Source organism: Propionivibrio soli, from assembly GCF_025770765.1.
Classification (GTDB): Bacteria; Pseudomonadota; Gammaproteobacteria; order Burkholderiales; family Rhodocyclaceae; genus Propionivibrio; species Propionivibrio soli.
The window spans coordinates 170,599-228,058 of sequence record NZ_JANZKY010000006.1 but is presented as its reverse complement, the minus strand read 5'-3'; the positions used below and the strand labels follow the sequence as shown (position 1 = coordinate 228,058).

Below are 57,460 nucleotides of genomic sequence, written 5' to 3'. Positions count from 1 at the left end.
ATACCGCTCGGCGCCAATTTCGAGATAAGCGTCGCCGATTACGCACGGGAAAACGGCGGCATCATTATCGCCAATCCCAACGCCCCGACCGGCCTCGCGCTGGCGAGCACCGATATCGAGCGGCTCGTTGCGGCGCACCGAGATAGCGTCGTCGTAATCGACGAAGCCTACGTCGACTTCGGAGGCGAAACGGCAATCAGCTTGGTGAATCGCTATCCGAATCTTTTGATCATTCGAACGCTTTCGAAGTCGCACGCACTGGCCGGTCTTCGCATCGGCTACGCCGTTGGCGACGCAGCATTGATCGAAGCGCTTGAGCGCGTGAAGAACAGCTTCAACTCGTACCCGCTCGATCGTGTGGCGATCGCCGGCGCAAGCGCGGCGATGCAAGACGGGGGCTATCTGGAAACGACACGGCGGGCGGTCATGAAGAGCCGCGAACGGCTGGTATCTGATCTGGCCACGCTCGGCTTCGACGTGCTGCCTTCCGCCGCCAACTTTATCTTCGCCCGCCACCCTCGGCACGACGGAGGCGAACTCGCCGCTGAATTGCGGCGCCGCAGCATCATCGTGCGGCACTTCAAACAGCCGCGTATCGATCAGTTTCTACGCATCACGGTGGGCACCGATACCCAGTGCGGCGTCCTGGTCGACGCCCTGCGTAGCATCGTCGGCTGACGGTGCAGAAATCGCCCAAGTCAGCCGACGAAGTACGCTTCAACTGATCAAACGTCGAGGACGCTGCGCAGCATCCAAGCGGTCTTCTCGTGTATTTCGAGGCGTTGCGTCAGAAGGTCCGCCGTCGGCTGGTCGTTAGCCGCCTCAACAACCGGAAACAGGCTACGCGCCGTGCGTGCCGTGGCTTCCTGCGCCGCAACCAGATGACGCACCATCTCCTCGGCCTTCGGCGTGCCTTCGACTTCCTTGATGGACGTCAGCTTCTGGTATTCCTTGAACGTTCCCGGGGCCGGGTAGCCGAGCGCGCGGATACGCTCGGCAATGATGTCCAGGGCGTTCCACTGTTCCGTGTACTGGTCCATGAACATCGTATGCAGGCTGTTGAACTGTGGCCCGGTCACGTTCCAGTGGAAATTGTGCGTCATCAAATAGAGCGAGAAGCTGTCGGCAAGCAACGTCGACAAACCGTGCACGATCTTCGCCCGATCCGAGTCGCTAATGCCGATATTGAGAGATGGAGTCTTTGCTTTCTTTGCTTTCATTGTTGCTTCTCCTTTGTTAAGTAATCCAGTTAAAGCTCCGAGTTTCCACGGGTCAGGGGGCAAGCAAATAGCGCTTGTCTGCATCATACCGAGAAACCCTGCAAATGCAGCACATGGCGAGCGATCAAAACCGCCCCGAAAACGTTGATCCCGGCACCGGCGCACAGCCTGATCATTCTGCCCGGGCTGGCGTGCCGGATATGGACACGAATGCCATCGATCTTTCCGCGCATCACGTTTTCTCCCGCTGGCTGACATGCGCTCAATGTAGTCCGTGATCCGGAAGCGGTCCAATGAATAGTTTTCCAACTTATAATCGATTTCCCCGATCAAACTCCGGCATCTGAATAAACGCCATGGCCGCCCTTCCCTCGCTCAAACAGCTTCACTATCTGGTGGTTCTTTCGGAGCTGTTGAATTTCACCCGCGCCGCCGATGCTTGCTTCGTTACCCAGTCCACGTTGAGCGCCGGACTCAAGGAACTCGAACAAGCCCTCGGCGTGCAGCTCGTCGAGCGTAATCGGCAAAAGGTAATGATGACGGACATCGGCCAGGAGGTCGTGGTCCGCGCACGCGCCATCCTGTCAGCCGCGCACGATCTTTCCGAGTTTGCGGCGCGCGCAGCGGAACCGATGACGGGAACCCTCCGCCTGGGCATCATTCCGACCATCGCGCCTTTCGTCCTGCCGCAATGGCTGCCACTGTTGCGTGAGCGGTATCCGAAGCTGCGGTTGGCGTTGCGCGAAGACCTGACGGCGAATCTGGTGCAGCGTATCAACGATGGCGACCTCGATTTCGCGCTGATTGCATTACCTTATGAGACGGGCGATCTGCGGGTAAAAGTATTGTTCGACGACAGCATCTGGGTCGTCGGGCGGCGGAACGACCCGGAAGTGCAAGGACGAACGGTCGACCCCGAGCGTCTTTCAACCGATCGTCTCTTGCTGCTCGAGGAGGGCCACTGCCTGCGTGAGCATGCGTTGCAAGCTTGCGGAAAGACGCTCGGCAAGTCGGACCTGTCACTGGAGGCGACCAGCCTGCTGACCATGGTGCAGATGGTCGAATCGGGACTCGGCATCGGACTGGTGCCAGAAATGGCAGTGAAGAGCGGTCTGACCGACAGTCCCGCTCTGTTGGCCAAGCCCGTGGCGGAACCGAGCCCAAAAAGGGTCATCGCGCTTGTGACGAGGTCAACCACCGCGCATGGCGCCGAGTTCGAACTGCTGTCCGAGCTTTTCCGGCAGTGCGAGCCGGCGGCAATGAAGAACGGGGCCCCGGGTCGCACGGGATCGCGGTCGCGCCTGGCGGGAGCGCCGGTGTAGGTGGGAGTTCAAGTCGCTGCGGAACCGTCCATGAGTGCCGCTTTCTAAGCGCTCTCTGCCCGGTGCGTGGCCGAGCCACCGTTGCCGGAGCGAAGTTGGGGGCTTGGTACTCTTCCTCCTCGTCATCTTCTGAGACTCCCCGCGGCCACCAAGGAATTCGCCATGCCAAGCCAAATCAATGCCGTCCACCCACTCTCACCGTCCCAGAAGACTTCGGGCTCCGGACTCGTGCAAGTGACCTTCCGTTTTTACGAAGAGTTGAACGACTTTCTGCCACCGGTATTTCGCCGCCACGATTTCGAATTCGCCTGCCCGCCCGACGCTCCCGTGCGGCACATCGTCGAAACGCTCGGTGTCCCACACACGGAAATCGAGCTCATCCTGATCAACGGCGCCTCGGTGAGCCTGGAGCAGCGGATTCACCCCGGCGACCGCGTCGCCGTATACCCGAAGTTCGAAGCGTTCGACATACGGCCGTTGCTCCGCTTGCGCCCTTACCCGCTCCGAAATACACGCTTTGTCGCCGATGCGCACCTCGGCGCCCTGGCCCGTGGACTACGCATGGCCGGGTTCGACACTGTCTATGCGAACCCGATCGCAGACGACGAAATCGAGCACCTCGCCGAGGCTGAAAAACGCATTGTCCTCACCCGCGACCGCGAGCTCCTGAAGCGCCGGGGAATCACGCATGGGTGCTACGTGCGCGCGCTGACAGCCGAGGCGCAGCTGGAAGAAATCGTCAGGCGCCTCGATCTTGCAAGCAGCATGCGTCCGTTCTCACTGTGCATGGAATGCAACGCACCTTTGCACCCCGTGGCCAAGGAGCTCGTGGCTACCCGGCTGCCCGAACGCATCCGTGAACGGCACAGTCGCTTCTCGACTTGCGACGTCTGCCAACGCGTCTACTGGGAAGGCACGCATTGGCAGAAGATGCGCGGGCGGCTCGCGGCGCTCGGGGCGGCAAGCGGGCAAGAGACGACTACTGGCACGGGGGAAGCGGCTTGAATATCCAGCCCGTGCTGCTCTTCATGCACATCGTCGGCGTCGCCGTCTGGGTGGGCGGCATGTTTTTCGCCTATTTCTGCCTGCGCCCGACGGCCGTCGAACTGTTCGAGCCGAAACAACGCCTTCCGTTATGGTGCGGCGTGCTGGCCCGGTTTTTCTTCTGGGTATGGTGGGCAGTCACTCTGGTCGCAATCAGCGGTATCGTGATGTTTGGGCATCGTGGATTAAGCGCCACCCCGGTAAACTGGTTGATCATGCTCGTTGTCGGCGCCGTTATGATGCTGATTTTCGTTTATGTTGCCAACTGGCCATACGCGGCCTTGCAACAGGCGGTTGAGAACGAAGACTGGAAAGCCGGCGGCGCGGCGCTCAATCGAATCCGGCGCATGGTTGGTTTGAACCTCTTCCTGGGTATTGCCACGATTGCCGTCGCCACGCTCGGCCGCCTTATTAGCTGACGCAAAACAAAAACGCATCCGGAAACGGCTGCTAGACTCCCCATGATGAAGACGTACATTTTTTCCATAGTCCTCCTCGCCGCCGTGGTCGCACCAGTATCGGGCTACGCCAGGACAACGGCCGAAAAGCCGCTTCCCGCCCCTGCCGCCAAGGCGGCAGAGCCCACCAGTCAGCAAATGGAATCTGACCTGCAGAAGCTGCCCTGGAACAAGTTCCGTGCCATCGTCGAATCGGTTCCCAAACTCAAAGCCAGCGTCGACGCCTATGGCCCGGCAGGATGGCAGTTCGTGCAGGCGAACTACGCGAACTACGGTTGGAAGAAGAACATCGACAAGCTCGATCCCGCGCAAAAGCGGCAGTTGGCTGAAGCGATTCGGAAAGCGAAGACAACGAAGTAAGCAGCGTTAGACGACATCACGCTTGGCGATGGTCCTGCGCAGGTCAAGTGCCGCGAGAAGCGTCGATCAAGCGCTGGCAAACGGCAGCGTAATCTCCACCGCCAACCCGTGCCCGCTCTCGTCTTCGCCGAGCGTGATCTGGCCCCGGTGCGCCCAACATATTTCTCGAACGATCGCCAGACCGAGACCGCTGCCGCCCGAATCTCCGTGGCCGAGGATGCGATAGAAACGCTGAAAGACTTTGTCTCTTTCGTGCCGAGGAATGCCGGGACCATTGTCGACGATGCGCAGCAACACCGATTCGCCGACGACAGCGACGTGCAACGTGACCCGCCCGTTATCCTGCGTGTATCGAAGCGCATTGTCGATGACGTTGGAGACCATCTCCCGTAGAAGCGTCGCATTCCCAGCCACGAAAGCGGCCGACGCCGCACCGTCGAACGAAAGGTCGATGTTCTTTTTTTGCGCGAGAGTGGCCAGTTCCCCGGCCACATCTCGAACCAACTCGGCGAAGTCGAGGCGCGCGAACTCTTGCACGATACCGTTCGCCGGTTCGGCAAGCGCCAGCGTCAACATCTGGTTCGACATCCGTTGCGTACTGCGAATGGTGTCCGTCAGGCTCCTGAAGGTACGGCGCATCTCATCTGGGTCATTCTGCCGTTGTCCATACTCCGCTTGAGCGCCAAGCACCGTCAGCGGCGTACGGATCTGGTGTGCCGCATCGGCAAGGAACCGACGGCGCGCCTGCAAAAGCTTCGCGAGCCGCGCCATGTGGTAATTGATGGCGTCAACGAGGGGCAAAAGTTCGTTGGGGACGTTATTCGGGGAGACGGGAATAAGGTCCTCTTCGTTGCGCTGGCGTATTGTGTCGCGCAGATCGAGCAATGGCCGGAAGGCGCTCGCCAAGACGATGGCCACGAGAAAGAGACCGCCGGAAATAAGCAGCAACTGCGGTCGCAGGCTTTCCATGAAAAGGCTGAAGGCAAGCCGAGAACGGGCCTCGGTGGTTTCGGCGAAAAGTACTGTCACGTTATCCCCACCCGCAAGTTCGGGGTCGTATAGGCGTTTCTCGACAGCGGCAAGTCGGATAGGCTGGTCGCGATACATCACGTCCACGACCACAGGGTCACTCCCACGCTCTGCAATGGGCGGCAGGGGCGGATCCTCATCGTCTCGGATCGCGACCCAAGGCAGCGGTAGGTCATCGTAGCCCGTAAGGCATCGGCCGTCAGGGCCGATGATGGCGTAATACACCCGCTCCTGAGAGCCAGTCTCGAAAATGTCCAACGCTGAATAGGGGATGTCGACGGTAATACGGCCTTCTGTCGCGTGGATGCTTTCGGCAATGCTTTTCAACGAGGCCGTGAGGGAACGGTCGTAGGCGCGATTGGCCGCATCTACGGAACTGATGTACGACCAAAACGCATTGATCAACAAAATGACAGCGAGCGGTGGTATCAGTCGCCACGCAACGCGTTTGCGAAGACTGAATCGCCGGACCGGGACTTCAGTGTTGGTCGACATGCTCACCCAGCATGTAGCCTAGTCCACGCATCGTACTCACCACGGTCCCCGAGCCCTCCAGCTTTTTGCGTAGTCGGTGCACGTAGATTTCAATCGCCTCGGATCGTGCGTCGTCGTCAAAGCTGAACACTTTTTCGAATAACACATTGCGGGCGACAGGTTTGCCGAGGCGGGCGAGGAGAGCTTCCAGCACAGCAAGTTCGCGCGGTGTAAGCGGCAACGGTTTACCGTCGACGGTCGCCAGCCTGGCGTTGGTATCGAATTCGAGTTTCCCAACGCGGATTGTCGGCATGATGTTCCCACTTCGCCGCAACAGCGATTTGATTCGCGCTTCGAGTTCGGCGATTTCGAACGGCTTCGCGAGATAATCATCGGCCCCGAGATTGAGCCCCTTGACCTTGTCTTCCAGTGAAGTCCGCGCGGTCAGGATCAACACTGGGAGGCGCCCCGTTTTATCGTTGGACCTCAGTTGCCGCAACACTTCGAGGCCGTCCAACCCCGGGAGGGAGAGGTCGAGAATGGCCAAGTCGTAGGCTTGTGTGAGCAATGCCGTTACGGCATGATCACCGCGACCCACGACGTCGACCGCGAAACCAGATTGGCGAAGCGCTTTGGAAACCCAGATGGCAAGATCAGCGTGGTCTTCAACTAGAAGTAGTCGCATAAGCGATTCGAGGAAGCGAAATAAGCAGACACCCGATCAACAAGGTCTTGCCAACCGCGGCGACCGTGCTGGCGTTTGGCGACGCTCTTGTTCCGCCACGGATACGGACGCGATTGGTACGTGGGATTCATTATCCCCGTCCGCGCGTAACAGGGCCAGAGCCCGTTCGTTGTACGAAGGCGAGGCAAGATGAAAAACGTGCTGAACTTCGCAGGAAACCGACCAACTTTGTTGAAGGGGCCAAAGAGCGGCTTCACGGCCGGCCGGTTTTTTCGAGGGCTGATCGTAAGCCTGGGCCTATGCGCCGCTTCGCTCGCGCACGCCGGAACGGTTGTCGTGTATGCGGCTGCCGACTTGCAGATCACCACGCCGTTGATCGCCGATTTTGAAAAGCTCCACCCGGATATCAAGGTCGTCTACCACGATCTTCAGTCTACCGAACTCTACGACCGTTTTCTGAACGAGATCGGAGAACGTGCAAAGGCCGACGTTATCTGGAGCTCCGCGATGGATCTGCAAATGAAGTTGGTCAACGATGGGCATGCCGCACCTCACCGGTCGGGCGAAACAGCGGCATTGCCCGCCTGGGCAAAATGGCGGGACGAGGCCTACGGGACCACTTTCGAGCCAGTCTGTTTCGCCTATAACCGCTATTTGCTTCCCCGGGAAGCTGTGCCGCAGACGCATGCCGACCTCGCCCGGCTCCTGGCAGAGCGGCCAGAATTATTCCGCGATCGACTCGCCACCTACGATCCGCATCGCTCTGGGCTCGGGTACCTGTTGCACACACAGGATCTGGAGGCCAATCCCGTGGTCTTTTGGAACCTCATCCGAGCGATGACCCGAACGGGCTTGGGAACTGAACCGACCACCACACAGATGCTCGATCGCATCGTCAGCGGCAAATCCGTGCTTGGCTACAACGTACTTTGTTCATATGCGCACGCCAGAGAAAAATCGGCACCGCAGATCGGCACGGTCATGCCGCAGGACTACACGCTTGTCATGACGCGCATTGCCTTTGTTAGCAAATATGCTCCGCACCCGAACGAGGCCCGGGCATGGCTTGACTATATGCTCTCGAAACGCGGCCAGGACATCTTTAACGAGATTGGCCTTCACTCTGTGCGTACCGAAGCCCAGGGAGTAAGTTCGGTAGCGTCTTTGCGCAAGCAATTGGGAAATGCCTTCAGGATCATTGGTCTTGGGACTGGACTGCTGACCTATATCGATCAGGGCAAGCGAGACCTGTTCCTCACGCGCTGGGACACCGTCCTTGGGGACAGCGCCCCGATGCCTCTGACCACAGGTGCCGCACCCAAAGCAGCCCGCTGATGACCTTCTGGAGAAGCGAGCGTATCGGCCCCTCACTGCGCCCGCACCTGTCGAAAGCTCATTGAAAGGTTCTCTCCTCTAATATCCGAGCCGGATGCCGGACCCCGGTATCAGTGGCCCCCGCCGAACAATCCAAGCGAGGGTCTATTACGAAAGTCGGCGGACAGGGAGGCAAGCCGACTGGACAAAGGTCGGGGGGCGAGTTCTTTGTTTCCCCCCGCCACAGCTCTCACAAGCCACAAGCGGAGGAAGAGATGAAACGAACAAAACTGGTACAGGCTGCGTTGCTGCTGACCGCCGCCTTTGGGACGGTAGCATGGGCGCAAGGAAAGGCCTGGGTGCCGGATACCACGATCGAAATCGTCGCACCGGCAGCACCTGGCGGCGGCTGGGATTTGACGGCTCGCGCCGTGCAGAGAACGCTGACTGAAGAAAAACTGGTCAACAAAAATATCATCGTGTCGAACAAGCCCGGCGGCGGCGGAGCTGTTGGCTGGACATACCTGAAAGGCAAGGAAGGCAATCCGCACTTCCTCGCGGCGAACTCTTCTCTGGTCTTGCTGAACAACCTTCTTGGCAGCAGCCCCCTGACCTACAAAGATTTCACGCCGCTTGCCATGCTGATGACCGAATGGATCAGCGTCGCGGTCAAGGCAGACTCGCCCTACAAGACGGGCAAGGATCTACTTGACGCGCTGAAGAAAGATCCTGGCGTCATTACCATCGGTGTCGGACCGAGCCTCGGCAATAACGACCACCTGTCCTTCGTCCGCGTCGCCCAAAAGAATGGTGTCGACACGTCGAAGCTGAAGTGGGTCGTGTTCGAAGGCGCGGGCGGCGACGTCGTCATGGCGGCTCTCGGCGGTCACGTCGGCGCGGTCACCACGGCTCTTTCCGAAACGATGACGCAGCACAAGGCCGGCAAGCTTCGCATCCTTGGCATCACGGCAGACAAGCGTGTTGACGTCTTGCCGGACGTGCCGACGTGGAAGGAACAAGGCGTCGACATGGTCTTCCCCCACTGGCGCGGCATCATGGGCCCACCGGGAATGACGGCCGAACAGATCAAGTACTGGGATGACGCCCTCAGCAAGATGGTAACGAAACCCGGCTTCAAGAAGACCATCGAGAGTCTGAACGGACAGGTCTATTACAAGAACTCGCAGGAGTTCAAGCAGTTCCTGGACGAACAGAACGCTGCTCTCGGGCCGCTCGTCGAGCAGTTGGGTTTGAAGAAAAAATAGCCTCGTAGCGGTCATGCTTTAGGCATTCGACTGCCGCTCGCCAAAGCTCAGCAAAGCGAGCGGCAGGTTTCACGACAGCTGGGGCTCCGGTTTCTCGGCCCCAATTTCACACACGGAAGGGGATTCCCGTGGCGCTGACCAAGAACCGAGTGACGGGGCTGGTGTCCCTGATAGTCGGTATTATTTACTTCATAGCAACGAAAAACCTGCCCGAATCGGCCGTGTCCGATCCGATCGGCCCGAGGGCGTTTCCATACATCATCTCGGTCTTGATGATCATCGTCGGCTTGGCTCTCGTCCTCAAGCGGGAGAAGCTTACCGAAAAGAACAAGGCCGTCATCTTCAAGCTGCCCGAAGAAAAGGAACTCGTCCGCGACATCGCCTATACCTGCGTCGCGGGTGTCGTTTTCGGCTTGATTCTCGAGCCCGTCGGATACTTGATCTCCACCCTCATGTTCATGACGGCCTTGATGTTCATCACGAACGGTCGGCGGATTCTCTACAACTTATCGATCGGCCTCGTTTTTTCGCTGACGACCTATGGGCTCTTCTTCGGTCTCCTCGACGTCAGCTTGCCCAGAGGGGTTTTGTCATTTTAGGAGGGGAGTGACGTGGAAGCAGTATTCTCTAACCTGATGCTGGGCTTTCAGAACGCGCTCAGCCTAACGAACCTCGTATGGGTCGTTATCGGTAGTTTCCTTGGGACTCTCGTCGGCATGCTGCCGGGAGTAGGGCCGGCAACCGGGATCGCGATTCTCATCCCGGTTTCTTACGGCATGGACCCGACGACCGCGCTGATCACGATGTGCGCCATTTACTATGGAGCAATGTTCGGCGGCTCCATTGCGTCGATCATGATCAACACGCCCGGAGACGCGTCGTCGATCGTCACGTGTTTCGATGGATTCCGCATGGCGCAGCAAGGCCGAGCGGGAGCCGCATTGGCGACCTCAGCAATAGCATCGTTCATCGGCGGCATGATCGCTACGGTCATGGTCGTGCTTCTCGCCGGTCCCGCCGCGAGCTTTGCATTGAAGTTTGGCCCCGCCGAAATGTTCTCGCTGATTCTGTTTGCGATGACAGCGGCGATTACGCTTGCGGAAGGCAAGCTGATGAGAGGCCTTGTGGCGTTGCTCATTGGCTTGGCGATTGCCAGCATCGGTATCGACGGCCAGTCTGGCGTCATCCGTTACACGATGGGCATCGAGGCAATGCAGGACGGCATCGACTTCCTGGTGGCCATTATCGGCGCCTACGCCATCTCCGAAGTATTCAACGGCTATGCCGACATGAATACTGTCTACGAGATCGATACGAAGAAGATCGGTCGCGTGATGATCACGAAGGAGGACTGGAAGAAGATCTGGTTGCCGATCGTCCGCAGCACCCCCATCGCTTTTTTCCTTGGTTGCCTCCCGGGAATCGGCGGCTCGATGACGTCCTTGATCGCTTATACGACAGAACGTCAACTGAGCGATAACCCTGATAACTTCGGCAAGGGGGACATCGTTGGCGTGGCGGCGCCAGAAGCGGCCAACAACGCTTCATCGACGGCGTCAATCATTCCGATGCTTGCCATCGGTATCCCAAGCTCGGGAACCACGGCGGTGATGCTTGGCGCGCTGATGATGTTGGGCGTGCAGCCCGGCCCGATGCTCTTCGAAATGCGGCCGGAGATCGCCTGGGGCGTCATTGCCAGTATGTTCATCGGCAACATTGTTCTGGTGTTCATGAACATGCCGATGGTTCCATACATCGCGAAGCTATTGGCCCTGCCGCAAAAACTGCTCCTCCCGATCATCATCTGCCTCGCCTTCATGGGCACGTACATGATGAACTACAGTGCGATGGACTTTTTCTTCCTCGTCTTCTTCGGTCTCGTCGGGTACTCGATGCAGAAGCTCGACATTCCGATCCCACCGCTCGTTCTGGCACTGATTCTCGGCGACACGCTGGAAAAGACCTTCCGCCAGGCGATGGTTGAAAAGTCAGGCAGTTTGGCAGTTTTCCTGGACAAACCAATTGCCTTGGGGTTCATCACCCTTGCAGTTATCTCGGTGGTTTACTCGCTGTACCAGACACGCAAATCCGCTCGTGCAAGAGCCGTCGCTGAGCAGAATGCGGGGTAACGCAACGAACTGACCGAGATCAGTACGCAACAACAAAAAAGCGGCCGTTTCCGGCCGCTTTTTTATTTCGTGGTTCGTGGAAACCTACGCTGACAGCACGAAGAGAATGCCAACGGCAAATCCTCTCAGCGCATACGAACTAGTATTTCTCGATTCGATATTCCGCCGAGCGAGCGTGTGCCGGCAGTCCTTCGCCCTGCGCCAAGGTAGCCGCGATTTTTCCCAAGGTCTGTGAAGCACTGCGCGAGACGCGAATGAGGCTGCTGCGTTTTTGGAAATCGTAAACGCCCAGTGGCGAAGAAAAGCGCGCGCTTCCCGAGGTGGGGAGCACGTGGTTCGGCCCGGCGCAGTAGTCGCCAAGCGACTCCGAGGTATACGGACCGATGAAAATGGCACCAGCATGCTTGATCTTCTGCGCCCAATGCTCGGCGTCCAGGACGGAAAGCTCGAGATGCTCAGGGGCGATCCGATTGGCGATCGAGCACGCTTCCTCGAGGTCCTTGACCTTGATGAGCGCACCACGATTCTCAAGTGCCGGTCGAATAACCTTGTGCCGCGGCATTGCGGGCAGGAGCCTTTCGATTGCCTGGGCAACCCGCTCGATATAGGCTGCGTCCGGACAAAGCAGTATGGCCTGCGCCAGCTCGTCGTGTTCAGCCTGCGAGAAGAGGTCCATCGCGACCCATTTTGGATCGGTATTCCCGTCGCAGATGACGAGGATTTCCGACGGACCGGCAACCATATCGATGCCGACAACGCCAAAGACTCGACGTTTCGCCGCTGCCACATAAGCGTTTCCTGGGCCAACGATCTTGTCCACCTTGGGTACCGTTTGCGTCCCGTACGCCAGCGCACCAATGGCTTGGGCGCCACCGATGCAGAAGACCCGATCGACCCCGGCCAACGCTGCCGCTGCGAGCACCAGCGGATTCCGCTCACCGCGAGGAGTAGGCACAACCATGATGAGCTCACCTACGCCCGCGACCTTGGCGGGAATTGCGTTCATTAAGACGGACGAGGGATACGACGCCTTGCCACCGGGCACGTAAAGGCCCACGCGATCGAGCGGCGTCACCCGCTGCCCGAGCACGGTTCCGTCCGCTTCTTCGTATTGCCAACTCTGCAGAGGTTGGCGCTCATGATAGATGCGCACTCGCGTTGCCGCCATCTCCAGCGCTTCACGCTCCACCGAAGACAGACCGGCGAGAGCGCTCTCCAACACGTCCTTCGGCAACTCAAGATCAGCGATGGAGGCTGCCTTTACGCCGTCAAAACGGTTCGTATAGTCAACGACGGCGGCATCGCCCCGGGCGCGCACGTCGGCGATGATCTCGGCGACCGCTCGGTCGACGGATTCGTCCTGCGCATTCTCAAAAGCAAGCAGGGCTTCGAGCCGGGTCTCGAAATCCGGGTCGCGGCTGGAAAAACGTTTGATTGCTGTCATGATCCAACCACTCCGGCAAAGGCGTCGAGAATCGGGTCGAGCTTCTCACGCTTGAGCTTGAGCGCCGCCTGATTGACGATCAGCCGAGACGAAATATCGGCGATGTGCTCGACGGCGAGCAGATTGTTGGCCTTCAGCGTTCCGCCCGTCGATACCAAGTCGACGATGGCGTCGGCAAGGCCGGCCAGTGGAGCCAACTCCATGGACCCATAAAGCTTGATCAGATCCACATGCACACCCTTTGCCGCGAAGTGCTCGCGTGCAATCTTGATGTATTTCGTCGCCACCTTCAGACGCGCGCCTTGACGAACCGCTTTCTCATAATCGAACCCGGCAGGCACGGCAACCATCATCCGGCACTTGGCGATCTTCAGATCGAGCGGCTGGTACAAGCCATCGCCCCCGTGTTCGATGAGGACGTCCTTTCCGGCCACGCCGATGTCGGCCGCGCCGTACTGCACGTATGTCGGCGCATCTGTCGCGCGGACAATAACAACCCGCACGTCGTCGCGATTGGTGGGAATGATCAGCTTGCGCGACGTCTCGGGATTTTCGAGCGGCTCAATCCCCGCCGCTGCCAGCAAAGGGAGCGTTTCTTCAAAGATCCGGCCCTTGGACAGGGCGATCGTGATTCCGTCCACGGAGTTTTCCTGCTTTCTGAAAGAAATCGATTCTACCGCAACCCCTCGTACCGTCGCCCGGGCGGGCAGCCAGTCCGGCCGACTCACCGCACGCGGCGAACAGCGGCACCGAGACGGGCGAGCTTCTCTTCGATGCGTTCGTAGCCTCGGTCGAGATGATAGATGCGCTCGATCAACGTCTCGCCCTGCGCAACAAGGCCCGCAATCACCAAGCTAGCGGATGCGCGCAGGTCCGTCGCCATGACGGTCGCTCCATCGAGATGCTCGACCCCCGTCACCAGCGCTGTATTTCCGTCAATCTTGATGTCCGCGCCAAGGCGAATCAATTCGACAGCATGCATGAAGCGATTCTCGAAAATCGTTTCGCGGATTACGGCAGCGCCTTCGGCAACGCAATTGATGGCCATGAACTGCGCCTGCATGTCAGTTGGAAACGCCGGATACGGCGACGTACGCACGCCCACAGACTTCAACCGTCCCGGGGCGTTGAGCGAAATCGCATCTTGATCGCTTACCACTTCGCACCCGGCTTCGCGCAGCTTCTCGACAACCGATTCGAGAAACGCGACCGACGTATTAGTCAGGCGAACAGAGCCACCGGTTGCTGCCGCGGCGCACAAGTAGGTGCCCGTCTCGATTCGATCCGGCATGACCGAGTGGCTGGCGCCATGGAGAGCGGTGACGCCTTCGATGACGATGCGATCCGTTCCGGCGCCGGAAATGCGCGCCCCCATCGCGGAAAGGCAGTTGGCGAGATCAACCACCTCCGGCTCGCGCGCGGCATTCTCGATTACCGTCTCGCCGTCGGCCAGAACAGCGGCCATCATCAGGTTCTCAGTCCCTGTGACGGTCACCATATCCGTAAGGATTCGCGCTCCCTTCAGACGTTTCGCCTTGGCAAGAACGTAGCCTCCTTCGACACGGATCTCGGCTCCCATCGCCTGCAAGCCTTTGATGTGCTGATCCACTGGTCGAGCACCAATGGCACACCCTCCAGGCAAGGAAACTTTTGCCTCCCCGCACCGCGCCAGCAGGGGCCCCAAGACAAGAATTGAGGCCCGCATCGTCTTGACCATCTCGTATGGCGCAAGCGGATTATTGAGTCCGCGGCTGTCAAGCGTAAGGCCTTCGTTTCCTTCCATCGTCACTTCGACACCCATCTGCCCGATCAGGCGCAACATGGTCGAAATGTCGTTCAAATGAGGAACGTTCTTCAGATAGAGGGACTCAGGGGAAAGCAGGCCGGCGCAAATGATCGGCAGCGCTGCGTTCTTCGCACCCGAAATACCAATTTCCCCGGTGAGCGGCGTACCGCCGCGAATCAGCAGCTTATCCACAGAGCGCTTTCCGCTCCTCGGGTGTAAGGGTCCGCATGGATAGCGCATGCAGTTCCCCACTATCGAAGTATGGCTTGAGTATCGCGTTAACCATCTGCTGCCGCTGCACGCGGCTCAGTCCCGCGAACTTGGAGCAGACGAGAATCGCCTCGAAGTGTTCGCCGTCGCCCTCGACATGCAATCCTTCGCAGGGCAACTCTTCGGCGATGATTCTTTTGATCCGTTCGGGATCCATCATGACTAGTACCTCAGTTTGTAGCCGTTGCGCAGCAACGCCAGGGTGATCGACGCGACGACGAGGAAACTTCCCGCGACGACCGACAGGCTGACCGTCGGAGAAACGTCGGAAACGCCAAAAAAGCCATAGCGGAACCCGTCGATCATGTAAAACACTGGATTGAAGTGCGAAACGTTAAGCCAGAATGCCGGCAATGAGTGAATTGAATAGAAGACGCCGGAAAGCATCGTGAGCGGCATGATGAGGAAATTCTGAAACGCCGCGAGCTGATCGAATTTGTCGGCCCAGATACCACCGATCACACCCAGCGCTCCCATTGTCCCGCCACACAGGACGGCGAAAACGAGTATCCAACCCGGAGCAACAAAGGACGGGGTAGCAAACCAAGCCGTCACGGCCAGTACCCCTACTCCAACCATCAGCCCCCTCAGCATCGCTGCAATGACATAGGCCAAGAAAAACTCGACGTACGAGATGGGCGGCAGCAGCACAAATACCAAGCTACCCATGACCTTCGACTGAATAAGGCTGGAGGAGCTGTTGGCGAACGCATTCTGCAGGATCGACATCATCACGAGGCCAGGGACAAGGAACGCCGCATAGCGAACGTTATGAACCTCGACCCGTGCATCGAGCACGTGCGAAAAGATCAGGAGGTAGAGCAATGACGTCAAAACAGGAGCCGCAACCGTCTGGAAACTGACCTTCCAGAACCGGAGAACCTCCTTGTAGAGCAGCGTGCGTAATCCGCTCATACTGGCACCTGCGCGGTTTCTTTGGCGGCTCCTTGCATGATCTTGACGAACACGTCCTCAAGATCGGTCTGCGTCAGGCTAAGGTCCTCGATCACGCAGCCAGCGGCGCGAAGCTGAGCGAGCAGCATCTCGATTTCATCCAACCCGGTCAGCGGAAAAATCCAGTGAGCCTCTTGGCGCACAGCTCGCGCCCGCAACTCGGCTGGAAGCAATTCGGCATTTGCTAATTGCACTTTCATCGTGCGACCGGAGAACCGCGCCAGCAGGTTAGGCGTGGTATCGAGCGCTACGATCTTTCCCTGCTTCAGCATGGCAATGCGGCCGCAGAGCGCTTCAGCTTCTTCCAGATAGTGCGTGGTCAGAATGACGGTATGTCCCTGACTGTTCAGCTCCTTGATGAACTCCCATAGTCCTTGGCGTAGCTCGACGTCGACGCCGGCCGTCGGTTCATCGAGCACGATGACGGGCGGCTTGTGCACCAATGCCTGTGCAACAAGCACACGCCGTTTCATTCCACCGGAAAGGCGACGCATGTTGGTATCCGCTTTCGGCATCAAGTCCAGCTTATGCAGGATCTCATCGATCCAATCGTCGTTCTTGCGAATTCCGAAATAGCCGGACTGAATACGGAGCGTTTCCCGTACCGAGAAGAAGGGATCGAAAACAAGCTCCTGGGGCACGACACCTAGCCGTCGCCGTGCCTCTCTGTAGTCTTTGAGGACGTTGAAGCCCATGACACTAACGGAGCCGGCATTCGGCCGCACAAGGCCGGCCAGGCAGGATATCAGCGTCGTCTTTCCTGCACCGTTGGGTCCCAACAGTCCGAAAAACTCGCCTTCACCGATGTCCAGCGAAACCCCATCAAGCGCACGTAGCGAACCGAAGCACTTAACGACCTGATGAATGGAAACAGCGACGCCCATGGCATCCAGACAACGGGAACGGCCCGCCGTTCAGGCGAGTGGAAGAGATTCGGAGACGCCGTAGAGAGCAGCCAAGCTGATCAAGCTCGCCGGCGGATTGACGATACGGACGTCCACGTTCACGGCCCGTGCGGTGCGCATCCACCCGAAGATTACAGCCAATGCTGAGGAATCGGCATCCTGTACTTGGCCTAAATCAAACACAACCTTGGAGGAACCGGCACCATTGAAAAAACGGCGCCCTGCTTCGAGCAGGGCGTTGGCATTGGCGATCAGCATGGGGCTCTGCACACGGAGCCCATCACCGTTCTGCTCGATCATTTTTTCGCTGTCTCAAGCTGCTTGTTCTTCGTAGCCAGCATCTGGATCAATCCGTCGATTCCGTTTGCCCGGACCTCTTGCGCGAAGGTGTCACGGTAGTTCGTCACCAAGCTGACGCCGGCGACGATAACGTCGTAGACCTTCCAGCCTTCCGCCTGTTTCTCAAGCGAGTAATCGAGCTGAATGGGCTTACTTCCTGATTGGACAATTTCGGTTCTCACAACAACGTCCGAATCGCCCGCCTGCATCTTCGTGGGCTTGTAGCGAACCGCCTGGTCTTTGTAACTGGTCAACGCATTGGAGTAGGTGCGAACCAAAAGTGTTTTGAATTCTTCCGACAGGTGCTTCTTCTGTTCGGGTGTCGCCTTATTCCAGTCACGCCCGACGGCCAGAGCAGTCATCCGTTGAAAGTTGAAGTTCGGAAGTACTTTCGCCTCGACGAGTTCTATGGCTTTTTTCGTGTTGCCGCTCTGAATGTCTTTGTCCTGGCGAACGATCGTCAGGACATCGTCGGTAACCTTTTTTACCAACGCGTCAGGCGCCTCTTCTTGGGCAAACGCCGCCGAGCAACAAAGCACCGCACCTACAACCAGAGCAAAAAACGATTTCATCAATTTCCTTCAAATAACAGCAGCAATGAGGTGCTTAATAGCAACGCCCCTGTTTGCACTCCACGTCGCCGCGCCCTTCGACGGAGGCTTGCCCATCGTTGATCTCCGCACGCCGATGCTGGAGGTAAGCATCGCGGATGTAGTTGTACTTGTCGAAAGCCGCTTGCTCGATGATCTTGTCGGTTGGCAGCAGGCTTGCCCGCAAGTCGATGAAGCGGATACCCGCCAGCGTGTTACGCACGGGAACGTCATGAATATGGAGGACAGGATCTGCGTAGCTGTCGGCTACCCACCCGAAGGTATCACGGGTGGTGCGTGGCCCGATGATCGGCCAGTAGAAGTATGGCCCATCACCGACACCCCATTTCCCGAGCGTCTGACCGAAATCCTCGGCATGTTTCTCCATACCCATATCGGTCGCCACATCAAACAAGCCGGCGATTCCGATCGTCGAGTTTACGAGAACGCGACCGACATCCGAGACACCTTCGCTACCCTTGCCCTGCAGGAAGTTATTGAAGGCTGTCCAGATATCGCTGAGATTGCCAAAGAAGTTACCGATGCCCGCCTTAACAGGCGCCGGGGCGGCCGCGTCGTAGCCCTGGGCAACCGGCTTCACCACGACATCAATGCCTTCATTCACCGTAAACATGGCGCGGTTGAATCCCTCGAAGGGATCCTTCGGATTGTTCGCTGTCGCGCAACCTGTTAGTCCAAGGACGGTTGCCGTAAGAGATGACACCGCCAACGCGCGTTTTAGAGTTTGAATTTTCACGAATCAACCTTCCCGCTATTTAGGCTCAGTACCTTCCGCCGCCTTATTGAACATGAACTGCCCGATCAACTTCTCCAAAACCACGGCCGACTGCGTCTTCGCAAAAACGTCGCCCGGCTTGAGCATCTTATCGTCGCCCCCGGCATCAAGACCGACATACTGTTCGCCCAGCAAACCCGCTGTCAGAATCGACGCGAAGGTGTCCTTCGGAAACTGATAGCGACCATCAATCGTCAGAGTCACCAAAGCTTCATAGGTCTGCGGATCAAAACGAATATCCGCCACCCGCCCGACGACAACCCCCGCACTTTTCACCGGACCGCGTACCTTCAGGCCACCGATGTTATCAAACTTGGCTATCAACGGGTACGTTTCAGCGAAATTGGCCGACGAAAGGTTCCCAACTCTTAGCGCCAAAAACAACAGTGCTGCGATTCCAATAACGACAAAGAATCCAACCCACAAATCAAGCAACTTGCGACTCATCAAAGCCCCCGGAACATGAAGGAGGTCAAAACGAAATCGAGCGCGAGGATAGCAAGCGCCGAATATACGACCGTCCTCTTGATCGAACTTGAAACGCCTTCCGCTGTTGGCGTGGCGTCGTACCCCTCGAACACCGCGATCAGTGAAACCGCGACACCGAACACGAAGCTTTTCACGATGCCGTTCCATACGTCGAAGCGAAAATCTACCGATCCCTGCATTTGAGACCAGAACGCGCCTTCGTCGACACCGATGAGAACGACTCCGACTAGATACCCTCCGAACACGCCGATGGCCGAAAAGAGCGCAGCAAGGAGCGGCATAGAGATCACGCCGCCCCAGAAACGCGGCGCTACGACGCGGGCGATGGGATTGACCGCCATCATGTCCATTGCGGTCAACTGCTCGGTCGCCTTCATCAAGCCAATTTCAGCGGTAATCGAAGATCCCGCCCGTGAGGCGAAAAGCAGCGCAGAAACCACGGGGCCGAGTTCTCGGGTAAGCGATAACGCGACAAGGACCCCCAAGGCCTCGGAGGAACCGTAACGCTGCAGGGTTTCATACCCCTGCATACCGAGAACCATGCCAATGAACAAGCCGGAGACGAGGATGATCAGCAACGACTGAAAACCGCTGAAATAAATCTCGCGTATTGTCAGATGCAAGCGGCGGAATGACTGCCCCGAATAAACGAGGATCATCACGAAGAAACGCGCGGCAAAACCCAAGCGCTGCACGCTGCTGTTCACGCGATGCCCGATACTCCTGACCAACTCAATCACGGCAAGAGAGCCTTTCTCAGCCACGGGCACCTCCCCTCAGGAGTTCCTGCTGGAAGGGTACTGCGGGGTAGTGGAAATGCACCGGACCATCCGCCTCGCCGAAGACAAACTGATGCACAAAAGGATCAGAAGATGCACGGATTTCGTCCGGAGTACCCTGAGCAACGATCTGCCCATCCGACACAAAATAGACGTAGTCGACGATCAACAAGGCTTCCTGCACATCGTGTGTCACTAGCAGGGTTGTGGCACCGAGCGCGTCGTTGAGCGTACGGATCAACTGCCCGATGACACCCATGGAAATCGGATCCAGCCCAGCGAATGGTTCGTCGTACATGATCAGCATCGGGTCAAGCGCAATCGCCCGAGCCAAGGCAACGCGCCGTGCCATGCCGCCGGAGAGTTCGGAAGGCATCAGATGATGGGCACCACGCAAACCGACGGCGTTGAGTTTCATCAACACCATGTCGTGAATCAGCTCTTCCGGCAGATTCGTGTGCTCACGCATCAGATAGGCGACGTTGTCATAGACCGATATGTCGGTAAAGAGGGCGCCGAACTGAAACAACATGCCCATACGACGGCGCATGTCGTACAGCTCACGATGATTCATGTCGGGAACGGATTCGCCGTCCACCAGCAGTGTTCCGCGAGTAGGCCTAAGCTGACCTCCGATCAGACGTAACAGCGTTGTTTTCCCGCACCCGGAATTGCCCATGATGGCGACGAGCTTTCCCCTCGGGATGTCCATATTGATCCCTTTGAGGATATCTCTGTCGTCATAGGCGAAATTGATATCGGAGATTTTGACCAAGCTATCGGCCGGCACAACGTCATCCCACGTCAAAAAAAACGAGCGGCGATTATACCTTAATGACGAGGCTCCCCAAAAAGTGCCTCAGGCCAAGCACATCAAACATGCCACCGGCCTGAAATCATTCTCACCCAACGGCCAAGAGCATTTGAATCGGTTGAACGCACAAAATATGGAATAATGCTTTTACCGCTTTCTGGATCGATGACGCCTTCCATGACCGACGCCCCGGAAACCGTCTGGCCGGAAAAACCGCTGCTTCTCGTCGTGGACGACGATCCGCTGATTTCCGACACACTGAGTTTTTCACTGACGTCCTCTTACGAAGTCATCACCAGTCATTCGCGCCCGCACTGCATTCAGTTGCTGCGCCAGCTGCGCCGTAGCCCGGATGTAGCTCTGGTCGATCTTGGCCTCCCCCCCTTCCCCCACCGGCCCGACGAGGGGCTCGCGTTAATCCCCGAACTGCTAAAGCTCGCACCGTCGATCAAGATCGTCGTCCTCTCCGGACAAAGCGATGCCGACAACGCCCGGCACGCGCGCACCTTGGGCGCAGTGGATTTCGTCGCCAAGCCGTGCAACCCGCCGGAATTGCAGAGGGTTCTACGACGCGCGCTCAGTTACCGCGCACTGGATGAAGCCTCGGCGCCAGAACGCATACCTCCATCGCTGATTGGCGATAGCGCCGCAATTCGCAAGCTCCGACTGCAATTGCAGCAATACGCGAACTCACCTTTTCCGGTCCTAATCGAGGGTGAATCGGGGAGTGGCAAAGAAATCGTCGCGAGTCAGTGCCTGCACTACGACACACAACGATCAACCCAACCATTCCTAGCCCTCAATTGCGCCGCCATCTCTCCCAATCTGGTCGAACCGACGCTGTTTGGCTATGCGAAAGGTGCCTTTACCGGCGCAACGATGGCCAAATCCGGGTATTTCGAGGACGCAGCGGAGGGAACGCTCTTCCTGGATGAAATTGGCGAACTGCCGCTCGAGTTGCAGGCAAAGCTGCTGCGAGTTCTTGAGAACGGCGAATATCAGCGCGTCGGAGAAACCAGCAAGCGTCTCAGCCGTGCCCGCATCATCGCTGCCACTAATCGGGACTTGCGCAAGGAAGTGAGGACGGGAAACTTCCGCGCCGACCTCTACCACCGCCTGTCTGTATTCTCCGTCAGCGTGCCGCCGCTACGGGACATGGAAGGCGACAAGCTGCTCCTGCTTGATCACTTTCGCCAGCGCTACGCGACCCAATCGCGGCAAATACCTTTTGCGCTATCGGAAGAAGCCGAAAGCCTGTGGACCGCTTATGGATTCCCGGGCAACGTGCGCGAGTTGCGCAACATCGTGATACGCCTGACAGCCAAGTTTCCCGGCCAGACCGTTTCACGGAGGGCTCTGGAAGACGAACTGGACCTGCAGGACGACCCCCGCGTATCAGCGCCTCTCGACGGCCAGCCAGCTGCTGCAACAAACGAAACGCTGGTGGCCGAAGCCAGTCGCCGCCTGCAGAAGACCGAACCATTCAACCTCGACCAGTTGCTCGCCGAGACCGAGCGCAACTATATTGAAGCAGCGTTGAGACTCGCGCACGGAAATGTCAGTCAGGCAGCGCGGTTGCTCGGGATCAACCGCACCACGCTATACAACAGGATGGAAGCTTCGGCCAGGGGGCACTGATGTACCTCGAACATTTCGGACTCAGGGAAGCGCCATTCAGCATTACGCCGCACACCGAGTTCTTTTTCGCCGGAGCCAACCGCGGCGCAACGCTTGAAGCCCTGATCTACGCCGTAACGCACGACGAAGGAATCGTCAAGGTCAGCGGTGAAGTGGGTAGCGGAAAGACCATGCTTTGCCGCATGCTGCTTGAACGGCTTCCGGAGAATGTCGAAACAGTCTACCTGGCAAATCCTTCGCTCTCCCGGGAAGAAATCGTGCATGCGGTTGCCGAGGAACTACACACAAAGGAGCGCCTACCGACCGGCCACGCGGCATTCCGCGCACTACAGGAGCGTTTGCTCGAAATCTACGCAACCGGGCGAATTGTCGTGGTCATGGTCGACGAAGCGCACGCGATGCCGCCAGAAACGCTCGAAGAGATCAGGCTTCTCTCCAATCTCGAATCGAGCCGGCACAAATTACTTCATATCGTTCTTTTCGGGCAGCCGGAGCTCGACGACTACCTTGCCGTGCCCAGCATGCGGCAGCTGAAGGAAAGGATCACGCACAACTTCGCGCTTGAGCCACTACGCCGCGCCGACATCGGTACGTATCTCATGTTCCGCATGCGCGCGGCCGGATACCGAGGCCCTGATATCTTCTCGCCCGGGGCCATCCAGTTGATCGCCCGTGCCTCGGAAGGCCTAACGCGCCGCATCAACATTCTGGCGGACAAAGCTCTGCTAGCGGCGTTCTCGGAAGACCGGCACTTCGTTGATGCCAAGCAGGTCAAGGCGGCTGTTCGGGACGCACAGTTCAATCCGATCCGGTCTGGGCGCTTGCCGCGCCCTCTTTGGGTCGGCAGCGCGGTGACCGTTGTGGCGGTAGCGGCAATCGCCTATTTGGCCGGCAATTACACGACAGGCCCTCATGAGCCCGTTATCGCCGCTCCTCGCGCCGAGACATCGGTAGCGACTATGGCCACAAAAGCCTCTTTTGCCGAGGCAAACGCGGATGTTAAGCAGATGCCCACCTCATCGAATGTTGAGCCGGGGGAAACAGCGGGGAAAACGCTCGCGGCGACGCAAAGTAACCCCCTCCCCCTCCCAATGACCCTCGATCAACGAATTGAGGCGACCGAAGCTTGGCTCAGCCATGCACCCGGGAACCATTACTTTATTCAATTGGTGAGCACGGCCGCCGAAAACAGACAGGACATCGAAGTGTTCATCAGCGGCGCCACGAGGAAACTCGAAGCAGAGAAAATTCGCGTTTACAGATCACGCCTCAGCGGCCGAGACCGCTTGGGCGTAATCTATGGAGAGTACGCTACGTTAGAAGCGGCCAGATCAGATCTGCAAAAACTTACCACCATTGGTGCGGCAAACGGGGCATACATAAGAACTGTTGATAAACTACGCTAATAGTTTTGTTAACAACAATAAGTGTTTTACAAAACAAGAGGGTTTTCAGACAACCAATGCGTGATATCATCTAATCAATGCAAGAATCGAGAATGGATATGCTTCGATTTGTCGGCGCATCATTAATGATGCTTCTTATGGCTGCGTGTACGCCGACGACGCTGAACGGTGGCCCATCGGCCGGGCATTTACGTAAAGAAAATGTAACCGCCTCCCAGGGATCGATCCCTGCACCGGTTCAGAATACGGTCCCGCTTCCCCGACCAAAAACGACGGGGCGTACCGAAACCTATAGTGTGGTCGTGAATAACGTCAAAGTGCAGGACCTTCTCTTTGCACTTGCTCGAGATGCAAAGCTGAACGTCGACATCCACCCTGGAATTACAGGGAATGTGACGCTGAACGCCATCGACCAGACATTGCCGCAGTTGCTGACCCGGATTGCCAAACAAGTCGACATGCGTTTTGAGCTTGACGGGCCCAATCTGGTGGTAATGCCCGATACGCCTTACCTGAAAAACTACACGGTGGACTACATCAACGTCGCGCGTGACGTGGTCGGCACGGTCTCAACTAACACTCAGATATCGACGGGATCGGTGGCCGGGACGACAAATTCAACGGCCGGAAGCAACGTTTCGCGCATTCAGATCGAGAACAAGTCGAAAAACCGTTTCTGGGAATCGCTGGAGAAGAACCTCAAGGATCTCTTGCACGAAACCGACAAAGTCTTCCCCGAAGGCTCGACCGAAACGGTAATGGAGCAGAACACATCCCAAACCACCACCGGTACCGGAACGGCATCACAGACAATCAACACCACGCGGGGCGCGCAAATTAACCAGACCCTCGCAGGTAGCCCGAACCCCGCCGCCATGCAGAATAGCGGGGCCACCGTGGTGCGACGGATGACGTTCCGAGAGGCCGCCTCAGTCATTGCCAGCCCCGAATCGGGGGTCATTACCGTGCGCGCCACGGCCCGCCAACACGAGAAAGTCCAGGAGTTCATCGATCGCGTCATCCGCAGCGCCAAACGGCAGGTTCTGATCGAAGCGACGATCATTGAAGTCAGCCTCGCCGACAATTACCAGCAGGGTATCGATTGGGCAAAGGCGGAGTCGCAGACAGGCTTCTCGCTGACCCGCGCAACGAATACAGCAACGGTCGGCTCCTCGGTGTCCCCCTTCGGGCTTATTTACCGAAACGTCTCAAGCGGTCTGGAAGTGTTCGTCGACATGCTGCGAAGCTTTGGCACCACAAAAGTACTTTCCAGCCCCAAGCTCACCGTCCTCAACAACCAGACGGCAACGCTCAAGGTTTCGGAAGACTTTGTGTATTTCAACGTCAAGCAGGACGTTGTCCCAGGAAACACCAATACCAACGCGACGACGACAACAACGACAACCCCCCAATCGGTCTCGATTGGGTTCTTTATGAGCCTGACCGCGCAGATCGGCGAGGACGGGATGGTAACGCTCAACGTCCGCCCTTCAATATCGAGCATTGCAGCCCTCAAACAGGACCCGAATCCCGCACTGACGGTAGCCAACGAAGTTCCTCAGATCCGGACACGGGAGATCGAATCGATGCTGCGCGTTCAGAGCGGCGATGTGGCCGTGCTCGGCGGGCTGATGGAAGACCGGATGGAAAACAAGAGCGGCCGTTTCCCGGGTCTTGGCGATGTGCCCCTCTTCGGAGAAATCTTCACAACGCGAAACAACGCCTCGACGAAGACCGAACTCGTGGTTGTTCTGCGCCCAACGGTGATCAAAGACGCGTCGATCAATGGCGACTTCAAGCAGTTCGGCAACGCACTCCCTGATAACGGCTTTTTCCAGACCGACAAGGTTTACCAGCCGTTCTCCGGCCCGACCGACCCGCAGGAGCAACTCAAATGAGCCTGCTTATGGAGGCGCTCAAAAAAGCCGAAGAAGCCAAGCGCAAGGCGATCGACAACTCGGAAGCAACGCCGCCGGGAACGATACCTCCGCTGGCCCTGATCCCTGATGCGCCATCGCCTTCGAAACCGAGCAACGGATCACCGTTACCTGACCTTTCATTGCACATCGCCTCGGTTGACGCGGACCTAGCGGCTGTGTCAACCGAACCTCCTCCGCGCCGTCGAACGGCGACGACCTCCTCAAAATCAGGAAATGCGCGATCCGAACCGCGAGCAAGCGATCGCGAAGATCGCGCCACAGTGCAGAATGCCTTCGCTGCCAAGAAAGCGAACGAACCGCGGAATGGGCTGTGGATTCTCATCGGGATTGGCGGTGCCGCCCTGCTCGCCATTGCCGCCTATTTTTGGTGGCAACTGAACGGCCTATCGAGTGCCGGCAATCTCCGCCCAGCTGTATCGCAACCGCCCGCCCCATCGATCGCAAGGCCAGAACCAACACCAGCAAATCCACCCGAAGCTAAGCGCCCAGAGCCGGTGTCGCTGGCGGCCACCGGAGCCGCACAGTCGGCGAATGCCGAGTCCCTGAGGCCGCCCTCTCGCTCTCCTGCTCCGTCTCTCCCGATGCGCGTGGACTCAACGCAGTCGGCCACTCAGCCAGCCGCTACCCCGAGTACGACGGCTCGGCAAAAGAGCACGACGGCGTCTGCCGTCGAAGAACCCCCTGTCCGACTCAGCAGAACCGAACCGGCAGCCAATCCGACGCTCGAACACGCTTACGACGATCTGCAAGCAGGCCACCTCGATCAGGCACAACGCGGTTATGAACTGGCCCTGCGGCGCGATCCGCTAAACACCGACGCGCTACTGGGCTTGGCAACGATCGCCAGTCGGCAGGGGCAACGTGACCGTGCCCGCGCCTTCTATGAAAGGGCATTGGAGTCGGACCCGACCGACGCCACCGCTCAAGCCGGTCTGCTCAACGCAGCAGGCCAAAGCGATCCCGCCATGTCGGAAAGTCGCCTGAAACTCGCCCTCGCGAGCCAACCGAACTCGCCGGCCGTTCTTTTCGCACTTGGCAATCTTTACGCACGCGAAGCGCGCTGGAGCGAAGCGCAGCAGGCCTACTTCCAGGCTTACGGCACGACCCCGGATAACGCCGATTTCATCTTCAACCTGGCAGTTAGTCTCGACCACTTGCGACAAAGCAAATTGGCGGCGCAGTACTACCGCATGGCCCTGGAAGCGCCAACGGCCGACCATGCGTCGTTTGACAAGAATCAGGCTCAGCGGCGAATTCTTGAACTGCAACCTTGATTCTGGCAGGCTCTCCATGTCATTTTTCGCGTTCGCCCCAACCGCCCGATGAACGCTCCCGCCCCCCAGCAACGCCAGCTCGGCCAAGTGCTGATCGCCAAAGGCATCCTCAGCGAAGACCAGCTGAGGATCGCCCTGCTCGAGCAGATGAAATCCAACCAGCCGGTTGGCAAGCTGCTGGTATCCCTTGGCTTCGTTTCCGAGGCCACACTCCGCGATGCGCTTTCGGAAAGTCTCGGCAAACAAAGCATCGACCTTTCCAACGCGATCATCGATCCTTCGGCGCTAGCGCTGGTCCCACGGGAACTCGCCAAACGTCATCACCTGCTGCCGCTCGATTACGACGTCGATGAACACCGCCTGACGGTCGCCTTGGCCGATGTCAACGACATCGTCGCCCTGGACAAGATTCGGGGGCTGGCCGAGCCAGGGCTCGAAATCGAAACGCTGTTGGCGGGTGAGACGGAGATCGATCGCGCCATCGACCTGGCATACGGCTACGAGCTCTCGATCGACGGTATCCTGCATGAAATCGAAACCGGAGAGATCGATTTTCGCGGTTTGCAGTCATCGGCTGACGAGTACAGCCAACCGGTCGTCCGGTTGATCGACTCCATCCTGACCGACGCGGTCAAACGCGACTCATCCGACGTCCATTTCGAACCTGAGACGGGATTCCTGCGCATCCGCTATCGGATCGATGGCATGTTGCGCCAGGTACGCTCGCTGCATCAATCGTACTGGCCGGCAATGGCCGTGCGCATCAAGGTGATGAGTGGGATGAACATCGCCGAGACGCGCGCCCCCCAGGACGGACGGATCTCGCTCAACATGCGCGGTCGCCAGATCGACTTTCGCGTTTCGGCACAGCCGACGATCCACGGCGAGAACATCGTGCTGCGCATCCTGGATCGCCAGAAGGGGCTCGTTCCTCTCGAAGGGCTCGGCCTGACGGAAAAGCAGCTCGATCAGCTGAAATTGATGATCGCACGCCCGGAAGGGATCATTCTCGTTACGGGGCCAACCGGTAGCGGAAAGACAACGACCCTCTACTCGATACTCAACCACATCAATTCCGAGGGCCTCAACATCATGACGCTCGAGGATCCAGTCGAGTATCCCATGACGTTGGTGCGCCAGACATCCGTCGCGGAAACCGCCAAGCTGGATTTCGCCAACGGTATCCGGTCAATGATGCGCCAGGATCCGGACGTCATTCTCGTCGGTGAAATCCGCGATGCCGATACAGCCGAAATGGCCGTACGGGCGGCGATGACCGGCCACCAGGTTTACTCGACTCTGCATACCAATTCGGCGATCGGGGCGATTCCCCGCTTGCTTGACATTGGCATCCTGCCCGACATCCTCGCGGGCAATGTGATCGGCGTCGTGGCGCAGCGACTCGTTCGCCGTTTATGTATCCATTGCAAGACCCCGTATCACGCTGAAGCCCATGAAGCACGGTTGCTCGGCCGCGCCGGCGATGCGAGCCGGCCTCTGATCTATCGGCCGTGCGGATGCGAGCGCTGTGACTTCCAGGGCTACCGTGGCCGCTTGGCGATCATGGAAATCTTGCGTATCAATGGCGACATGGACGAATTGATCGCCCGGCGCAGCACTGCGCGGGAGATCCGCAACCTCGCGGAGCATCAAGGCTTCGTGTCGCTCGCCGACGACGGCCTGCGACGAGTTCTCGACGGGTCGACGTCGCTTGAAGAACTCGCCCGCGTCGTCGACCTCACCGACCGAATGTAAGAACGCGATGCCGCTCTACACCTACAAGGCGGTCGACCCGGGTGGACGCGCCGTTCTCGGTCGGATCGATGCACTGAACATCGTCGATCTCGAGATGCGCCTGCGGCGCATGGAACTCGACCTCGTGACAGGAGAACCGGTAAGTAACCGCATGCTCCTCGGCGGCGCTCGTGTGCCACGGCGCGAACTCATCAACTTCTGCTTTCACCTCGAGCAACTCGCTCGCGCCGGCGTACCGATTCTGGAAGGCCTGGTGGATCTACGCGACAGCTTGGAGCACCCACGTTTTCGCGAGGTTGTTGCCAGCGTCATCGAGGCTATCGAAGGTGGCCAGACCTTGTCTCAAGCCATGGAAGGGCAGCGAAAGGTGTTCGACAAGGTATTCGTGAGTCTGATCCGATCCGGGGAAGCAAGCGGCCAGCTTCCCGAGGTCCTGCGCACACTTACCGACTCCTTGAAGTGGGAAGACGAACTGGTTTCGCAGACGCGGAAACTTATGATCTACCCGGCCTTTGTCGGCACGGTGGTCGTCGCCGCAACTTTCTTCCTGATGCTCTACATGGTTCCCCAGCTCAAACTATTCGTCAGGAACATGGGCCAGGTACTCCCCCTGCAAACGCAGGCGCTGTTCTTCATCTCCGATCTGCTGATCGCCTACTGGTACGTCGTCATTCTCCTGCCCATCATCGCCTTTGTCGGCCTGCACATAGCGCTTCGCGTCTCCCCGTCCGCACAACTGAGACTTGATGCGCTAAAACTCCGACTACCGCTGGTCGGCGAGATTCTGCGCAAGATCATTCTGGCGCGTTTTGCCAACACGTTCGCCCTTCTTTACGCCTCTGGAATTCCAATCATCGAGTCCATTCGCACGACGCAAGACGTCGTCGGCAACTTGATCGTGCGCCGTGGACTCGAGCGCGTCGAACAGTTGATCGGCGAAGGGCACAACGTTACCGCTGCCTTTCACAGCATCGGCTTTTTCCCGCCGCTCGTGATCCGCATGCTGCGCGTCGGAGAAACAACCGGGGCGTTGGACGACGCGCTGACGAATGTCGGCTACTTCTATAATCGCGACGTCAGGGAATCGGTCGAGAAGGCGCAGCAACTTGTCGAGCCAATGCTCACCGTCATTCTTGGCGGCCTTCTGGGGTGGATCATGCTCTCCGTCCTCGGGCCGGTGTATGACGTTATCACTCACATCAAGACCTAATCGCGCGCGATCCAGACAACCGAAGTGACGACTCACCGCCTACTCTATCTCAGCGCCCATCAGATGGTCGCCTACCGCTATCTTTCGGGAAGGCTGACCAGCGAAGCGACGTTCCCGAACACGGACAATGGGTACCGGGAGTTCAACGATTACCTGGTGCGCAACGGGTCAAGCGTCTTCTCAATGCTGGTCAATGTTTCCGAGGAAGGATATCAGGTCGATACCATCCCCTTCCTCCGGGGAGGAGATCGGCAGGCAGTGATCGCACGCAAGCTCGACCAACTCTTCTTCGGCGCGGGCTTGAAAGCCGCTTTCTCGCTAGGCACAGAAAAAGAACAGCGCAAGAACGAAAAAATCCTATTTGCGGCGCTGACGAACGACGGTCTACTGTCCCCTTGGCTGGACATTTTCGTCGCTCAGGACGCGGCGCTCGCTGGCGTTTATTCGCTGCCTCAACTCGTGCCCCCACTGCTTCGAAAGCTTAGCCTGAACAGCGACGCCTGCCTGGTGCTGACCGTCCAAGATCACAGCATCCGGCAGAGCTACATCGCAAAGGGCGAACTGCATTTCAGCCGCTTGGCCCAGATCCACCATAGCAGCATCGGCGACCTTGCGCGGAACCTAGCCACCGAAGCGCCAAAACTTCAACAGTACCTCGCCAGCCAGCGCCTCGTAACGCGCCATCAACCGCTGACAGCCTATATCGTGGCTCACCGTAATGCGTTGAAGGCAATCGAAGAAGCGTGCACCGCGTCGTCGACCATCCGCTACAGCTTTGTCGATATTGAGGAATGCGCGAAAAGAACCGGGCTCAAGACAACGCCGGCAAGCAGCCACAGCGAAGAGCTTTTCCTCAATCTACTGGCGACGAGGCCGCCGCGCGTACAGTTTGCAGGTGACGAACCACGCCACGGCTTTCATGTTCGCCTGATCCGGAAGACGTTTCAGGGCATTGGAGCGGTTGCGCTTCTCGCGTGCCTACTCGTCGCTGGCAAAACGGCTTTCGACACCTACTCGATCGCCCAAGAAACGACAGCACTTCGCGCTGACGCCGCGCTCGCTCAGCAACGTTATGCGCAAATCGTGCGTAGTTTCCCGCCAACACCGGGAAATGACGCCGGCTTGCGTACGGCGATCGAGCGTTACGGGCAAATGGAGCAAAAGAGCCGCAGCCCTGACGATCTATTCCACGAGATTAGTCGCGCGTTGCAGGTCACGCCAGCCGCGGATATCGAGTCGATCGAGTGGAAGCTCGTAGCTGCTGACAAACCGGCGGCGCAACCGCGTACTTCCCCCGAGGCCATGGGGGGTGAGATAGCTGTCGTACGTGGCGTCATAAGATACGGGGACAGAGCGAATGCCCGGCAGGTTCTGGCGACGTTCGACATGTTCGTCCAGGCGCTACGTGACAATCCGGAATTGCAGATCGAGGTCATCCAGCGCCCCTTCGACATCGAATCGGCGAAAGTCCTCAAAGGCGGCGATACCCGGATCGAAGACGACTCGCCACGGCCTTTCAGTGTGAGCATCACCAGGAAATTGCCCGCATGAAGATGGACCGTTCCGACTTGCCAAAGCTGCAGTTCAGCCTCCTCGCCGCGATCGGCATGATGGCTATCGGCGGGCTCTTGGTCTATGCCGCACTGCAGTCGGCCAACGCTACGAGGTCGGCTTATGCGCAGGCACAAGCGGAGCGCGACGATTTCGCCAAGAAATTGCAGAGAGCACGCAGCGAGGAGGCCGATATACGGCTGCAATCCGCGGCATACGCAACGATGAAGCAACGCGGCATCGTCGGCGACGAACAGCGACTCACGTGGGCGGAACTGCTCGACGACATACGCAGCCAACGGGGGCTTGTCGAAATGCGCTACGAAATTGCTCCGCAACAAAAACTGAGCGGTGAATCCGGACGTTTCGCTTTTTTCGCCAGCCCGATGAAACTGCAACTTGGACTACTGCACGAAGAAGACCTTACCCGTTTCATCAGCGATCTTCGTCAGCGCGCCAGCGCACTGATCCAGGTCAGAAGTTGTACCGTGAAACGGGCAGCCAACGCTTCAGATCGGGGCTCCCCCGTTAATCTGCAGGCGGACTGCGAAATCGATTGGGTCACCTTGCGCGAGGCCGCGGGAAAATGAGCGCACGAACTCGTGCTCCCTTCGCCTTCTTCCCAGAAAAGGTCACCAGGAAGCGGTCCCGCTCCGTGAATCTGGTTTGCCTGCTTGCGTTGTTTGTCACGGGGCCTGCGGCGGCAGAACAGCCGCTCGGGCGACTGTTCTTCACACCGGAGCAACGGCAACAACTCGATTACCAGCGGGACCACAACATCCTGGAGAAGCGCGAAGTAGACCAGGAACCCTCGCTAACGGTAAATGGCGTCGTAACACGCAGTAGCGGTCGCCGAACGGTCTGGGTCAACGGTGAAGCGCAAAACGAGAACTCAGCCACCGGCGCAACAGTCGCAAAACCGCGGCGCGGAGACCCCGCCACGGTAACCATCGACGCGGCAGGTGGGCCTGCAACCACAGCCAAGGTGGGCGATACCATCGATCCGCAGAGCGGCGAGGCAAGCCGCCTGATCAATGGCCAGATCATTCGCAAGCCGGCCACCAGGTAATCATGGATCGGCGCTTTTCAGGCGGAATCGCCAGACGTCAACAGGGAGCAGCTCTACTCGTCATCATGCTTGTCGTCTTCCTCGCCGCAACGTCGTGGGTGCTATCTCGCGCCAACGCGGTCGCGCTCCGCACGGAGAAGGAGGCCAGGACAACCGCCGCCCTGGCCCTCGCAAAAGAAGCCCTGTTGGGACGAGCGGCGGCTGACAAAAATCGGCCGGGGAGCCTTCCCTGCCCGGACATCTCCCCAGGCGAAGGAACGGGGATCGCGCCGCTTTTCTTCATAGCAGAGTGCCCGGATGAACGATACATTGGGCGCCTTCCGTGGCATTCGCTCGACATTCCAAATGCGATAGACGGTGATGGCAATCGCCTGTGGTATGTGCTGTCAAGAAATCTTCGCGACAATGCTTCTGCACAGCCGATAAATGTCACCACGCCCCTGACGCTTGCCCTGGACGGGCAAGGGAACATAGCGGCAATCATTTTTTCCGCTGGCAGTCCGCTCGTCGCTCAGACCGAGCGTCCAAACAACGTCGTATCGAATTATCTCGACGGAGGAAATGCCGACGCCGACATGGCCTACGTTTCTGGACCGCCATCGAACACGTTTAACGATTCCGCGATTGCGATCACCCGAGACGAACTCTTCCGCGCGGTCGTCATGCGGGTTCTCGCAGAAATTCGAGGCCCGGACCCGAACGCTGCGCTCCCTCACTATGGCCTGCGGAATTACAGAAAGGGGAACAGTGTTTTTCCCTGGGCGGACGTCGATAACGACGGGGTGCAAGACGTGGGGAGCATGAGCGGAACGATCCCGTACGGAGAACTGGGGCTTCCCATCGGGCCGCCGCCGAACCCAGATTCGCTCGCTTGGCTCAAGGACAACAGCTGGTTACCTCTGGTGAACTATCGACGGCTGAATAGCGACGCCGCGCAGATATCGATCGGTAACGTCTCGATCACCGTTTTCCCGTGCCCTAGCACGCCATGTCCCTAACTCTTCATCTTCTCCAGCCATGAAAACGCGAGCTTCGCTGCGGGGTTTCACACTCGTCGAACTGGCGATCGTCCTCGTGATCGTAGGACTGCTGATTGGCACCTTGATGCCCCCTTTATCCGCTCAAATCGATCAGCGAAACGCCAACGAAACGCAACAAAAGCTCAACGACGCGCGGGATGCACTGATCGGTTTCGCGGCGGTGAACGGCCGGCTGCCCTGCCCGGCGGCGCCAACAACGGCCACCGGGACGGCCGGCGCTGGTGTTGAGTACGCCGCAACGGCGAGCGGATGCACAACCAGCACGTCCGGCGTGTTGCCTTGGATCACCCTCGGCTTGCCGGAAACCGATGCTTGGGGAAGGCGTTTTACCTATCACGTCGCGGACGATTTCGCTAAGACCATCGCGCCCGGAAAAACCGCCGCGTTCGATTTGGCGACGAATGGGAACATCAACGTCCTCAGTACAGCGGGCGGGTCGACAGTGGCGACAGCGATACCCGCTCTCTTCCTCTCACATGGGAAGAACGGCTTAGGTGCCTATATGCCAGATGGCACGCGACAGTCCCTGCCGACCGACACCGACGAACAGGAAAACAGCGATGCAGATCATTCCTATGTCAGCAAGGGACTCGTTGGGACCTTCGACGATCAGGTGAATTGGGTTCCGCCGTTGATCCTCATGCACAAGATGCTTTCCGCTAGTCGCCTACCCTGAGCACGCTAATCCACGGCGCCCTTCATTCATTGCCTACAAGCGCCTCTGAGCGAGGCAGTGGCGCATCGCTCCACGACCATTGGCTTTCAACCGCGCCTTGACCCGCGACCATTCTTTGGAGTCAAATCGATCCGTACTCCCATGACGTCGTCAGGCGCTGCAATGAACGCCCCTTCCCCCTTCCTCACCCGTCTCCGCCATGCCGGCATCCTGCCGACGGATTCGGAGGAATTGCGCCTGCAGAAATCGCTGCTGGTGTTCGCCACCGGGCTGATCAGCTTTGCCTCGATGCTGTGGTTGTTCATTTATTGGCAACTCGGTCCGCAATTCTCATCGACGATTCCCTTTCTGTTCCAGCTGTTGCTCGTTGGCAATCTGGCCATCTACATCAAGACATCGAACTTCGATCTCTTCCGGCAAACGCAGTTGGCCCTGTTCCTCTTCATGCCGTTTGTCGCGCAATGGAGCATGGGAAACTTCATCAGCGCGAGCGGCGTCAGCCTATGGGCGCTCCTCGCGCCGATCGGGGCGGTTCTCTTTATCGGGCCGCGTGATGCGCTAGCGTGGTTTTTTGCTTACCTGTTCCTCACAGCGCTCTCGGGGACCTTCGATTATTACCTCGCCGATTCGCTGGGCAGCGTGCCGGTAAAAGTGAAGACGGAAACCTCCGTCTTCTTCTTCGCACTGAATTTTGCGGCCGTATCGACGATTGTTTTCCTCCTGCTACGTTATTCCGCGACGGAGAAACAACGCGCCCAGGCGCGCCTGCAGGAAGCCCATGCCTTGTTGCTCGCAGAGCAAGAGCGCTCGGAGCGGCTGCTGCTCAATATCCTGCCCGGTCCGGTCGCCGAGCGGTTGAAGGCCAGTAATCAGACGATCGCCGATGGTTTTGCCGACGTATCGGTGATGTTCGTCGACATCGTCAATTTCACCCGTGTAGCCGAAGGGTTGAGCCCCCAGCAAGTATTCTCGATGCTGAACAAGATTTTCTCGTCCTTCGACGAACTCGCCGAGAAGTACGGGCTCGAGAAAATCAAGACGATCGGCGACGCGTACATGGTGGCTGGGGGCCTCAACAACGATTGTGAGAACTATTGCGAGGCATTGATGGACATGGCGCTCGAGATGAAACGCCTGCTCGAACACGATCTCGACATCAACCATCTACGCCTTGAGATTCGTATCGGCATTGGCACCGGACCCGTCGTTGCAGGCGTCGTGGGCAAGAAGAAATTCATCTACGACCTATGGGGCGACACGGTCAACATCGCCAGCCGCATTACGAACGAGGGCGCCCCCGGAGTCATCCAGGTCGACGAAACAACGTATCGCCGGCTGCGGAACCACTTCGACTTCGAAGGACCGCAGACCCTCTATCTCAAGGGTAAAGGCAACACGGCCGTGCATCGCGCTATCGGACGTAAGCCAGCGTTTGAAACAGGCGCTCCCGGCGCGGCGCGTGCCGCCGCGATCTGATGGGGCTGCCCCCCGAGAGTCGACGCCTTGGTTGGATGGTTGTTGCGAGGAACCTTGCCGAGGCGCCGGTCACATTCGCGTCAGTTCAAAGCAGACCCGTCCGTTGATATTGTTCGTCAGCGCCAGTCGGTATCCGTAGCTCTCGGCTTGCCGCGCCGCGTTGTAAAGGCCGATGCCGAACCCCTCTTCCGACGGTACGGGCGCACGCAAGAGGTCAGCCTCGATGGCTTTGTCGATCGCCGTCCCGGAGTCGATCACCCTGAAACGTGTTGCGTCCTTGCTAAGCGAAACGACCACTTCCACACGATCTTCCGTTTGGCGCTTTAGCAGCGCATTCTGCAGAAGATTGTCGGCGACACTATCGAACAAGAGGGCCGGGACCGCCATGTCCGGATCAAACACCACCGGCTCAAAACGAACACCATCGTACGCATAACGCTGTCGGAGCCCCTCCCACCACGCTTGAACAGGCATCGCTCCGCTGGCGTCGTCCTCCGGCCGCCTTGGTGCTTGTAGATTCGCCAGCGTCCGCTCCAGGCGGTGAGCAATCTGAGGAAGCTGCCGCTGGAAAAGTTGATGTAGACGAGGCGCGTCAGCCTCGCTCGCTTCCTGCGCCACAAAGCACAGGTTGTTCAAAGACTGAAGAAGGTTCTTCACGTCATGGGTCAGACGCGCTCCCGTCTCATGAATCGCGCTCAGATACGTCATTTGCTGCAATTCCCGCGCGCGCTGCTTGGCAACGTAGTACTCGCCGGTAAGCCGCACCAGGAGATTGACATGCCAGACAAGTGACGGGCTCAGTTTGTATGGGGTAAAAAGCGTCAGCACGAGCGTTTGCGCCGGAAAGTCCGAGCGAAAGCGCGATTCCTCGCCCACCCGCCCGGCGCCGACCGTCGTCGCCCCGCTTGCTGGTGCCCAGGCGGCCCCCGTCGCCCAAGCGAGATCCGCGATACGCCGTGCTGCCGCTTCGAGAAACCGGTCTGGGTCATTCTCGTTGTCGGCGCATTCGAGCAAGCCCTGCAGCCAGGTCTCGAATGGCAGGGCAACGCCAAGCACGTAACGTGAGAGGAAAACGCCGATACCGCTGAACCCCGGTCTCGGATTCCACGCCCAGGCAACGAGGAACAGCATGACCGCCATTGAGACAGCCGTCTTGAAAACAGCCTCGACATACGAAGCCTGACGAAGCAGCATGAAGGCAAGGCTGCCCAACACAAGAACCGAAACGAGCAACAGGACAAAGAGGCTGTAAAAAAAATCGACTATGCCGCCACTCACCAGCCTAATCTCGCGAGGGCGGGGAACCAACATGCCTATGAAAATCAGCGGCGCCGTCCAGGCGAATGCCTGATCGAGCGACACGCCTGTATCCGCATGAGGAACCACCCGTGGCAAAAGCCACATCAGCAAGGCGCAGAGGAGATACGCGAACGCCAACAAATAGAACAAACGGGTCGGAAGATGGCCGAGCAGCAACACACGTCCGCCGAGGAGTGCGGCGAGAACCAGGACCCATAGGATCATCAGCCACCACCCGAAAAGCCAAGCCCCGGCAGCCAACACCGCCGAGAACAGGAACAAGTTCCCGGTGTCGAGCTTGCGTTCCGTCTGGATGAACGGCTGCCAGAGGATGAAGAGTCCGAGATCGACGAACCAGAGCATCAACCCGAGCGTGGTGTTGGACCCAGCCAACAAGGTGAGATGAAGCACCGCCATCAGCGAAAACAGCACCCAGCGCTGCCGTTCGCGGACAAAAACCCCGACGCGCCAAAGCGGCGTCACGCCCCTAGCCTCTGTATGCGAATACCGCCGACCGCTTGGCGGTACTGGTCGAAATATCGACAAAAGTGTCGAACCGCCGACACTTTGAGAAGAGAAATCGGCCAAAGAGGCCTGAAAATCGTGGCACGTAACATGCTTAATAGGACCGTGAAAATCTGCACTTGGGGGAGAACACGATGTTAAGACGGCAGTCCGGATTCACGCTCGTAGAAATTGCCATTGTACTTGTCATCATCGGTTTGCTGCTTGGGGGAGTATTGAAGGGCCAGGAGTTGATCAATAGCGCTAAGGTCAAGAATCTCGCAAACGATTTCCGGACCATTCCGACGTTCGTCTACGCTTATCAAGACAAATTCCGAGCACTCCCGGGTGACGATCGCGCCGCAAGTGATCACGTCGGAGCGGGGACCCCAAACGGCGATGGAGATGGACGCATCGAGGGGAATTGGAACGCCGAGCCAGCAGGGGGCGCGTGCCCAAGTGAGTCCTGCAACTTCTGGCTCCACGTACGCAGGGCCAATCTTGCTGCCGGCACAACGGTTATCGGGGCCGACTTCATTCCGCGCAATGCTGAGGGAGGGGACATTGGGGTTACTGGCGTCTCACCCTTTACGGGAGCCGGTGGCTGGGCGGGCAACTTTTTCGTATGTTCCACCAATATCCAAGGGAGGTTCGTGCGGCAACTCGATCTTGCCATGGATGATGGCATCACTAACACCGGAAACGTCCGTGTCATCTGCCAAGGGGTCTGCGCATCTACGGAGGCGTTTCCGGCAGCCCTAACCACCAACGATGACGCTACCCTTTATACCGTTTGTTCGTCATATTGAACCGCAGCAGACATTAAGTTCACCCTTTCAATAGCCTCCCCTCGGCCGCCGCCAGCGCCCCCGGCGCGCCGAGGAGCACGACCACATCCCCCGCTTCAAAGCGCGTCCTAGCCGTCGGTTCAAGCGTCTTGATATTGCGGCGGCGAATTGAAGTCACTTCGACACTGCCGCTGTCCAGTTCTAGCTCGTTCAACGTTTTTCCGATCGCGTAAGCATCGTCGCCGAGCGAGATCGAACGTAATCGCGGCTCGTCGGCGTCGTGCGCGCCGTCGTCAAGATCGCTATCTCCATGGAAGAACCCGCGCATTGTGCGGTAACGAGCGGCTCGGGTCTGACGAATGCGTTTAAGCACGCGATTGATCGGTACTCCCGCATGGATCAGCGCATGCGACGCGACCATCATGGCGGCCTCCATCGTCTCTGGAACGACCTCCGCCGCGCCGGCCCGCTGCAAGCGGTCGAAATCCTTGTCATCGACCGAACGCACGACGACGGGAAGGCTCGGACTCAAGTCGCGGACTTGGCGTAGCAGACGTTCGGTTGCACGCGTATCGATGAACGTTACGACAAGAACGCTGGCGCGCGTCGCACCTGCCGCAAGCAGGGTTTCGCGCCGCGTCGCATCGCCGTAGACGACGTTCTCGCCGGCGGCCGTGGCGGCGCGTACATGGTCAGGATCGAGGTCGAGCGCGACGTAGGAGACGTCTTCCTGTGCCAAGAACCGCGCCAGATGCTGGCCGGTTCTTCCAAAGCCGCAGATGACGGCATGCTTCTCGGTGCTCATTGCCCGTGCCGCGAGGTTGGTGAGTTGCATCGAGCGCATCAGCCATTCGCTCGCAGCGAAACGCAAGACAATGCGGTCGCTGAAGTGCACGATGATCGGCGCCAGCAGTATCGAGAGCACGAGTGCCGCCAGCACGGCCTGCAGTACGAGAGGGGGAAGCAGGCCCGCACGTCGAACTTCGGACAGCAGGACGAAGCCGAATTCGCCACCTGCGCACAACCAGAGCGCACTGCGCATGGCCGCCCCGGTGAAAGAGCCGAACAAACGAGACAGTGAAAAAACGATTACGGACTTCGCGGCAAAGAGAGCCAAGAGTACGGCCAGCACGAGGAGTGCATGATGGACGACGAGCGGTACGTCGAGCATCATCCCTACCGTGACGAAGAACAGGCCGAGAAGTACATCGCGGAACGGCTTGATATCCTCTTCGACCTGATGGCGATACTCCGTTTCCGAGATCAGCATACCGGCCAGAAAAGCCCCCAGCGCAAGCGATAGGCCAGCTTCTCCAGTCAGCCAAGCAAGTCCCAGTGTGATCAGCAGCACGTTGAGCATGAAAAGCTCGGCCGACTTACCGCGCGCGACGATGAAGAACCATTTGCTCATCAGTCGGCTGCCGACGAAAAAGACGACCAGCAGCATGCCGATTGCTTTGATAACGGCAACCGCGAGCATGAAGGCCAAGCGCTCGGGCGTTTGCGAAAAAGCCGGAATGACCACCAGCAAGGGCACAACGGCGAGGTCCTGAAACAGCAGCACGCCGACCACTTCACGGCCATGCGGGGCATCGAGTTCAAGGCGTTCGCTGAGAAGCTTGGTCAAAACAGCCGTCGACGACATGGCCAGCACGCCGCCGAGAGCCACTCCGCTTTGCCACGAAAGGCCGAAACCCTCTGCGACGGCAACCGTACCGACCAGTGTCGCCAGAACCTGCAGCGAACCGAGGCCGAACACGATGCGTTTCATCGCGACGAGTCTGGCCAGCGAGAATTCAAGGCCAATCGAGAACATCAGGAAAACGATGCCGAACTCGGCAAGATACTCGACGCCAGCGAAGCCGCGCGTGAGATCAAGCGCGTGCGGTCCGACCACAACACCTACGAGCAGATACCCCAGAATGGGGGGCAGGTTCAAACGCCGGAAAACGATGACCGATGCGACGGAAGCGCCCAAGAGCAGCAGGATGATTGGCAGGCTTTCCATTTAACAGGCGTTCGATTCGCTCGCGTCAAACTGCTCAGGTGGAAAGCGGAACGAACCGATCTCCATCGCTCGGTGCAAAGTTCAGGGCTACCGCTTCCGTGCGGCGTGCTTCCCCAACGGTATCGCCGGCACCCGCAAACTCCGCTCGCGGGCAGGCGCCAGGGGCCTTCTGCTATACTTGCCCAATCATAACGGTTACCTTCCCATGAGCCAAATTCAACCATCGCCGAAGGCGCTCGACCTTGCCCGCCAAGTGTTGCGCATCGAGGGCGACGCGGTGCTCGCATTGATACAGCGTATTGACGAATCCTTCTTGGCGGCGTTATCGCTGATCCTCAATTGCAGCGGCCGGGTCATCGTCAGCGGTATCGGCAAATCGGGGCATATCGGGCGCAAGATCGCGGCGACGCTGGCAAGCACCGGTACGCCGGCTTTTTTCGTCCACCCGGCGGAAGCGAGCCATGGTGATCTTGGCATGATCACGTCGGACGACGTCGTAATCGCGATATCGAATTCGGGTGAAAGCGCCGAGCTGCTCAATATTCTGCCGGCGATCAAACGCCAGGGCGCCAAGCTAATCGCAATGACCGGCAACGCCGAGTCGTCAATGGGGCGGGATTCGGACGTTCATCTGAACGCGGGGGTTGCTCAAGAAGCGTGCCCGCTGAATCTCGCGCCAACGGCGAGCACAACGGCCGCACTGGCGCTCGGCGACGCTCTGGCGGTCGCCCTGCTCGACGCGCGCGGTTTCGGCGCCGAAGATTTTGCTCGCTCGCACCCCGGTGGAGCGCTTGGGCGGCAACTCCTCACCCGCATCCGCGACGTAATGCGGACTGGAGAGGCGATACCGCTCGTGCGACCGGATACAGCCATACCGGATGCAACACGAGAAATCTCTCGCGGCGGCATCGGCATGACGGTCGTGGTGGATGAAGGAGAAACGCTGGTCGGAATATTTACCGACGGCGATCTCCGGCGCGCGATCGTCAGCGGCGTCGATCTGCGGGCAAAACGGGTACGCGATGTGATGACCAAGGGCCCGCGCACAATCACGGGTGACAAGCTCACGGCCGAGGCAGTAAAGATGATGGATAAGTTCCGCATCAATCAGCTGCCCGTCGTCGACGAAAACGGCCGGCTCATCGGCGCTTTGAACATGCACGATCTGTTTCAGGCACGAGCAATATGAGCGCCACGATCGAGGTGGCGCGCCAGCGAGCGGCGCGGGTCAAATTAATGGCTTTCGACGTGGATGGCGTGCTCAGCGACGGGTCGCTTTTCTATACTGACGACGGGATCGAGATCAAAGCCTTCAATACGCTCGACGGTCTCGGTATGAAGCTTTTGCAGCGTGCCGGCCTCAAGGTGGCGGTGATCACCGGGAGGAAAGCCGCATGCGTCGAACGGCGCATGCAGAACCTGGGTGTTGAGCTCTTGTTTCAAGGCATCGAAGACAAGCTTCAGGTCATGCGCGAACTGGCGCACACGCTCGACATCCCGATGGGAGAGGCCGGCTACATGGGAGACGATATTGTCGACCTGAAGATCATGGGCGCCTGCGGGTTTTGCGCTACACCGAGCGACGGCTACGATCGCGTTGCCCAGTATGCGGATTACGTCAGCAGCCGGGCCGGCGGGCGCGGCGCGGCACGCGAAGTGTGCGACTTCATTCTCGAGGCTCAAGGCAAACTCGACGCCATGCTCGCCCCTTACCTTTCGGAAGAGCGGCGATGAGGAACTGGGGAAGTGCGCTTTTTCCGCTGAGTCTTCTTCTGGCTCTGGCAGCGCTGACATTTTGGCTGCGCTACGCAACCGAGCTGCCGGAAGAAAGGCGCGATGGCAAGACTCGTCATGATCCGGATTACGTGATTACCGGTGCCACACTACGCAAGCTTGACCCAACCGGGCAGCTACAATATACCTTGAAGGCAACCGACATCCGGCACTACCCGGATGACGACACGACGGACCTGACCAAACCGGACCTCGAATACCTGCGCCCCAAGAAACCGCCGACGAGGATTACGGCCGAACGCGCGCACATGGATAAAACAGGCCGGCAAGTCGATCTTTACGAGAACGTCAAAGTCCGCCGCGAGCCTGACGGCAAGTACGACGTGATGACGGCGACTACGAACACGCTTACCGTTCTGCCCGACGAAGACCGGGCGTTCACCAAGGATCCGGTATTGATCACTGAAGGGGGATCCTGGGTGAAAGGTATCGGGATGCAGCTCAATACGAGCACCCAGATCTACATTCTCGAATCGCACGCTTTCGCTATGCTGGAAAGCAGGCACGCCAAGAAGTCAAAGCCATGAAGACGATCCAAGCCACTCTATTCGCCGTGCTGACGGCGCTTACCTTACCGGTACACGCGGAGCGTGCCGACCGCGAGAAGCCGATCAACCTTGAGGCCGACCGGATTCATATGGACGACATCAAGAAGGTTCAGACCTTTGAAGGCAACGTCATTTTGACGCAGGGTACCCTGCAAATCCGCACCAACAAGCTCGTCGTCACGCAGGACGCAGACGGGTTCCAGAAAGGCGTGGCCATCGGTGGCGCCAATGGCTTGGCACGGTTCCGCCAAAAGCGAGAAGGACGCGATGACTATATCGAAGGCGAAGGTGAGCGCATCGAGCACGATGCGCGAAACGAAAAAACGGAGTTCTTCAACCGCGCATGGGTCCAGAACGGGCAGGACGAGGTCCGCGGTACTTACATCTCATACGACGCATTGACTGAAAAGTACGTTGCGACAAGCGCGGGCGAAACCAAGACGGCGACCGGCGCCCCGCAAGCCCGCGTACGCGCCATCATCCAGCCGAAGGGCAAGAATGCGCCCCCGGCTGAAACAGGCGGCGACCCCTTGTCGCTCAAGCCCTCGCCCGCGGTTACACCCGCACCGCAATAGGCTGCGCTAACGCCGCCGGAAAAAGGGCCTACTCCGATTACCAGCGAATGCTGCAACGTGTGTCGGCCTAGCTTTGTGATCGGACTGGCTTTGCCTGCGTAGTAGGGCGACCGATTCGGAGCTGGCCTCCCGCGGTGGCGTCAGTCGCGCCACCGCCACTCAATCCCGCGGAACTCCACCTCTTTCCTGATCACTTCCATCGCTTCGTCCACGAGCGCCTGTTCGCCCTCGACGCCAAGCTCCAAGTGTCGCCGTTGTCCGTCCTCGCCGATCGAGGGCAAGCTGAATAAACGTAAGGTCGGATACTCGGCAACAACGCGATCCATCAGATCGAGCAAGGCGCTTTCGTACGCCCGCGGCCCGGTGAGCAGGAACGCCTTGTCGACTGCGGGATGCCGGTTGAACAGCGAAGAGTAGTACGTGTCGAGCGACCAGGCGGCCATGGGGTGGGCCATCTGCGGAAAACCGGGCAAGAAGTGATGGTCGCGTACTCTGAATCCAGGAATGCGGTTGAAGGGATTGGGGATGATATCCACCCCGCGCGGGAAGGTGCCGAGGAGGAGACGCTGCGGGGTGATATCGTCGGCGAAGCGGGCACGGATCTCACCTTCGGCATCGGGATGCAGGACGAGCTCAACGCTGAGCGCCTCCGCCGCCGCCTGCCGCGTATGGTCGTCCGGCGTATTCCCGATACCGCCGAAGCTGAAGACGATATCGCCGGCCGAAAAGCTGCGTCTAAGTGCGGCAGCGATGCGCGGCCGGTCGTCGCCAATGTACTCGACCCAGGACAGACGAAGGCCCCGCTCCGAGAGCAGCTGCGTCATTTTCTGAAAATGGCGATCGGTGCGCTTTCCCGAAAGAATTTCATCGCCGATGATCAGTGCGCCAAAGTCCATGATGTCTCCTATCTTGTAAAGCCAGAACGCTTCAATGCCAGTGAGCCACAGACGCCACAGACGTCGATCAGCATCTTGCCCATGCCCGGCTGATTGGTGCGGAGCGCTGGCCGCGAACGCCTTAGCTGACTCAGGAATTTGCGACAGCCACTACCGATCCTTGGCGCAGTCTGCGCAGTGCCTCAAGACCGTAGTGAATATAAGCGAGCGCTGCCAGCGAAGGGGCCAGCAGGCCGATCAATGGAACATGGCTGAGAGCGGCCATCGCCAGTCCGAGGCCCAGCATCGGCAGCGCGTGCTCGCGTCGTAACCTGCGCCATTCATCGGCGGTCGCATGTACCGCTAGCGCGTCGTAGGCATAGGTCCGCCGGTTAAGCCAACTAATCCAGAACAGCGGGAGCAGAAGCCCGAGTCCGGGCACCAACCAGAACGGCATGGTGGCAACCCACCCGATGACGAACAGAACCGCCGCCCAAACGCTGTTCCACGTTGATGCCACGAAGCTGTCGCGTCCTTGGCGCACGAGGTCGGGGTAATCACGCGCGGCAACGTGGTTCAGCATGAGTGGCAGCACGACGATGGCGGTTAACAACATCGCCACCAGATAACTCGCCGACAACAATACCAGCCAGCCGCCAAGCAAGGCGAGCACCTTAGCCAGCCAAACGGCGCCCCACCCGGCCATCCAACTCATCGGCGGCTGTTCGATGAATCTACTGACCAGATAGTCGAGCGTCGCGAGTCCAAGCACGAACAGAAGGATCAACGCGGCCAGCGCCGGACCCAGGATATAGAGCCACACCTTACCTTGCCGGAGCGATGCCAAGCTGCGTTGCACGGCACGAATCATCTCGGTCATGCGCATTTCCGTCTTTGATGTTCCGGCGCCATCGCGGCACCGGAACATCAAGTTGCTCAGTCCTTTTCCGGTATTGGCATCAGTTGCCCGTCCTCGTCGTTCTCGTCCGCGAAATACGCTCGCGTCAACGAGACAATTTGGGGAGACAGGAGAAGGAGCACGATGAGGTTGGGAATGGCCATCAGCGCGTTCAACGTATCGGCCACCAGCCAAGCGAAATCGAGGCTAAGCACGGCCCCCGGGAAGACAGCGACAGTCCACAAGACCCGGAACGGCTTCGCCGTCACCGTACCGAGCAGGTACTCCCAGCATTTCTCCCCGTAATACGCCCACCCGAGAATCGTTGTGAACGCGAAAACGGCGAGGGACAACGCTAGGAGGTATTTCCCGAAGCCGGGCATTGCGGCCTCGAATCCGGCTGTCGTCAGTTCTGCTCCATTCGCACCCGATGACCAGACACCGCTGACAACAAGCATCAGGCCGGTCATAGTGCACACGATAATCGTATCGATAAACGTGCCCATCATGCCGATCAGCCCGGAGTAGACGGGTTGAGCACTAGACCCAGCGGCCTGCGCAATGCCCGCCGTCCCGAGCCCCGCTTCGTTGGAAAAGATGCCTCTCGATACGCCTTTCTGAATCGCCATGAGCACCGTGGAACCGACAAATCCCCCCGTCGCGGCCGTTGGGCTGAACGCTTGGGCGAAAATCAAGGCAAATGCATCCGGAATTCGCTCGGCAAAGACAAACAGCACGACGCAGCAGCAACCGATATACCCGACGCACATCGCGGGCACGAGGAATTCCGCAACCTTACCGATGCGCTTGATGCCACCCAGTACCACAAGGCCGGTGAGCACAACGAGGATGACTCCCGTAACCCAGGTCGGAAGACCGAATGCAGCGCGCATGGCGCTGGAAATCCCGTTCGCCTGGACCATGTTGCCAATGCCGAATCCTGCCAGCCCCCCGAATATCGAGAATGCAGCAGCCAGCCAGCGCCAGTTTTTGCTCAGGCCGTTTTTGATGGCATACATCGGCCCGCCAGCCAATTCGCCACGCGCGTCGATCTCGCGATACCTGACAGCGAGAACTACTTCGCCGTACTTTGTTGCCATGCCGACCAGCGCGGTCATCCACATCCAGAACAATGCTCCGGGGCCTCCCACTGCAATGGCCGTGGCCACCCCGGCGATATTGCCTGTGCCCACTGTCGCGGAAAGGCACGTCATGAGCGCGGCAAAGGGTGTGATATCACCTTTGGCCTCGCCATCGGGCGTTCGGCTGCGCAGTATCATGCGAAAACCGGCACCGATCTTTAGTATGGGCATGAACCCAAGGCGCAATTGAAGATAAAACCCCGTCCCGAGGATCAGAACAATCATCGGAACGCCCCAAACGATCCCATTGACCGTGTTGAAGAACTCGTGCAAGTACTGCATCAATCCTCCGGAATAATTGAGTAACCGCCGACGCCGCGGGCAAATCGTTAAACGGTGAAAGACTGCCTATCCTTGCTCAGGCCGGACGCGCAATAGACATCGGGGCATCGTAGATGCAATGGTGGCAACATTCAACACATTTAACGAAGCGGCAAGCCTATCCACACCACATTCTCTACAGAGTACAGAAGCATTTTTCCGGAATGCGGGCAGAGCAAGCACATGCCAGACTCGCGAAAAGCAAAGGAATCGAACCACGCATGACGACCGTTCTCATTCTCTATTCCACAACAGATGGGCATACGCTCAAGATATGCCGTCGTCTCAAGGAATGTATCGAAGAAGCGAAGCAATCCGGGGCACACCAACCGGAAATCGGTGTAACGATTCTACCCATCGAAGAGCACGCTCAGATTGATCTGGCATCGTTCGACAAGATCGTCATTGGCGCCAGCATCCGCTACGGCAAGCACAGACCGTGCGTATTCGATTTCATCGAGGGCCATCTGCCTTTGCTGGACAGCAAGCCCAACGCTTTCTTCACAGTCAATATCGTGGCGCGTAAGCCCGAGAAGAATCGCCCGGACACGAACCCGTATATGCGCAAGTTTCTGCAACGTACTCGTTGGCGGCCGAAGAACCTCGCGGTCTTTGCAGGCAAGTTGGATTATCCGAGATACGGTTTTTTTGATCGGCAGATGATTCGGCTTATCATGCTGATTACCAAAGGGCCCACCGACCCGGCGACAGTCAGGGAATTCACCGACTGGGATTCGGTCGACGCATTTGCCCGCCTCGTACGCGCAATGTAAAAAGCACCCCGGACAGGACGAGCGCACCAACCGCCGAGCGCCGCATGCGGTTTGCCCCGGCCATTATTGGAGAGACCCATGACTTGGCACACCTTGGCCTTTATTTGCACGATCCACGCGATCGCTCTGATCTCGCCCGGCCCCGACTTTGCCGTCATCACCCGGCTATCGATCGTGTCGGGGCGACGGTCCGGTATCTATGCCGCGGCTGGTGTAGCCACGAGCATCGGGGTTTACGTTGTGATCTGCATGCTGGGATTGTCCGTTGTTCTGGCGGCACTCCCCGGGGTTTCCGGCATACTCTCCGTAGTCGGTGCTCTCTACCTGGCCTGGCTCGGCATTCAGTGCCTGCGGTCGAAAGGCGAAATGCCCAACGCTGGAAACGCACTTCCTGGAGGCCGTGCATTTTTGACCGGCCTGCTGACCAATCTTCTGAATCCAAAAGCGATGCTCTATTTCGGGAGCATTCTTTCTCAGGTGCTGAGCGCCGATCTTTCACTCACCGATGGAGCGATTCTCTGGAGCGTTCTCGTTGCCGAATCGATGCTCTGGTTTACTGTCGTCGCCAGCCTCTTCTCCGCGCAAACCGTCCTCGCTTATCTCCGGCGTTATCTCAAATGGTTTGAACGCGCGATCGGCGTTGCCTTGCTGGCGCTTGCAGCTCGGGTCGCCGCATCGTCTCGCTGACCAGATGCTCGGCCAACCTGGCATCAGAGTCACGGGTACAGCAAGCCTGCACCAGGAACGGCAAGGCTAGGCCGCGAGTCCGTAAAGCCGGGCGCTTCTATCGCGGCTAGAGGCTTTCCCACATTTTCTGCAAACGCTTTACGGAGACGGGTGCGGGGGTACGTAGCTCCTGCGCGAACAATTGCACGCGCAGCTCTTCAAGCAGCCAGCGGAACTGCTCGACCTGCGGGTTGGCAATACCCTGCTTGGCGAGCACGTTGGCCCGGCGCTCGTAGTTCGTCCACAACGGCGAATACTCGGTCATCAACTGCGCATCGCGCGACGGATTTGCCTTCAGCTTGTCGAGGCGCAAGCCAATGGCTTTGAGATAGCGCGGAAAGTGTTGCAAGCGCTCAAACGGCGTACCGGTGACAAAACGCTTGCTCACCAGCCGCGCAAGCTGCTTTTCAATGTCCTGCACGGCGGCCGCATGCATCTTGAATGCCGTCAGCTTCTTTTGAACGGATAGCCACTCGCCGAGAATCTGGCCGATCAGCCGTGAAATCTCCTGCGCCAGCAAGCCGAGGCGCGGCTTGGACTCGGCGCAGCGCTGACGGAAGCTCGCGGCATCGCTCGGCCACGGTTCGGCAAGGCAGGCGCGGGCAAAGGCAACGTCGAGAAGTTGCTGACGCAACTCGTCCTGCGACCCCAGCGTCATGTACTGCATCGCCATCTGCGTGAGATTCGGCAGGTTCTTCTCGAAGTATTTGAGCTGCTCTTTGAACTGCAATCGGAACAAGCGCAACAATCCGGCGCCGTGAACTTCGCGCGCCTCGTCCAGCGTATCGAACACACGTAGCGACACCGAGTCTCGATCATCGTGCAACGCCGGATACCCGATCACGCGTTGGCCCGCGACTTCCACCTCCATGAGTTCCGGCAGCTCGCCGAAGGTCCAGTCCGTCATGCCCGCGTATTCGGACGGCGTCTCGTGCAGGTCAGAGAACTCCTGCTTGGCCTGTCCGCCCCACTCCGCACGCAGCTCGCCCAGATTGCGACTCATGCCGAGTTGCCGCCCGTGTTCATCAACGAGCTTGAAGTTGAAAGCGAAATGCGCCGGCAAAGCATCCGGGCGAAAGGCATCCGGCGTGATTTCCCAACCCCGCGCATTGAGGCCACGCGTTTGCAGGATGTAGTGGACCAACACCGGAACCAGCCCTTTGTCCGAAGCCGGTACAGCAGCAACGAACTCGGCGGCAAATTCAGGAACGGGAACAAGTTTGGAGCGTATCTTCTGCGGCAAGGTCTTGACGAGTTGCACGACCTTTTCCTTGAGCAGGCCTGGGACCAACCACTCGCAGCGGCACAGCGGAATCTGATTGAGTTGGGCGAGCGGCACGGTCACTGTTACGCCGTCTTTCGGCGATCCCGGCTCGAAGTGATACGAGAGCTCGAAGTCGACGCCGCCGAGCTTGATGTGCGGCGGAAAGGCGTCGGTCGTGACTCCGGCGGCCTCGTGCCGCATCAGGTCTTCACGCTTGAGATACAGCAGCTTCGGGTTATCGCGTTCGGCTTCCTTGCGCCACTTGTCGAAATCGACACCGTTCGTGACGCCCTCGGGAATGATCCGGTCATAGAAGGCGACGATCAGCTCATCGTCGACCAGCACGTCGGGCCGGCGCGACTTGTGCTCCAGCGTCTCGATGTCGAGCATCAGCTGATGATTGTGGGTGTAGAACCCCCACCGGCGCGCATACTCATCGGCGATCTCGCCGCCGACCAGCCCTTCCCGTATGAAGAGTTCGCGCGCTTCGGCCAGATTCATCGGACCGTAATTCACGCGCTTTCTCGGATTGACGACGATGCCGTAAAGCGTGGAGCGCTCGAAGGCCACGGCCTGCATCGCCTTCTTCTCCCAATGCGGATCGAAGTAGCTCTTCTTGATCAGGTGCGCCCCGACCTTCTCCAGCCACTCGGGTTCGATACGGGCAACGCAGCGCGCGAAAAGTTTGGTCGTCTCGGTGATCTCGGCGGCGGCGATCCACTTGCCGGCTTTCTTGACGAGCGCCGATCCTGGGTGGATCAGGAATTTAATCCCGCGCGCGCCAAGATAATGCCCGGAGTCCTCCGATTTGCAGCCAATGTTGCCGAGCAAGCCTGAGAGCAAGGCGCGGTGGATAGCATCGTAGGTGGCCGGGCTAGCGGGCGCCAGGCGGGGTCGTGCCAAGTCGGAAGGCTCACTATGTGCCGAGTTCCCGGAACGTGCCGGAGCCACCTTCTTTTGGGCAGACACGTCCGGCCCCAAGCCTTTGATCCAGCCGTGTTCGGTTGCCACGGCATGCAACTGAGTGTGGACGTCGTGCCACTCGCGCATACGCAGCGCCGACAGGAAGTTGGCATGGCAAGCCTGCACTAGCTTACGTTGCGATTTTTTGTGCTCCAGCTCACCTTCGTACCATTGCCAGAGTTTCAACCAGGACAGGAACTCGGATTTCTCGTCGGCGAATTTCTTGTGCGCCGCGTCGGCCGTACCCTGCTTTTCCTGGGGGCGCTCGCGCGGATCTTGAACGGTGAGCGCGGCAGCGATGACCAGCAGCTCGGAGAGGCAGTCTTCCTCCCGCGCAGCAACGATCATGCGCGCTACGCGCGGGTCCAGCGGCAGCTTGGCGAGTTCCTGCCCGACCGGTGTTAGTGCCCGCTCTTCGGTCACCGCGCCCAGTTCCAGCAACAACTGGTACCCGTCGGTAATCGCCTTGGGCGGTGGTGGTTCGATGAATGGGAATGACTCAACGTCGCCGAGCCGTAGCGACTTCATGCGCAGGATGACGCCCGCAAGCGACGAACGCAGGATCTCCGGGTCTGAATATGCGGGCCTGCGCGCGAAGTCTTCTTCGTCGTAAAGGCGAATGCACACCCCCGCGGCCACCCGTCCACAGCGCCCTGCACGTTGATTGGCGGACGCCTGTGCAACCTTCTCGACCTGCAACTGCTCGACCTTGTTGCGATAGGAATAGCGCTTGACGCGCGCTAGTCCCGAATCGACTACGTAACGGATGCCGGGGACGGTCAACGAGGTTTCGGCAACGTTGGTTGCCAGCACGATGCGCCGTCCTTGATGCGACCTGAAGATACGCGATTGCTCTTCCGCGGAAAGCCGGGCGAACAACGGCAGGATTTCTGTCGGCGTGTGGGCACCGCCACCCCGGCCGAACGTATGCTTGCGCAGAGCTTCGGCCGCATCGCGGATTTCACGCTCGCCAGGCAGGAAGACGAGGATGTCACCGGGTCCGATGCGATTGAGCTCGTCGCAAGCATCGACGATCGCGTCATAAAGATCGCGCTCGTCGTCCTCCTCTGCTTCCTCCGTCTGTACTGGGCGATAGCGGACTTCCACCGGGTACAGGCGACCGGAGACCTCGATCACCGGGGCGGTTTTTCCATTGCTGGCGAAGTGCTGCGCGAAGCGTTCGGCATCGATCGTCGCCGAGGTGATGACGACTTTCAAGTCCGGACGCTTCGGCAGCAACTGTTTGAGGTACCCGAGCAGGAAATCGATGTTCAGGCTCCGCTCGTGCGCCTCGTCGATGATCAGCGTGTCGTACTGCGCAAGAAAGGGATCGCCCTGCGTCTCCGCCAGCAGAATGCCGTCCGTCATTAATTTTACGTACGACTGCGGCGAGGTGCGATCGGTAAAGCGAATCTTGTATCCCACGAGCCGGCCGAGTTCGCTTTCCAGTTCCTGTGCGATGCGCGCCGCCGTCGAACGCGCCGCGATACGCCGCGGTTGCGTGTGACCGATCTGGCCCGTCGTGCCGCGCCCAAGCTCGAGGCAGATCTTCGGCAACTGCGTCGTTTTGCCCGATCCCGTCTCACCGCAAACGATCACCACCTGATGCTTCTCGATCAACTCGGCGATCTCGCCTCGGCGCTCGTTGACCGGAAGCTCAGCAGGGAACTTCGGACGAGGAAGATTTTCACGCCGTACAGCAACCGCCGCACGCGACTTCTCGATGAGCCGCTCTAACTCGGTTTGCGCCGCATCCTTCCGCGCGCCGAACAGATGACGCAGGTCGCGCGCCAACGAACGCAAGCGGCGCTGATCAGCAGCCAGGCAATCGGCAAACTCCGGTTTTCGCGTCAAGGGCTACGAGGGCGGCTTGAAGGCCGCGGATGAGGGATGAATCAAGCTATCGATTCTAGCAAACCAGCCTGGGACCGCCCATGCCTTTGTACCGGCATCGAATTACCTGCTACGCGGACAGGTCATTGGAACGATGATGGTCGGACCGATCGGATTCTCTGCACCAATCGGCAAATGGCGGGGAACACGCAGACAGACGCCGTCGCGAAAACGCACGACGCGGGTGCCGTCCGTCAGCGTTTCTTCGCGGAATCCGTCTTCGGGATGCCCGAGCCGCTTGGCAAGCGCTTGCAGTACGGGGCGGTCCGAGTCGTCCGGCACCGGAACCGGCGTCGGGACGACTGACGGACCGCGATGCTCGCTGGACGTGCCCAATGACCTCGCCTGGCGCCGCAGCTCATCCATATCGAAATGCGGCCCGCTTGGCGGCACCTCCGCACCCGGCTCGCTTGCCGGCGCCGAAAGTGAGGGATTCGCCGTGATTTGCCTCGCTTGGTTTCGCAGCTCGCCCTTGGCGCGAGGAGCTACGCCCTGACTAGGGTTCCGGGCGGCCTTTGCGCGCTCGAAGGATACCGGCTTCGATTCCGCAACCGGCTTGGTCTGCGTCGGAGCAGGTATCAACCGTAGGCGAAGGGCTGGGGTCGGAGCCGCCGGGCGTCCCGGAGCAGCCCGCTGAGTCACGAACAGCGCAGCACCGTGGATCAGAAGCGATGCGGCGAGCGCATAGCGGAAAGCGCTGAAACCGCCAGTTCGCGCGTCATGAGCTGCTGTGGTCGCCGCCGTGATCCATGCAGCGCCGTCAGGCCGACTCGTCATTTCCGGCACCCTCGGCCGGAACGTATTCGAGAAGCTCTCCTGGCTGGCAGCGCAGATGGAGGCAAATCGCTTCGAGTGTCGAGAAACGTACGCCTTTGACCTTGCCGCTCTTAAGCAACGAAAGGTTCTGTTCGGTGATGCCGACTTTTTCCGCCAGCTCCTTTGAACGCATCTTGCGCCGCGCCAGCATGACGTCTAGATTGACGATGATCGGCATGGGCTAAACGATCTCCGCGTTCTCGGCCTGCATCTTCTGGGCTACCCGCATTACCGAACCGAGCATGAAAACGATGCCGGTGACGAGGACCATCAGCAGATCGTCCGAGCTGATACCGACGGTGATGAAGCGCTTTCCCGGCGGTAACGTTATAGCCAGGGCCAAACCGAGAAGCGTGGAATGCAACCAATTGAGCGCCGTCGTAACCGCCAGGGTGAGCCCGAGGCGGCGGTAGGCGACAAGGACGGTTTCGGTGAACAACCCGCCTCGAGCGTATTCCCGACAAATCGCGGCCACGCAGAGCAACGCTACCGCCACACCGCTCGTGGGCAGAAGCGCAACGATGGCTCCCAACACGCGCTGCTGCCCGTTCCAAGCGACATTGGCAAGGGCGTTGCCCATATTATTGGGAACCGGGAGCAGGGAGGCATCGAAAAACGCGAACTGTACGATGACCGCGAGTGGAATCGTTGCGGCCAACAAGAATGCGAAACGGGATAGGCGCCGAGCAGACACAGGTAATGCGCCACGCGTCATGCCCGGCCTTTGCCGAACAGCAGTGTTCATAGCACTCTCCAATAAAAAATTGCCGTTTTATTTTAACAAATTAAATCTTCGCGGCAATCTTTCTCGGAGTATTCACCTATAAACCTGGACGCCACCGCGACTCGGTCACGCCCAGCCTGCTTGGCGGAATAGAGCGCTTGGTCGGCAGCGGCGATCAATGCGCCGCACGTGCCACCGTGCGCGGGGAAGGTGGCGACACCGGCGGACAACGTCGCGGCCAGCACCGTGCCGCCGTACACGATGCGCTCTTCGGCAAACGCCACACGCCACTGCTCGGCGCGCTCCACGGCTTTGTCGAGCGGCATATTGGGCAAGACGAGCAGGAATTCTTCCCCGCCGTAGCGGCACGGCAGGTCGGCGCTACGCGCGCCTTTACGGATCAAGTCGCCGATGCGCTTGATAACCTCATCGCCGGCGGGGTGGCCGTGCGTGTCGTTCAATTGCTTGAAGCGGTCGATATCGATCATCACCAGCGACAGCGGCAGACTTTCGCGCCGCGCACGTGAAAGCTCGCGTTCCAGCGACTCATCGAGATAGCGCCGGTTGAAGAGTCCGGTCAATGGATCGCGGATCGTCTGTTCGCGCAGCATCTCCTGGTTCTGGCGACGCTCAGTCGCGTCTCGGGTGACGCCGATGTAGCCGGCAATCTGCCCGGAGTGGTCGTGGATTGGGGTGGAATTGATCTCAACCCAGACGAGGCCGCCGTCCTTGCAAACCATCTCGACTTCGAAGCTTGTCGCCTTTTCACCGCCGGCAAGATGCGGCAACAGCGGCATCGCCCGTTCAAGAGCCGGGAGCCCGGACGGCGCGATAAGCTCCCTGAATGGCCGTCCGATGACCTCTTCGCGGGCGTAGCCGCGCATGCGCTCGTCGGCGCGGTTCACGTATGTGAACCTAAGCTCGCGGTCCACCTGCCAGACGACATCCTGCGTGCTCTCGGTAATGAAGCGAAGACGCTGTTCGCTTTCACGCAGCGCTTTCTCGACACGTTTTTGCGCGTCGATGTCGGTAATCATGCCAACGACCCACATTTGCCGACCGTCCTTGTCTTCGACGGTCGACGTCGCCATAAGACCCCAGAACATGCGGCCATCCTTGCGCACGAACCGCCGCTCCTGCGTATGCGACGTGATATCGCCGTTCAATAGCGCGCGAAACAGCGCTTCGAGCGAGTCCGCCTCGTCGGGATGCGCGATGTCGCGGGCCTTCAATCGGCCGCGCACTTCCTGGCGGCGGTATCCGAACATGCGACACCAATGGCGGTTGACGTCGACATGCAGCGAAGCACGATCGGCCAGGAGGACACCGACGCCGGCATTGTTGAGGATGGCGTTCAGTCGGCTTCGCTCCTCGACCGCGGCAAATTCCACGTCGCGCCGGCGCGCGACCTCCCGCCGCAAGCGCCAATGCAAGACAAGAGCAATCAAAAGACCGGTGGCCAGGCCGAGGAGCGCCGGTGTCAGGCTGCCGTCGAAGGCCGGCAAGCCCGCGGCTACACTTAGGTCTTCCGCCCCAACCGCACGGCAGGCCGATAACAACAGGCCTTGGGTGAGAACGGCCCGGGAGAGGATGGAAAGCAGGAAGCCGCGCCGCGCCATGTCGTCAGAATACTGGCGCGCGATCATCCGGAGCAGCCGTGCCGGCATGCAAGAATCGATGCCGGAGGTTCATGGCTTTCGACACCACACCCTCCTTTCCTGGGCAGTTTTTGCCTGCTAACTGCGACTGGAATACGTTTTCGGTCTCTCTCTGGCGGTATTGCCGTATCGAACGGGTAAAATAGTTCTCTTCCGAACATAGGATAGTACCGTGAGTAAGGCCGAAAAAGATAAACCCGCTATGTCCGCAGGGGATTCCAGCGCCGCGACGGCGACCAATTTCATCCGCAACATCGTCGACGCCGACCTCGCGGCCGGCAAACACGTCCAGCGTCGCTGGTCGGGCAAACCGGGCTTGGCGGCGCAACAGTTGGCCGGCCCGCTCGATCCGGCCAAGATCAGGACGCGCTTCCCGCCCGAGCCGAACGGCTATCTGCATTTCGGACACGCCAAGTCAATCTGCCTGAACTTCGGCTTGGCGCGGGATTACGCTGGCCGCTGCCACTTGCGTTTCGACGATACGAACCCGGAAAAAGAGGAGAAGGAATACGTCGATTCGATCGTCGACGCCGTGCGTTGGCTCGGTTTTTCGTGGAGCGACGACAAGGAGAACAACCTCTACTACGCTTCCGACTACTTCGACTGGATGTTCGCCTGCGCCGAATACCTGATCGAAGCCGGCTTGGCCTACGTAGACAGCCAAAGCGCCGACGAAATGCGCGCCAATCGTGGCACGCTCACCGAGCCAGGTAAAGACTCGCCTTATCGCAGCCGCTCAGTCGAAGAGAACCGCGCACTGTTTCATCGGATGAGGGACGGCGAGTTTCCCGACGGCGCGCACATTCTCCGCGCCAAGATCGATATGGCCTCGCCCAACATCAATTTGCGCGACCCAGCCATCTACCGCATTCGCCACGCAACGCATCACAACACCGGCGACAAATGGTGTGTCTACCCGATGTACACCTTCGCCCACCCGATCGAAGACGCGCTCGAGAACATCACGCACTCGATCTGCACGCTCGAATTCGAGGATCAGCGACCGTTCTATGACTGGCTGCTGGACCACCTTGCCGAAGGCGGACTCCTGCAACGTCCGGTTCCGCAACAGATCGAGTTCTCGCGGCTCAACCTCACCTACGTGGTACTGTCCAAGCGTAAGCTCATTCAGCTCGTGGAAGAGAAGCACGTCTCCGGTTGGGATGACCCGCGCATGCCGACGCTGGTCGGCGCCCGACGCCGTGGCTACACGCCCGAGGGCTTCCATCTCTTTGCCGAACGCATCGGCGTTTCCAAAGCCGACTCGTTGATCGACTACGTGCTGTTCGAAGACGCGATGCGTGAAGTACTCAACGAATCAGCAGAACGCCGCGTCGCCGTGCTTGCCCCGCTGAAACTGATTATCGACAACTACCCCGCCGGCCAGAGCGAGGAGTGCGTCGTTCATAACCACCCGTTCAAGCCGGAACTCGGGACGCGCGTTATGCCGTTCAGCCGCGAACTGTGGATCGAACGCGAAGACTTCATGGAAGAGCCAAGCAAGGGCTATCGCCGCCTATTCCCCGGCAACATGGCCCGGCTTCGCCATGGCTACGTGGTCAAATGCATCGGCTGCGACAAGGATGCGAGCGGCAACGTCACGGCCGTTCATTGCGAGTACCTGCCCGATACCAAGAGCGGCACCCCCGGCGCCGACAGCGTAAAGGTCAAGGGCAACTTGCACTGGGTTTCGGTGGAACATGCCTACCCTGCCGAAGTGCGCCTATACGATCGCCTCTTCGCCAGCCCGTCGCCTGGGTCCGGCGACCGTAACTTCCTGGACGATCTCAACCCGGACAGCGTCAAGCTCATTACGGCCCAACTCGAGCCGGCATTGAAGGCCGCCAAGCCGGAAGAGCGGTTCCAGTTCGAACGTCATGGCTACTTCGTTGCCGACCGGTTCGACTCGAAAGATGGCTCCCCGGTGTTCAACAGGACGGTGACACTCAAGGATTCCTGGGGGAAAGGCGCAAAGTAGCGACGCGTGAGGAACGAAGTGGCGCGGCCGTCTCGCCAGGGACGAGGGGATTAGCGCCCCTTAGCTTTCCCCGGCTGGATTGCGCTCGCGCGGCAAGGTGACGCGGAACACCGTCCCCTTGCCCTCCTCGCTTTTCACGTCGAGCTTTCCCTTGTGCTGCTGCACGATGCCGTAGGCAAGCGACAAGCCAAGCCCGGTTCCCTTACCCACCGGCTTCGTGGTGAAGAAAGGCTCGAATATGCGGTGCATATGCTCCGCCTTGATGCCCTTGCCGGTGTCTTCGACCTCCACCCACACCGCATTCGCATCAAACCCCGTGCGCACCGTTATGACGCCGCGCTCCTCGATCGCTTGCGCCGCATTGATGAGCAGGTTCATGAAGACCTGATTCAATTGCGAGGCGATGCATTCG

The 57,460-nt window shown here is 59.0% G+C and carries 56 protein-coding genes (2 of these 56 running past the window's edge); 29 read left to right on the top strand and 27 right to left on the bottom strand.

What is annotated here, in order from left to right:
• Nucleotides 1-678: the 3' portion of a histidinol-phosphate transaminase gene (gene hisC, locus NZ453_RS09015; protein ID WP_263770199.1), read on the top strand. The gene continues 399 nt to the left of window position 1, outside the view; the window shows 678 of its 1,077 coding nt (coding positions 400-1,077); its start codon lies off the left edge, out of view; its stop codon occupies nt 676-678.
• A gap of 47 nt (nt 679-725) precedes the next feature.
• Here hisC and NZ453_RS09010 read toward each other — a convergent pair whose 3' ends face one another.
• On the bottom strand, nt 726-1,220 hold the full coding sequence (locus NZ453_RS09010; protein WP_263770198.1) for a Dps family protein: 495 nt from the start codon (nt 1,218-1,220) through the stop codon (nt 726-728).
• A gap of 83 nt (nt 1,221-1,303) precedes the next feature.
• Nucleotides 1,304-1,453 (bottom strand): hypothetical protein, encoded by a 150-nt coding sequence (locus NZ453_RS09005; RefSeq protein WP_263770196.1) that lies wholly within the window; start codon nt 1,451-1,453, stop codon nt 1,304-1,306.
• Nucleotides 1,454-1,576: 123 nt separating this feature from the next.
• On the opposite strand from NZ453_RS09005, the gene NZ453_RS09000 reads away from it, so the two are divergent.
• The 4 genes from NZ453_RS09000 (at nt 1,577) to NZ453_RS08985 (ending at nt 4,404) form a co-directional block, all read left to right on the top strand.
• Nucleotides 1,577-2,542 carry a hydrogen peroxide-inducible genes activator gene (locus NZ453_RS09000; RefSeq protein ID WP_263770195.1) on the top strand — a complete coding sequence of 322 codons (966 nt, stop codon included), beginning with the start codon at nt 1,577-1,579 and terminating at the stop codon, nt 2,540-2,542.
• 162 nt (nt 2,543-2,704) lie between these two features.
• Complete coding sequence (locus NZ453_RS08995; protein ID WP_263770194.1) at nt 2,705-3,547, top strand: Mut7-C RNAse domain-containing protein; 843 nt, start codon at nt 2,705-2,707, stop codon at nt 3,545-3,547.
• The gene (locus tag NZ453_RS08990; RefSeq protein WP_263770193.1) at nt 3,544-4,005 is read left to right on the top strand and encodes a CopD family protein; all 462 of its coding nucleotides are present in this window, start codon (nt 3,544-3,546) and stop codon (nt 4,003-4,005) included. Before NZ453_RS08995 ends, NZ453_RS08990 begins: the two co-directional genes overlap by 4 nt.
• A 42-nt stretch (nt 4,006-4,047) precedes the next feature.
• Nucleotides 4,048-4,404, top strand: a complete 357-nt coding sequence (locus tag NZ453_RS08985; protein WP_263770192.1) for a hypothetical protein — start codon at nt 4,048-4,050, stop codon at nt 4,402-4,404.
• 66 nt (nt 4,405-4,470) lie between these two features.
• Here NZ453_RS08985 and NZ453_RS08980 read toward each other — a convergent pair whose 3' ends face one another.
• Nucleotides 4,471-5,928 (bottom strand): sensor histidine kinase, encoded by a 1,458-nt coding sequence (locus NZ453_RS08980; RefSeq protein WP_263770191.1) that lies wholly within the window; start codon nt 5,926-5,928, stop codon nt 4,471-4,473.
• Entirely contained in the window at nt 5,912-6,592 is a 681-nt protein-coding gene (locus tag NZ453_RS08975) for a response regulator (protein ID WP_263770190.1), read from the bottom strand. The genes NZ453_RS08980 and NZ453_RS08975 overlap by 17 nt, the downstream gene beginning before the upstream one ends.
• Before the next feature lie 189 nt (nt 6,593-6,781).
• Here NZ453_RS08975 and NZ453_RS08970 point away from each other — a divergent pair, with 189 nt between their 5' ends.
• The 4 genes from NZ453_RS08970 (at nt 6,782) to NZ453_RS08955 (ending at nt 11,300) form a co-directional block, all read left to right on the top strand.
• Nucleotides 6,782-7,927 carry an ABC transporter substrate-binding protein gene (locus NZ453_RS08970; protein ID WP_263770189.1) on the top strand — a complete coding sequence of 382 codons (1,146 nt, stop codon included), beginning with the start codon at nt 6,782-6,784 and terminating at the stop codon, nt 7,925-7,927.
• Between the two features lie 254 nt (nt 7,928-8,181).
• Entirely contained in the window at nt 8,182-9,171 is a 990-nt protein-coding gene (locus NZ453_RS08965) for a Bug family tripartite tricarboxylate transporter substrate binding protein (protein WP_263770188.1), read from the top strand.
• Nucleotides 9,172-9,299: 128 nt separating this feature from the next.
• Entirely contained in the window at nt 9,300-9,770 is a 471-nt protein-coding gene (locus NZ453_RS08960) for a tripartite tricarboxylate transporter TctB family protein (protein ID WP_263770187.1), read from the top strand.
• Between the two features lie 12 nt (nt 9,771-9,782).
• Nucleotides 9,783-11,300, top strand: coding sequence for a tripartite tricarboxylate transporter permease (locus NZ453_RS08955; protein ID WP_263770186.1), 1,518 nt, complete (start codon nt 9,783-9,785; stop codon nt 11,298-11,300).
• A gap of 139 nt (nt 11,301-11,439) precedes the next feature.
• Here the strand turns inward: NZ453_RS08955 and hisD are convergent, their stop codons facing one another.
• From hisD to NZ453_RS08895, 12 genes are all read right to left on the bottom strand, one after another.
• Nucleotides 11,440-12,744 (bottom strand): histidinol dehydrogenase, encoded by a 1,305-nt coding sequence (gene hisD / locus NZ453_RS08950; protein WP_263770185.1) that lies wholly within the window; start codon nt 12,742-12,744, stop codon nt 11,440-11,442.
• Nucleotides 12,741-13,385, bottom strand: a complete 645-nt coding sequence (gene hisG, locus NZ453_RS08945) for an ATP phosphoribosyltransferase (protein WP_263770184.1) — start codon at nt 13,383-13,385, stop codon at nt 12,741-12,743. The genes hisD and hisG overlap by 4 nt, the downstream gene beginning before the upstream one ends.
• An 83-nt stretch (nt 13,386-13,468) precedes the next feature.
• The gene (gene murA / locus NZ453_RS08940) at nt 13,469-14,722 is read right to left on the bottom strand and encodes a UDP-N-acetylglucosamine 1-carboxyvinyltransferase (RefSeq protein ID WP_263770183.1); all 1,254 of its coding nucleotides are present in this window, start codon (nt 14,720-14,722) and stop codon (nt 13,469-13,471) included.
• Nucleotides 14,715-14,960, bottom strand: coding sequence for a BolA family protein (locus tag NZ453_RS08935; protein WP_263770181.1), 246 nt, complete (start codon nt 14,958-14,960; stop codon nt 14,715-14,717). The genes murA and NZ453_RS08935 overlap by 8 nt, the downstream gene beginning before the upstream one ends.
• Nucleotides 14,961-14,962: 2 nt before the next feature.
• Nucleotides 14,963-15,715, bottom strand: a complete 753-nt coding sequence (locus tag NZ453_RS08930) for an ABC transporter permease (RefSeq protein ID WP_263770179.1) — start codon at nt 15,713-15,715, stop codon at nt 14,963-14,965.
• Nucleotides 15,712-16,638, bottom strand: a complete 927-nt coding sequence (locus NZ453_RS08925; RefSeq protein WP_263770178.1) for an ABC transporter ATP-binding protein — start codon at nt 16,636-16,638, stop codon at nt 15,712-15,714. The genes NZ453_RS08930 and NZ453_RS08925 overlap by 4 nt, the downstream gene beginning before the upstream one ends.
• A 30-nt stretch (nt 16,639-16,668) precedes the next feature.
• On the bottom strand, nt 16,669-16,959 hold the full coding sequence (locus NZ453_RS08920; protein ID WP_263770177.1) for an STAS domain-containing protein: 291 nt from the start codon (nt 16,957-16,959) through the stop codon (nt 16,669-16,671).
• Entirely contained in the window at nt 16,956-17,570 is a 615-nt protein-coding gene (locus NZ453_RS08915) for an MlaC/ttg2D family ABC transporter substrate-binding protein (RefSeq protein WP_263770176.1), read from the bottom strand. Before NZ453_RS08915 ends, NZ453_RS08920 begins: the two co-directional genes overlap by 4 nt.
• A gap of 34 nt (nt 17,571-17,604) precedes the next feature.
• On the bottom strand, nt 17,605-18,345 hold the full coding sequence (locus NZ453_RS08910) for an MlaA family lipoprotein (RefSeq protein ID WP_263770175.1): 741 nt from the start codon (nt 18,343-18,345) through the stop codon (nt 17,605-17,607).
• 15 nt (nt 18,346-18,360) lie between these two features.
• Nucleotides 18,361-18,831 (bottom strand): outer membrane lipid asymmetry maintenance protein MlaD, encoded by a 471-nt coding sequence (mlaD, locus tag NZ453_RS08905; protein WP_263770174.1) that lies wholly within the window; start codon nt 18,829-18,831, stop codon nt 18,361-18,363.
• Nucleotides 18,831-19,613, bottom strand: a complete 783-nt coding sequence (gene mlaE, locus NZ453_RS08900; RefSeq protein WP_263770263.1) for a lipid asymmetry maintenance ABC transporter permease subunit MlaE — start codon at nt 19,611-19,613, stop codon at nt 18,831-18,833. Before mlaE ends, mlaD begins: the two co-directional genes overlap by 1 nt.
• 16 nt (nt 19,614-19,629) lie before the next feature.
• Complete coding sequence (locus NZ453_RS08895) at nt 19,630-20,442, bottom strand: ABC transporter ATP-binding protein (protein ID WP_263770173.1); 813 nt, start codon at nt 20,440-20,442, stop codon at nt 19,630-19,632.
• Nucleotides 20,443-20,643: 201 nt separating this feature from the next.
• Between NZ453_RS08895 and NZ453_RS08890 the strand changes: the two genes are divergently transcribed.
• The 12 genes from NZ453_RS08890 (at nt 20,644) to NZ453_RS08835 (ending at nt 35,501) form a co-directional block, all read left to right on the top strand.
• Nucleotides 20,644-22,104, top strand: a complete 1,461-nt coding sequence (locus tag NZ453_RS08890; protein ID WP_263770172.1) for a sigma-54-dependent transcriptional regulator — start codon at nt 20,644-20,646, stop codon at nt 22,102-22,104.
• On the top strand, nt 22,104-23,510 hold the full coding sequence (locus NZ453_RS08885) for an AAA family ATPase (protein WP_263770171.1): 1,407 nt from the start codon (nt 22,104-22,106) through the stop codon (nt 23,508-23,510). The genes NZ453_RS08890 and NZ453_RS08885 overlap by 1 nt, the downstream gene beginning before the upstream one ends.
• A gap of 302 nt (nt 23,511-23,812) precedes the next feature.
• Nucleotides 23,813-25,408 (top strand): type II and III secretion system protein, encoded by a 1,596-nt coding sequence (locus NZ453_RS08880; protein ID WP_263770170.1) that lies wholly within the window; start codon nt 23,813-23,815, stop codon nt 25,406-25,408.
• Nucleotides 25,405-26,724 carry a tetratricopeptide repeat protein gene (locus NZ453_RS08875; RefSeq protein WP_263770169.1) on the top strand — a complete coding sequence of 440 codons (1,320 nt, stop codon included), beginning with the start codon at nt 25,405-25,407 and terminating at the stop codon, nt 26,722-26,724. Before NZ453_RS08880 ends, NZ453_RS08875 begins: the two co-directional genes overlap by 4 nt.
• Before the next feature lie 48 nt (nt 26,725-26,772).
• Nucleotides 26,773-28,479 (top strand): GspE/PulE family protein, encoded by a 1,707-nt coding sequence (locus NZ453_RS08870; protein WP_263770168.1) that lies wholly within the window; start codon nt 26,773-26,775, stop codon nt 28,477-28,479.
• Between the two features lie 7 nt (nt 28,480-28,486).
• Nucleotides 28,487-29,689: a type II secretion system F family protein gene (locus NZ453_RS08865; protein ID WP_263770167.1), complete on the top strand. Its 1,203-nt coding sequence runs from the start codon at nt 28,487-28,489 to the stop codon at nt 29,687-29,689.
• Nucleotides 29,690-29,713: 24 nt separating this feature from the next.
• Complete coding sequence (locus NZ453_RS08860; RefSeq protein ID WP_263770166.1) at nt 29,714-31,240, top strand: hypothetical protein; 1,527 nt, start codon at nt 29,714-29,716, stop codon at nt 31,238-31,240.
• Nucleotides 31,237-31,830, top strand: coding sequence for a hypothetical protein (locus tag NZ453_RS08855; protein ID WP_263770165.1), 594 nt, complete (start codon nt 31,237-31,239; stop codon nt 31,828-31,830). The genes NZ453_RS08860 and NZ453_RS08855 overlap by 4 nt, the downstream gene beginning before the upstream one ends.
• Nucleotides 31,827-32,309, top strand: coding sequence for a hypothetical protein (locus tag NZ453_RS08850; protein WP_263770164.1), 483 nt, complete (start codon nt 31,827-31,829; stop codon nt 32,307-32,309). Before NZ453_RS08855 ends, NZ453_RS08850 begins: the two co-directional genes overlap by 4 nt.
• 2 nt (nt 32,310-32,311) lie before the next feature.
• Nucleotides 32,312-33,307, top strand: coding sequence for a hypothetical protein (locus NZ453_RS08845; RefSeq protein ID WP_263770162.1), 996 nt, complete (start codon nt 32,312-32,314; stop codon nt 33,305-33,307).
• A gap of 19 nt (nt 33,308-33,326) precedes the next feature.
• A complete protein-coding gene (locus NZ453_RS08840; protein WP_263770161.1) occupies nt 33,327-34,025 on the top strand; it encodes a type II secretion system protein in 699 nt (232 codons plus the stop codon).
• A 162-nt stretch (nt 34,026-34,187) separates the two neighbouring features.
• Nucleotides 34,188-35,501 carry an adenylate/guanylate cyclase domain-containing protein gene (locus NZ453_RS08835; protein ID WP_263770159.1) on the top strand — a complete coding sequence of 438 codons (1,314 nt, stop codon included), beginning with the start codon at nt 34,188-34,190 and terminating at the stop codon, nt 35,499-35,501.
• A gap of 69 nt (nt 35,502-35,570) precedes the next feature.
• Here the strand turns inward: NZ453_RS08835 and NZ453_RS08830 are convergent, their stop codons facing one another.
• The gene (locus NZ453_RS08830) at nt 35,571-37,283 is read right to left on the bottom strand and encodes an ATP-binding protein (RefSeq protein ID WP_263770158.1); all 1,713 of its coding nucleotides are present in this window, start codon (nt 37,281-37,283) and stop codon (nt 35,571-35,573) included.
• A 176-nt stretch (nt 37,284-37,459) separates the two neighbouring features.
• Here NZ453_RS08830 and NZ453_RS08825 point away from each other — a divergent pair, with 176 nt between their 5' ends.
• Entirely contained in the window at nt 37,460-38,113 is a 654-nt protein-coding gene (locus NZ453_RS08825) for a prepilin-type N-terminal cleavage/methylation domain-containing protein (RefSeq protein WP_263770156.1), read from the top strand.
• A 19-nt stretch (nt 38,114-38,132) separates the two neighbouring features.
• Here NZ453_RS08825 and NZ453_RS08820 read toward each other — a convergent pair whose 3' ends face one another.
• Entirely contained in the window at nt 38,133-40,100 is a 1,968-nt protein-coding gene (locus NZ453_RS08820) for a monovalent cation:proton antiporter family protein (RefSeq protein WP_263770155.1), read from the bottom strand.
• A gap of 205 nt (nt 40,101-40,305) precedes the next feature.
• On the opposite strand from NZ453_RS08820, the gene NZ453_RS08815 reads away from it, so the two are divergent.
• Genes NZ453_RS08815 through lptA form a run of 4 tightly spaced genes read left to right on the top strand, consistent with a single transcriptional unit; the run spans nt 40,306 to nt 43,017 of the window.
• On the top strand, nt 40,306-41,289 hold the full coding sequence (locus tag NZ453_RS08815; protein ID WP_263770154.1) for a KpsF/GutQ family sugar-phosphate isomerase: 984 nt from the start codon (nt 40,306-40,308) through the stop codon (nt 41,287-41,289).
• Complete coding sequence (locus NZ453_RS08810; RefSeq protein ID WP_263770153.1) at nt 41,286-41,834, top strand: KdsC family phosphatase; 549 nt, start codon at nt 41,286-41,288, stop codon at nt 41,832-41,834. Before NZ453_RS08815 ends, NZ453_RS08810 begins: the two co-directional genes overlap by 4 nt.
• On the top strand, nt 41,831-42,421 hold the full coding sequence (lptC, locus tag NZ453_RS08805) for an LPS export ABC transporter periplasmic protein LptC (protein ID WP_263770151.1): 591 nt from the start codon (nt 41,831-41,833) through the stop codon (nt 42,419-42,421). Before NZ453_RS08810 ends, lptC begins: the two co-directional genes overlap by 4 nt.
• A complete protein-coding gene (gene lptA / locus NZ453_RS08800) occupies nt 42,418-43,017 on the top strand; it encodes a lipopolysaccharide transport periplasmic protein LptA (RefSeq protein ID WP_263770150.1) in 600 nt (199 codons plus the stop codon). Before lptC ends, lptA begins: the two co-directional genes overlap by 4 nt.
• 140 nt (nt 43,018-43,157) lie before the next feature.
• Here lptA and NZ453_RS08795 read toward each other — a convergent pair whose 3' ends face one another.
• From NZ453_RS08795 to NZ453_RS08785, 3 genes are all read right to left on the bottom strand, one after another.
• Nucleotides 43,158-43,913 (bottom strand): competence/damage-inducible protein A, encoded by a 756-nt coding sequence (locus NZ453_RS08795; protein WP_263770149.1) that lies wholly within the window; start codon nt 43,911-43,913, stop codon nt 43,158-43,160.
• A gap of 130 nt (nt 43,914-44,043) precedes the next feature.
• Nucleotides 44,044-44,772: an EI24 domain-containing protein gene (locus NZ453_RS08790; protein ID WP_263770148.1), complete on the bottom strand. Its 729-nt coding sequence runs from the start codon at nt 44,770-44,772 to the stop codon at nt 44,044-44,046.
• Between the two features lie 56 nt (nt 44,773-44,828).
• Nucleotides 44,829-46,214, bottom strand: coding sequence for an alanine/glycine:cation symporter family protein (locus NZ453_RS08785; RefSeq protein ID WP_263770147.1), 1,386 nt, complete (start codon nt 46,212-46,214; stop codon nt 44,829-44,831).
• A 260-nt stretch (nt 46,215-46,474) separates the two neighbouring features.
• Between NZ453_RS08785 and hemG the strand changes: the two genes are divergently transcribed.
• The gene (gene hemG, locus NZ453_RS08780; RefSeq protein WP_263770143.1) at nt 46,475-47,026 is read left to right on the top strand and encodes a menaquinone-dependent protoporphyrinogen IX dehydrogenase; all 552 of its coding nucleotides are present in this window, start codon (nt 46,475-46,477) and stop codon (nt 47,024-47,026) included.
• Nucleotides 47,027-47,104: 78 nt separating this feature from the next.
• Nucleotides 47,105-47,713, top strand: a complete 609-nt coding sequence (locus NZ453_RS08775; RefSeq protein WP_263770142.1) for a LysE family transporter — start codon at nt 47,105-47,107, stop codon at nt 47,711-47,713.
• A 106-nt stretch (nt 47,714-47,819) separates the two neighbouring features.
• Here the strand turns inward: NZ453_RS08775 and hrpA are convergent, their stop codons facing one another.
• The 5 genes from hrpA to NZ453_RS08750 form a co-directional block, all read right to left on the bottom strand.
• Nucleotides 47,820-51,833, bottom strand: a complete 4,014-nt coding sequence (gene hrpA / locus NZ453_RS08770; protein WP_263770141.1) for an ATP-dependent RNA helicase HrpA — start codon at nt 51,831-51,833, stop codon at nt 47,820-47,822.
• Nucleotides 51,834-51,935: 102 nt separating this feature from the next.
• Nucleotides 51,936-52,649, bottom strand: a complete 714-nt coding sequence (locus tag NZ453_RS08765) for a hypothetical protein (protein ID WP_263770140.1) — start codon at nt 52,647-52,649, stop codon at nt 51,936-51,938.
• Nucleotides 52,633-52,866, bottom strand: a complete 234-nt coding sequence (locus NZ453_RS08760) for a helix-turn-helix domain-containing protein (RefSeq protein WP_263770139.1) — start codon at nt 52,864-52,866, stop codon at nt 52,633-52,635. Before NZ453_RS08760 ends, NZ453_RS08765 begins: the two co-directional genes overlap by 17 nt.
• A 3-nt stretch (nt 52,867-52,869) precedes the next feature.
• Nucleotides 52,870-53,433 (bottom strand): DUF2975 domain-containing protein, encoded by a 564-nt coding sequence (locus NZ453_RS08755; protein ID WP_263770138.1) that lies wholly within the window; start codon nt 53,431-53,433, stop codon nt 52,870-52,872.
• A gap of 32 nt (nt 53,434-53,465) precedes the next feature.
• Nucleotides 53,466-55,079 carry a sensor domain-containing diguanylate cyclase gene (locus NZ453_RS08750; protein ID WP_263770137.1) on the bottom strand — a complete coding sequence of 538 codons (1,614 nt, stop codon included), beginning with the start codon at nt 55,077-55,079 and terminating at the stop codon, nt 53,466-53,468.
• Between the two features lie 193 nt (nt 55,080-55,272).
• Here NZ453_RS08750 and NZ453_RS08745 point away from each other — a divergent pair, with 193 nt between their 5' ends.
• A complete protein-coding gene (locus tag NZ453_RS08745) occupies nt 55,273-57,048 on the top strand; it encodes a glutamine--tRNA ligase/YqeY domain fusion protein (protein ID WP_263770262.1) in 1,776 nt (591 codons plus the stop codon).
• Nucleotides 57,049-57,108: 60 nt separating this feature from the next.
• On the opposite strand, the gene NZ453_RS08740 is transcribed toward NZ453_RS08745, so the two are convergent.
• Nucleotides 57,109-57,460 carry the 3' end of an ATP-binding protein gene (locus NZ453_RS08740; RefSeq protein WP_263770136.1) on the bottom strand. Its footprint extends 917 nt past the window's final position, so 352 of the gene's 1,269 nt are visible here — the last part of the coding sequence; the start codon falls outside the window, past its right edge; its stop codon occupies nt 57,109-57,111.

Excerpts from the sequence above, each read along its gene's own strand:
- NZ453_RS08840 (WP_263770161.1), top strand. The coding sequence starts at position 33,327 with ATGAAAACGCGAGCTTCGCTGCGGGGTTTCACACTCGTCGAACTGGCG.
- NZ453_RS08850 (WP_263770164.1), top strand. The coding sequence starts at position 31,827 with ATGAGCGCACGAACTCGTGCTCCCTTCGCCTTCTTCCCAGAAAAGGTC.
- NZ453_RS08865 (WP_263770167.1), top strand. The coding sequence starts at position 28,487 with ATGCCGCTCTACACCTACAAGGCGGTCGACCCGGGTGGACGCGCCGTT.
- hemG (WP_263770143.1), top strand. The coding sequence starts at position 46,475 with ATGACGACCGTTCTCATTCTCTATTCCACAACAGATGGGCATACGCTC.
- lptC (WP_263770151.1), top strand. The coding sequence starts at position 41,831 with ATGAGGAACTGGGGAAGTGCGCTTTTTCCGCTGAGTCTTCTTCTGGCT.
- NZ453_RS08985 (WP_263770192.1), top strand. The coding sequence starts at position 4,048 with ATGATGAAGACGTACATTTTTTCCATAGTCCTCCTCGCCGCCGTGGTC.
- NZ453_RS08975 (WP_263770190.1), bottom strand. The coding sequence starts at position 6,592 with ATGCGACTACTTCTAGTTGAAGACCACGCTGATCTTGCCATCTGGGTT.
- NZ453_RS09005 (WP_263770196.1), bottom strand. The coding sequence starts at position 1,453 with ATGCGCGGAAAGATCGATGGCATTCGTGTCCATATCCGGCACGCCAGC.
- mlaD (WP_263770174.1), bottom strand. The coding sequence starts at position 18,831 with ATGAGTCGCAAGTTGCTTGATTTGTGGGTTGGATTCTTTGTCGTTATT.
- NZ453_RS08885 (WP_263770171.1), top strand. The coding sequence starts at position 22,104 with ATGTACCTCGAACATTTCGGACTCAGGGAAGCGCCATTCAGCATTACG.
- NZ453_RS08760 (WP_263770139.1), bottom strand. The coding sequence starts at position 52,866 with ATGCCGATCATCGTCAATCTAGACGTCATGCTGGCGCGGCGCAAGATG.
- NZ453_RS08775 (WP_263770142.1), top strand. The coding sequence starts at position 47,105 with ATGACTTGGCACACCTTGGCCTTTATTTGCACGATCCACGCGATCGCT.
- NZ453_RS08790 (WP_263770148.1), bottom strand. The coding sequence starts at position 44,772 with ATGACCGAGATGATTCGTGCCGTGCAACGCAGCTTGGCATCGCTCCGG.
- hisD (WP_263770185.1), bottom strand. The coding sequence starts at position 12,744 with ATGACAGCAATCAAACGTTTTTCCAGCCGCGACCCGGATTTCGAGACC.
- NZ453_RS08890 (WP_263770172.1), top strand. The coding sequence starts at position 20,644 with ATGACCGACGCCCCGGAAACCGTCTGGCCGGAAAAACCGCTGCTTCTC.
- NZ453_RS08920 (WP_263770177.1), bottom strand. The coding sequence starts at position 16,959 with ATGATCGAGCAGAACGGTGATGGGCTCCGTGTGCAGAGCCCCATGCTG.
- NZ453_RS08980 (WP_263770191.1), bottom strand. The coding sequence starts at position 5,928 with ATGTCGACCAACACTGAAGTCCCGGTCCGGCGATTCAGTCTTCGCAAA.
- NZ453_RS08870 (WP_263770168.1), top strand. The coding sequence starts at position 26,773 with ATGAACGCTCCCGCCCCCCAGCAACGCCAGCTCGGCCAAGTGCTGATC.
- NZ453_RS08765 (WP_263770140.1), bottom strand. The coding sequence starts at position 52,649 with ATGACGAGTCGGCCTGACGGCGCTGCATGGATCACGGCGGCGACCACA.
- NZ453_RS08795 (WP_263770149.1), bottom strand. The coding sequence starts at position 43,913 with ATGGACTTTGGCGCACTGATCATCGGCGATGAAATTCTTTCGGGAAAG.
- NZ453_RS08825 (WP_263770156.1), top strand. The coding sequence starts at position 37,460 with ATGTTAAGACGGCAGTCCGGATTCACGCTCGTAGAAATTGCCATTGTA.
- NZ453_RS08750 (WP_263770137.1), bottom strand. The coding sequence starts at position 55,079 with ATGCCGGCACGGCTGCTCCGGATGATCGCGCGCCAGTATTCTGACGAC.
- NZ453_RS09000 (WP_263770195.1), top strand. The coding sequence starts at position 1,577 with ATGGCCGCCCTTCCCTCGCTCAAACAGCTTCACTATCTGGTGGTTCTT.
- NZ453_RS08930 (WP_263770179.1), bottom strand. The coding sequence starts at position 15,715 with ATGAGCGGATTACGCACGCTGCTCTACAAGGAGGTTCTCCGGTTCTGG.
- NZ453_RS08820 (WP_263770155.1), bottom strand. The coding sequence starts at position 40,100 with ATGGAAAGCCTGCCAATCATCCTGCTGCTCTTGGGCGCTTCCGTCGCA.
- NZ453_RS08755 (WP_263770138.1), bottom strand. The coding sequence starts at position 53,433 with ATGAACACTGCTGTTCGGCAAAGGCCGGGCATGACGCGTGGCGCATTA.
- NZ453_RS08845 (WP_263770162.1), top strand. The coding sequence starts at position 32,312 with ATGGATCGGCGCTTTTCAGGCGGAATCGCCAGACGTCAACAGGGAGCA.
- lptA (WP_263770150.1), top strand. The coding sequence starts at position 42,418 with ATGAAGACGATCCAAGCCACTCTATTCGCCGTGCTGACGGCGCTTACC.
- NZ453_RS08815 (WP_263770154.1), top strand. The coding sequence starts at position 40,306 with ATGAGCCAAATTCAACCATCGCCGAAGGCGCTCGACCTTGCCCGCCAA.
- NZ453_RS08915 (WP_263770176.1), bottom strand. The coding sequence starts at position 17,570 with ATGAAATCGTTTTTTGCTCTGGTTGTAGGTGCGGTGCTTTGTTGCTCG.
- NZ453_RS08810 (WP_263770153.1), top strand. The coding sequence starts at position 41,286 with ATGAGCGCCACGATCGAGGTGGCGCGCCAGCGAGCGGCGCGGGTCAAA.
- NZ453_RS08855 (WP_263770165.1), top strand. The coding sequence starts at position 31,237 with ATGAAGATGGACCGTTCCGACTTGCCAAAGCTGCAGTTCAGCCTCCTC.
- NZ453_RS08745 (WP_263770262.1), top strand. The coding sequence starts at position 55,273 with ATGTCCGCAGGGGATTCCAGCGCCGCGACGGCGACCAATTTCATCCGC.
- NZ453_RS08785 (WP_263770147.1), bottom strand. The coding sequence starts at position 46,214 with ATGCAGTACTTGCACGAGTTCTTCAACACGGTCAATGGGATCGTTTGG.
- NZ453_RS08875 (WP_263770169.1), top strand. The coding sequence starts at position 25,405 with ATGAGCCTGCTTATGGAGGCGCTCAAAAAAGCCGAAGAAGCCAAGCGC.
- NZ453_RS08965 (WP_263770188.1), top strand. The coding sequence starts at position 8,182 with ATGAAACGAACAAAACTGGTACAGGCTGCGTTGCTGCTGACCGCCGCC.
- NZ453_RS08995 (WP_263770194.1), top strand. The coding sequence starts at position 2,705 with ATGCCAAGCCAAATCAATGCCGTCCACCCACTCTCACCGTCCCAGAAG.
- NZ453_RS08935 (WP_263770181.1), bottom strand. The coding sequence starts at position 14,960 with ATGATGGATCCCGAACGGATCAAAAGAATCATCGCCGAAGAGTTGCCC.
- NZ453_RS08835 (WP_263770159.1), top strand. The coding sequence starts at position 34,188 with ATGAACGCCCCTTCCCCCTTCCTCACCCGTCTCCGCCATGCCGGCATC.
- NZ453_RS08925 (WP_263770178.1), bottom strand. The coding sequence starts at position 16,638 with ATGGGCGTCGCTGTTTCCATTCATCAGGTCGTTAAGTGCTTCGGTTCG.
- NZ453_RS09010 (WP_263770198.1), bottom strand. The coding sequence starts at position 1,220 with ATGAAAGCAAAGAAAGCAAAGACTCCATCTCTCAATATCGGCATTAGC.
- NZ453_RS08970 (WP_263770189.1), top strand. The coding sequence starts at position 6,782 with ATGAAAAACGTGCTGAACTTCGCAGGAAACCGACCAACTTTGTTGAAG.